The sequence below is a fragment of the Sphingopyxis sp. NJF-3 genome, from assembly GCF_053514865.1.
In genome coordinates this window covers 197501-254615 of record NZ_CM130726.1, presented here as the reverse complement: position 1 = coordinate 254615, position 57115 = coordinate 197501, and the positions used below count along the sequence as shown (strand labels likewise).

The 57115-nt window shown below is 66.9% G+C and carries 49 protein-coding genes, 1 tRNA gene and 2 rRNA genes (2 of these 52 cut by a window edge); 29 read left to right on the top strand and 23 right to left on the bottom strand.

Translation table 11 applies throughout. The features are described from left to right. Together ACOTSS_RS01125 and ACOTSS_RS01120 are read left to right on the top strand one after the other, a co-directional pair. Positions 1 to 637 carry the 3' portion of a LysR family transcriptional regulator gene (locus ACOTSS_RS01125; RefSeq protein WP_448689724.1) on the top strand. It extends 290 nt beyond the left edge of the window, so 637 of the gene's 927 nt are visible here — the last part of the coding sequence; its start codon lies beyond the left edge, outside the window; it ends in the stop codon at positions 635 to 637. Between the two features lie 117 nt (positions 638 to 754). Further along, positions 755 to 1522: a sulfite exporter TauE/SafE family protein gene (locus ACOTSS_RS01120; RefSeq protein ID WP_448689723.1), complete on the top strand. Its 768-nt coding sequence runs from the start codon at positions 755 to 757 to the stop codon at positions 1520 to 1522. 96 nt (positions 1523 to 1618) lie between these two features. Here ACOTSS_RS01120 and ACOTSS_RS01115 read toward each other — a convergent pair whose 3' ends face one another. After that, a complete protein-coding gene (locus ACOTSS_RS01115) occupies positions 1619 to 2170 on the bottom strand; it encodes a hypothetical protein (protein WP_448689722.1) in 552 nt (183 codons plus the stop codon). Between the two features lie 193 nt (positions 2171 to 2363). Here ACOTSS_RS01115 and ACOTSS_RS01110 point away from each other — a divergent pair, with 193 nt between their 5' ends. Then, positions 2364 to 3500, top strand: coding sequence for a beta-ketoacyl-ACP synthase III (locus ACOTSS_RS01110; RefSeq protein WP_448689721.1), 1137 nt, complete (start codon positions 2364 to 2366; stop codon positions 3498 to 3500). Positions 3501 to 3642: 142 nt separating this feature from the next. Here the strand turns inward: ACOTSS_RS01110 and ACOTSS_RS01105 are convergent, their stop codons facing one another. From ACOTSS_RS01105 to hisB, 5 genes are all read right to left on the bottom strand, one after another. Further along, positions 3643 to 4725 (bottom strand): calcium:proton antiporter, encoded by a 1083-nt coding sequence (locus ACOTSS_RS01105; RefSeq protein ID WP_448689720.1) that lies wholly within the window; start codon positions 4723 to 4725, stop codon positions 3643 to 3645. A gap of 143 nt (positions 4726 to 4868) precedes the next feature. Then, positions 4869 to 5639, bottom strand: coding sequence for an imidazole glycerol phosphate synthase subunit HisF (gene hisF, locus ACOTSS_RS01100; protein ID WP_448689719.1), 771 nt, complete (start codon positions 5637 to 5639; stop codon positions 4869 to 4871). A gap of 76 nt (positions 5640 to 5715) precedes the next feature. Further along, positions 5716 to 6471: a 1-(5-phosphoribosyl)-5-[(5-phosphoribosylamino)methylideneamino]imidazole-4-carboxamide isomerase gene (gene hisA, locus ACOTSS_RS01095; RefSeq protein ID WP_448689718.1), complete on the bottom strand. Its 756-nt coding sequence runs from the start codon at positions 6469 to 6471 to the stop codon at positions 5716 to 5718. Then, positions 6459 to 7064, bottom strand: a complete 606-nt coding sequence (gene hisH / locus ACOTSS_RS01090; protein WP_448689717.1) for an imidazole glycerol phosphate synthase subunit HisH — start codon at positions 7062 to 7064, stop codon at positions 6459 to 6461. Before hisH ends, hisA begins: the two co-directional genes overlap by 13 nt. 106 nt (positions 7065 to 7170) lie before the next feature. Continuing rightward, positions 7171 to 7758 (bottom strand): imidazoleglycerol-phosphate dehydratase HisB, encoded by a 588-nt coding sequence (gene hisB / locus ACOTSS_RS01085; RefSeq protein WP_095387383.1) that lies wholly within the window; start codon positions 7756 to 7758, stop codon positions 7171 to 7173. Positions 7759 to 7845: 87 nt separating this feature from the next. Here hisB and ACOTSS_RS01080 point away from each other — a divergent pair, with 87 nt between their 5' ends. The 4 genes from ACOTSS_RS01080 to ACOTSS_RS01065 are packed head-to-tail and all read left to right on the top strand — an operon-like array spanning position 7846 to position 10440. Beyond that, entirely contained in the window at positions 7846 to 8325 is a 480-nt protein-coding gene (locus ACOTSS_RS01080; protein WP_448689716.1) for an SspB family protein, read from the top strand. A 1-nt stretch (position 8326) separates the two neighbouring features. Continuing rightward, positions 8327 to 8638, top strand: a complete 312-nt coding sequence (locus ACOTSS_RS01075; RefSeq protein WP_448689715.1) for a hypothetical protein — start codon at positions 8327 to 8329, stop codon at positions 8636 to 8638. Further along, complete coding sequence (gene fumC / locus ACOTSS_RS01070; protein WP_448689714.1) at positions 8635 to 10050, top strand: class II fumarate hydratase; 1416 nt, start codon at positions 8635 to 8637, stop codon at positions 10048 to 10050. The genes ACOTSS_RS01075 and fumC overlap by 4 nt, the downstream gene beginning before the upstream one ends. A 21-nt stretch (positions 10051 to 10071) precedes the next feature. Beyond that, positions 10072 to 10440: a hypothetical protein gene (locus ACOTSS_RS01065; RefSeq protein WP_448689713.1), complete on the top strand. Its 369-nt coding sequence runs from the start codon at positions 10072 to 10074 to the stop codon at positions 10438 to 10440. A 30-nt stretch (positions 10441 to 10470) separates the two neighbouring features. Here ACOTSS_RS01065 and ACOTSS_RS01060 read toward each other — a convergent pair whose 3' ends face one another. Further along, positions 10471 to 11025 carry a DUF2585 domain-containing protein gene (locus tag ACOTSS_RS01060; RefSeq protein ID WP_448691272.1) on the bottom strand — a complete coding sequence of 185 codons (555 nt, stop codon included), beginning with the start codon at positions 11023 to 11025 and terminating at the stop codon, positions 10471 to 10473. 58 nt (positions 11026 to 11083) lie between these two features. Between ACOTSS_RS01060 and gmk the strand changes: the two genes are divergently transcribed. Beyond that, positions 11084 to 11746, top strand: a complete 663-nt coding sequence (gene gmk / locus ACOTSS_RS01055) for a guanylate kinase (protein ID WP_448689712.1) — start codon at positions 11084 to 11086, stop codon at positions 11744 to 11746. Positions 11747 to 11857: 111 nt separating this feature from the next. Here the strand turns inward: gmk and ACOTSS_RS01050 are convergent, their stop codons facing one another. From ACOTSS_RS01050 to ACOTSS_RS01035, 4 genes are all read right to left on the bottom strand, one after another. After that, a complete protein-coding gene (locus ACOTSS_RS01050; protein ID WP_448689711.1) occupies positions 11858 to 12295 on the bottom strand; it encodes an acyl-CoA thioesterase in 438 nt (145 codons plus the stop codon). A 1-nt stretch (position 12296) separates the two neighbouring features. Continuing rightward, positions 12297 to 13079 (bottom strand): SDR family NAD(P)-dependent oxidoreductase, encoded by a 783-nt coding sequence (locus ACOTSS_RS01045; protein WP_448689710.1) that lies wholly within the window; start codon positions 13077 to 13079, stop codon positions 12297 to 12299. 51 nt (positions 13080 to 13130) lie between these two features. Further along, complete coding sequence (locus tag ACOTSS_RS01040; protein ID WP_448689709.1) at positions 13131 to 14300, bottom strand: acetyl-CoA C-acetyltransferase; 1170 nt, start codon at positions 14298 to 14300, stop codon at positions 13131 to 13133. A 193-nt stretch (positions 14301 to 14493) separates the two neighbouring features. Further along, entirely contained in the window at positions 14494 to 15648 is a 1155-nt protein-coding gene (locus ACOTSS_RS01035) for an acyl-CoA dehydrogenase family protein (protein ID WP_448691271.1), read from the bottom strand. 427 nt (positions 15649 to 16075) lie between these two features. Here ACOTSS_RS01035 and ACOTSS_RS01030 point away from each other — a divergent pair, with 427 nt between their 5' ends. Both ACOTSS_RS01030 and ACOTSS_RS01025 read left to right on the top strand, forming a co-directional pair. After that, positions 16076 to 16945, top strand: a complete 870-nt coding sequence (locus tag ACOTSS_RS01030) for an SMP-30/gluconolactonase/LRE family protein (RefSeq protein WP_448689708.1) — start codon at positions 16076 to 16078, stop codon at positions 16943 to 16945. Between the two features lie 77 nt (positions 16946 to 17022). Further along, complete coding sequence (locus tag ACOTSS_RS01025; protein ID WP_448689707.1) at positions 17023 to 19224, top strand: M3 family metallopeptidase; 2202 nt, start codon at positions 17023 to 17025, stop codon at positions 19222 to 19224. Positions 19225 to 19286: 62 nt separating this feature from the next. Here the strand turns inward: ACOTSS_RS01025 and ACOTSS_RS01020 are convergent, their stop codons facing one another. Continuing rightward, positions 19287 to 19655, bottom strand: a complete 369-nt coding sequence (locus ACOTSS_RS01020; protein WP_448689706.1) for a hypothetical protein — start codon at positions 19653 to 19655, stop codon at positions 19287 to 19289. Between the two features lie 102 nt (positions 19656 to 19757). Here ACOTSS_RS01020 and ACOTSS_RS01015 point away from each other — a divergent pair, with 102 nt between their 5' ends. The 7 genes from ACOTSS_RS01015 (at position 19758) to ACOTSS_RS00985 (ending at position 26366) form a co-directional block, all read left to right on the top strand. Further along, positions 19758 to 20663 (top strand): SPFH domain-containing protein, encoded by a 906-nt coding sequence (locus ACOTSS_RS01015; RefSeq protein WP_448689705.1) that lies wholly within the window; start codon positions 19758 to 19760, stop codon positions 20661 to 20663. A gap of 19 nt (positions 20664 to 20682) precedes the next feature. Further along, positions 20683 to 20886 carry a toxin-antitoxin system HicB family antitoxin gene (locus ACOTSS_RS01010; RefSeq protein WP_448689704.1) on the top strand — a complete coding sequence of 68 codons (204 nt, stop codon included), beginning with the start codon at positions 20683 to 20685 and terminating at the stop codon, positions 20884 to 20886. Further along, positions 20886 to 21176, top strand: coding sequence for a hypothetical protein (locus ACOTSS_RS01005; RefSeq protein WP_448689703.1), 291 nt, complete (start codon positions 20886 to 20888; stop codon positions 21174 to 21176). The genes ACOTSS_RS01010 and ACOTSS_RS01005 overlap by 1 nt, the downstream gene beginning before the upstream one ends. A gap of 97 nt (positions 21177 to 21273) precedes the next feature. Next, on the top strand, positions 21274 to 21948 hold the full coding sequence (rpe, locus tag ACOTSS_RS01000) for a ribulose-phosphate 3-epimerase (protein WP_448689702.1): 675 nt from the start codon (positions 21274 to 21276) through the stop codon (positions 21946 to 21948). An 18-nt stretch (positions 21949 to 21966) separates the two neighbouring features. Beyond that, positions 21967 to 23718, top strand: a complete 1752-nt coding sequence (locus ACOTSS_RS00995) for a heparinase II/III family protein (RefSeq protein ID WP_448689701.1) — start codon at positions 21967 to 21969, stop codon at positions 23716 to 23718. Between the two features lie 194 nt (positions 23719 to 23912). Next, positions 23913 to 25505 carry a bifunctional phosphoribosylaminoimidazolecarboxamide formyltransferase/IMP cyclohydrolase gene (gene purH, locus ACOTSS_RS00990; protein WP_448689700.1) on the top strand — a complete coding sequence of 531 codons (1593 nt, stop codon included), beginning with the start codon at positions 23913 to 23915 and terminating at the stop codon, positions 25503 to 25505. 207 nt (positions 25506 to 25712) lie between these two features. Then, positions 25713 to 26366, top strand: a complete 654-nt coding sequence (locus ACOTSS_RS00985) for a YqaA family protein (RefSeq protein WP_448691270.1) — start codon at positions 25713 to 25715, stop codon at positions 26364 to 26366. Between the two features lie 132 nt (positions 26367 to 26498). On the opposite strand, the gene ACOTSS_RS00980 is transcribed toward ACOTSS_RS00985, so the two are convergent. From ACOTSS_RS00980 to ACOTSS_RS00950, 7 genes are all read right to left on the bottom strand, one after another. Continuing rightward, entirely contained in the window at positions 26499 to 27050 is a 552-nt protein-coding gene (locus ACOTSS_RS00980) for a VOC family protein (protein ID WP_448689699.1), read from the bottom strand. A 126-nt stretch (positions 27051 to 27176) separates the two neighbouring features. Beyond that, on the bottom strand, positions 27177 to 28262 hold the full coding sequence (gene hppD / locus ACOTSS_RS00975; protein WP_448689698.1) for a 4-hydroxyphenylpyruvate dioxygenase: 1086 nt from the start codon (positions 28260 to 28262) through the stop codon (positions 27177 to 27179). A 164-nt stretch (positions 28263 to 28426) separates the two neighbouring features. Next, entirely contained in the window at positions 28427 to 30313 is a 1887-nt protein-coding gene (locus ACOTSS_RS00970; RefSeq protein ID WP_448689697.1) for an ABC-F family ATP-binding cassette domain-containing protein, read from the bottom strand. Positions 30314 to 30367: 54 nt separating this feature from the next. Then, positions 30368 to 31279 (bottom strand): DUF4886 domain-containing protein, encoded by a 912-nt coding sequence (locus tag ACOTSS_RS00965; RefSeq protein WP_448689696.1) that lies wholly within the window; start codon positions 31277 to 31279, stop codon positions 30368 to 30370. A gap of 45 nt (positions 31280 to 31324) precedes the next feature. Continuing rightward, positions 31325 to 32272: a hypothetical protein gene (locus ACOTSS_RS00960; protein WP_448689695.1), complete on the bottom strand. Its 948-nt coding sequence runs from the start codon at positions 32270 to 32272 to the stop codon at positions 31325 to 31327. A 47-nt stretch (positions 32273 to 32319) separates the two neighbouring features. Continuing rightward, complete coding sequence (locus ACOTSS_RS00955; RefSeq protein ID WP_448689694.1) at positions 32320 to 35439, bottom strand: TonB-dependent receptor domain-containing protein; 3120 nt, start codon at positions 35437 to 35439, stop codon at positions 32320 to 32322. 46 nt (positions 35440 to 35485) lie between these two features. Further along, positions 35486 to 36823: a dicarboxylate/amino acid:cation symporter gene (locus tag ACOTSS_RS00950; RefSeq protein ID WP_448689693.1), complete on the bottom strand. Its 1338-nt coding sequence runs from the start codon at positions 36821 to 36823 to the stop codon at positions 35486 to 35488. Positions 36824 to 37042: 219 nt separating this feature from the next. On the opposite strand from ACOTSS_RS00950, the gene ACOTSS_RS00945 reads away from it, so the two are divergent. The 12 genes from ACOTSS_RS00945 to ACOTSS_RS00890 all read left to right on the top strand — a co-directional run bounded on the left by ACOTSS_RS00945 (position 37043) and on the right by ACOTSS_RS00890 (position 54300). Beyond that, complete coding sequence (locus ACOTSS_RS00945) at positions 37043 to 38851, top strand: sensor histidine kinase (protein ID WP_448689692.1); 1809 nt, start codon at positions 37043 to 37045, stop codon at positions 38849 to 38851. Then, positions 38848 to 40203, top strand: coding sequence for a sigma-54-dependent transcriptional regulator (locus ACOTSS_RS00940; RefSeq protein ID WP_448689691.1), 1356 nt, complete (start codon positions 38848 to 38850; stop codon positions 40201 to 40203). Before ACOTSS_RS00945 ends, ACOTSS_RS00940 begins: the two co-directional genes overlap by 4 nt. Before the next feature lie 113 nt (positions 40204 to 40316). Continuing rightward, positions 40317 to 40661, top strand: a complete 345-nt coding sequence (locus tag ACOTSS_RS00935) for a RidA family protein (RefSeq protein WP_448689690.1) — start codon at positions 40317 to 40319, stop codon at positions 40659 to 40661. Positions 40662 to 40708: 47 nt separating this feature from the next. Continuing rightward, a complete protein-coding gene (locus tag ACOTSS_RS00930) occupies positions 40709 to 41602 on the top strand; it encodes a LysR family transcriptional regulator (RefSeq protein ID WP_448689689.1) in 894 nt (297 codons plus the stop codon). A 131-nt stretch (positions 41603 to 41733) separates the two neighbouring features. Beyond that, complete coding sequence (locus tag ACOTSS_RS00925) at positions 41734 to 42990, top strand: FAD-dependent oxidoreductase (RefSeq protein WP_448689688.1); 1257 nt, start codon at positions 41734 to 41736, stop codon at positions 42988 to 42990. Between the two features lie 38 nt (positions 42991 to 43028). Further along, a complete protein-coding gene (locus ACOTSS_RS00920; protein ID WP_448689687.1) occupies positions 43029 to 46118 on the top strand; it encodes a TonB-dependent receptor domain-containing protein in 3090 nt (1029 codons plus the stop codon). A gap of 137 nt (positions 46119 to 46255) precedes the next feature. Beyond that, entirely contained in the window at positions 46256 to 47578 is a 1323-nt protein-coding gene (locus ACOTSS_RS00915) for a dicarboxylate/amino acid:cation symporter (RefSeq protein ID WP_448689686.1), read from the top strand. An 8-nt stretch (positions 47579 to 47586) separates the two neighbouring features. Further along, on the top strand, positions 47587 to 49305 hold the full coding sequence (gene ggt / locus ACOTSS_RS00910; protein ID WP_448689685.1) for a gamma-glutamyltransferase: 1719 nt from the start codon (positions 47587 to 47589) through the stop codon (positions 49303 to 49305). Then, positions 49302 to 51005, top strand: a complete 1704-nt coding sequence (gene ggt, locus ACOTSS_RS00905; protein ID WP_448689684.1) for a gamma-glutamyltransferase — start codon at positions 49302 to 49304, stop codon at positions 51003 to 51005. The genes ggt (ACOTSS_RS00910) and ggt (ACOTSS_RS00905) overlap by 4 nt, the downstream gene beginning before the upstream one ends. Next, on the top strand, positions 51005 to 51865 hold the full coding sequence (locus tag ACOTSS_RS00900) for a dienelactone hydrolase family protein (RefSeq protein WP_448689683.1): 861 nt from the start codon (positions 51005 to 51007) through the stop codon (positions 51863 to 51865). The genes ggt (ACOTSS_RS00905) and ACOTSS_RS00900 overlap by 1 nt, the downstream gene beginning before the upstream one ends. Before the next feature lie 9 nt (positions 51866 to 51874). Next, positions 51875 to 52297: a VOC family protein gene (locus ACOTSS_RS00895; protein WP_448689682.1), complete on the top strand. Its 423-nt coding sequence runs from the start codon at positions 51875 to 51877 to the stop codon at positions 52295 to 52297. A gap of 11 nt (positions 52298 to 52308) precedes the next feature. Further along, complete coding sequence (locus ACOTSS_RS00890; RefSeq protein ID WP_448689681.1) at positions 52309 to 54300, top strand: CapA family protein; 1992 nt, start codon at positions 52309 to 52311, stop codon at positions 54298 to 54300. Here the strand turns inward: ACOTSS_RS00890 and ACOTSS_RS00885 are convergent. The 4 genes from ACOTSS_RS00885 to ACOTSS_RS00870 all read right to left on the bottom strand — a co-directional run. Next, a complete protein-coding gene (locus ACOTSS_RS00885; protein ID WP_448689680.1) occupies positions 54283 to 54474 on the bottom strand; it encodes a hypothetical protein in 192 nt (63 codons plus the stop codon). The two genes, ACOTSS_RS00890 and ACOTSS_RS00885, sit on opposite strands and share 18 nt — an antisense overlap. Positions 54475 to 54659: 185 nt before the next feature. After that, positions 54660 to 54736 (bottom strand) — tRNA-Met (locus ACOTSS_RS00880). A 110-nt stretch (positions 54737 to 54846) separates the two neighbouring features. Next, positions 54847 to 54961, bottom strand: a 5S ribosomal RNA gene (gene rrf, locus ACOTSS_RS00875). 128 nt (positions 54962 to 55089) lie between these two features. Then, a 23S ribosomal RNA gene (locus ACOTSS_RS00870) occupies positions 55090 to 57115 on the bottom strand (it continues 765 nt past the right edge of the window).

Genomic DNA, 57115 nt, shown 5'->3' with positions numbered 1-57115 from the left:
GCCCGCGGGGCGCCTGCGGATCAATCTGATGCGCGGCGCGGTGCAGCCGCTGTTCGAGCCGATCCTCGCGGGTTTCTGCGAGACCTATCCCGAGATCGAGCTTGAAATCTTCGCCGACGACGCGCTCGCCGATCTGAGCGCGGGCGGGTTCGACGCGGGGGTGCGGATGGGCGAATCGCTCGATGCCGACGTGATCGCGGTGCGGCTGACCGGCCCCTTCCGCTTCGTCGCCGCCGCCGCGCCCTCCTATATCGCTCGCTACGGGCGCCCCCAAACCCCCGAGGATTTGCGCGACCACCGCTGCGTGCGGCTGCGCCTCGGCACCGGCGCGCTGATGCCATGGAGCTTCGAGCGCGGCAATCGCGAGTTCGACGTCGCGGTGACCGGCCCGGTGATCGTCAATGATTTCCATGCGATGACCGTCGCGATGCGCAGCGGGGTCGCCATCGGCACGATCGCCGAGCCGACCGCCAAGGCGATGGTCGCGGCGGGCGAGCTCGAGGTGCTGCTCGCCGACTATGCGCCGTCGACTTCGGGCCTTTTCCTCTATTATCCGAGCCGCAAGCAGGTGATGCCGAAGCTGCGCGCTTTCATCGATTATGTCCGCGACTATCTGCCCGACGATGTGACGGGCTGAGCGGCGTTCGATGCGCCGCAGAAACAAATCCCTTCGCCGTGCGCAGAAAAATTGGGCTGGCGAATCCGTCCGGAACGCGGCAGCTTGGTTGTCAACTAAAACAGTTGGGATGAAATCATGATCGATCTGGCCGCCCTGGACCCCACGGCGCTCCTGCCCTTCATCCTCATCGGCTTCGCGGCGCAGCTCGTCGACGGCGCGCTGGGGATGGCGTTCGGCGTCATCTGCAACACCTTGCTCGTCGCGGTGATGGGCGTGCCGCCCGCGGCGGCGTCGGCGCGCATCCATGTCGTCGAGGTGTTCACGACCGGCGTGTCGGGGATCAGCCACCTTCTCCACCGCAACATCGAATGGGGGCTGTTTCTGAAGCTGCTGATCCCCGGCCTGATCGGCGGCGTGTCGGGGGCCTATCTGCTGAGTTCGCTCCACAGCGACCTCGTCAAACCGTTCGTCCTCGCCTATCTGGTCGCGGTCGGCGTCTGGCTGCTCGTTCGCGGGCTGCTCTACCCGCCCAAGATCCGCAAGCCCAAGATAATCGCGCCGCTCGGGCTGATCGGCGGCTTTCTCGACGCCGCGGGCGGCGGCGGCTGGGGACCGGTGGTGACGTCGAACCTGCTCGTCCAGGGCGCGGAACCGCGCAAGGTCGTGGGCACCGTCAACAGCGTCGAATTCTTCCTGACCCTCGCGGTGTCGGCGACCTTCATCTGGCACCTCGGCCTCGCCGACATCGCGGGCGCCACGCTTGGCCTGCTGATCGGCGGCGTGCTCGCGGCGCCGCTGGGTGCGGTGATGGCGAAGCGCTTCTCGCCCAAGCTGATGCTGGTGCTGGTGGGCGCGGTGCTGACCGCGACGAGCGCGTTCGGGCTGTACAAGGTGCTGGCGTAGTCCTCTTACCGGCCGTCATTGCGAGCGAAGCGAAGCAATCCAGAGCGGTTTACGCAACTCTGGATTGCTTCGCTTCGCTCGCAATGACGAGGTTGGTCAATTCGCCGGCCGGGTCTCGTCGATCTTGTCGACCCATTCGGGATAGAAGCTCGGTTCGCGCGCCGACCAGCCGGGCGCGGTCGCGGCAGCTTCGCTGATCGACTGGAGCAGGGTCCGCCGCTTGTCGGGGTGGAGGTGCGGCAGCGACGCCGCGGCGCAGAAGGCGCCGGGCAGCCACGGCCGCGCATGCGCGCCGAGCAGCCGCTCGTAGAGGAAGCGATAGGGCGCGAAGCCGGGGAGCCGGTCCTGCCCGAGGTCGAAGGCCGACACCGCGACCAGCGGCGCCATGAAGCCTTCGAGCGCGTCGAGGCCGCTGTCGTCGGGAATATGGGCGCGAATCTCGATGAGCCGCTGATAGACGCGGGCCTGGACGCGGATCGCGGTCTCCTCGACCATGTCGCGCGACCAGCGCGCGATCGCGTCGTCGCGCTCGAGCCCGATGTCGAGCGAGCGGCGGATATAGCGCTGCGTCGCGGCGGGAAAGCCCGCGAATTCCTTGATCTCCGAAATCGACAGATCGCCTGTGGCCGGTCCTGAACGCGTCGCCATCGTCATGCTCCCGCATCGCACCCGGGGAGCCATCCCCCGGAGGCTTGCACGGGACAATGTGCCACGAAAAGGGTTAGCGGCGAGTTAACCATGATGTCGGGATATGTTCAGCCGGATCGCAGGAGCGTTGCGCCACGTCGCGGCGAAGCCTAATCAGCGTGACTTGCAGAACAAAAGACACGCAGGGACTCTCATGTCGCACACACCGCAGCCGGTCCTGTCCGCCACCGGACTCTTCACCCCCGCCGAAGCGATCACCAACGAAGAACTGGTCGCCAGCTTCAACGCCTATGTCGCGCGGCATAACAGGGAAAATGCCGATGCGATCGCGGCGGGAGAGGTCGCCGAACTCACCGAATCGAGCGTCGAATTCATCGAGAAGGCGAGCGGCATCGGGTCGCGCCACGTCGTCGACAAGGCCGGCATCCTCGACCCCGCGCACATGGCCCCGCGCCTGCCCGAACGCGGCAACGACGAATTGTCGATCCTCGCCGAGATCGGCGTCGCGGCGGCGAAGGATGCGCTCGCGCGCGCGGGCCGCGATGCGGGCGACGTCGACGCGGTGCTGTGCGCGGCTTCGAACATGCAGCGCGCCTATCCGGCGATGGCGGTCGAGATCCAGGACGCGCTCGGCATCGACGGTTTCGGCTTCGACATGAACGTCGCCTGCTCGTCGGCGACCTTCGGCATCCAGACCGCTGCCGACTATATCCGCGCCGGCCATGCGAAGAGCGTGCTCGTCGTGAACCCCGAAATCTGTTCGGGCCACCTCAACTGGCGCGACCGCGACAGCCATTTCATCTTCGGCGACGTCGCGACCGCGATCCTGATCGAGGAAAAGAGCATCGCCCCGGCGGGTCATTGGGACATCCTCGGCACCCGGCTCAAGACGGTCTTCTCGAACAATATCCGCAACAATTTCGGCTTCCTGAACCGCACCCACGGCGGCATCGACCAGTCGGGGCCGAAGACCGACAAGCTCTTCGTCCAGGAAGGCCGCAAAGTGTTCAAGGAGGTCGTGCCGATGGTCGCGGCGATGATCGTCGAGGAGATGGAGAAACTCGGGATCGAGGGCGCCGACATGCGCCGTCTGTGGCTGCACCAGGCGAACACCAACATGAACCGCCTGATCGCACAGCGCGTGCTCGGGCACGAGGCGAGCGCCGACGAGAGCCCGACGGTACTCGACACCTATGGCAACACGTCGAGCGCGGGGTCGATCATCGCCTTCCACCTGAACCACGAGGATATGGCCGCGGGCGATACCGGCCTCATCTGCTCGTTCGGCGCGGGTTATTCGGCGGGAACGGTGTTCGTCCGGAAGACGTGAGCCGTCGGCCTTTTCTTCTTCGTCACCCTGAACTTGTTTCAGGGTCCATGACCGGACCTCGTCATAAACATCGCGCCAAACGAGAAGGCAGGCCATGGATGCTGAAACAAGTTCAGCATGACGAGATTTTAAATGGCTATTTTCACGGCACAAATGTCGTGAACAGATAGACCGCGAACAGCATCAGGTGGATCGCGCCCTGCAGCACGGTGGTGCGGCCGTTCGCCAGCGTCTGCGACGCGACGATCAGCGACAGGAACAGCAGCACCGACGACTTGGCATCGAGCCCGAGGCTGATCGGCAGGTCGACGACGATCGACAGGATCGCGACCGCCGGAATGGTGAGCCCGATCGTCGCGAGCGCCGAGCCCAGCGCGAGGTTGAGGCTGGTTTGCAAGCGATCGGACTTCGCCGCGCGCACCGCCGCGAGCCCTTCGGGGGCAAGGATCAGCGCCGCGATCAGGACGCCGAGCACCGCCGGCGGCGCGCCCCAGTCGGCAAGCAGCGCGCCGATGCTGGGCGACAGCGCCTTCGCGAGCAGCACGACGCCGAACAGGCAGGCGACGAGCAGGCCGAGCGAGGTCCACATCCGCTGCGCGCTCGGCGGTTCGGCGTGCGCGTCGGGCTCGTCCTGCGCCTCGCCTTCGGGGAGGAAATAATCGCGGTGCCGCACCGTCTGCACAAGCGCGAAGGTCGCATAGAGGATCAGCGACACCGCCGCAACGAAGCCGAGCTGCGTCGGCGAATAGAAAGGCCCCGGCACGCTCGAGGTGAAATTGGGCAGGACCAGCGTCACCGTGGTGAGCACCGTCAGCGTCGCGAGCGCGGCGCCGATGCCGGTGCGCTGGAAACGCTGCTCGTGATGGCGGATCGCCCCGCTCAGAAGGCAGAGCCCCATCAACAGGTTGAGGATCACCATCACCGCCGCGAAAACCGTGTCGCGCGCCAGCGTCTGCGCCTTGTCGGGTTCGGCCTGCATCAGCGTCAGGACCAGTCCGACCTCGATCACCGTCACCGCGAGCGCGAGGATCAGCGTACCGAAGGGCTCGCCGACGCGGTGCGCGACGACCTCGGCATGGTGGACCGCCGCGACGACCGCGCCGGCGAGGATGATCGCGACCAGAAAGGCGTTGAGCGGCAGGACGAGGCTCGCCATCGCGGCGGCGAAGCCGAGGATCGGAAAGATGTCGTTGGTGCGGTCGGCGAGGCGGAGTTTGCTTGTCATGGACTTTTATTGCAGCCGCTTTCCGGCGTGGCTACCCCTTCTCATCATAACCTTATTCGTCATCCCGGCGAAGGCCGGGATCTCGCCGTCGCGTCATCGTGCCAAGGCGAGACCCCGGCCTGCGCCGGGGTGACGATATAAGATCAAACGCGGTGCGACCGCACCGGCAATCCAGCAGCGGCGAGCCGCGCATGCGCCTCGGCGATCGTCGCCTCGCCGAAGTGGAAGATGCTCGCGGCGAGCACCGCGCTCGCGCCGCCCTCGATCACGCCCGCGACCAGATGGTCGAGGTTGCCGACCCCGCCGCTCGCGATCACCGGCACGCTCACCGCGTCGGCGATCGCTCGGGTGAGCGCAAGGTCGTAGCCGTCCTTCGTGCCGTCCCGGTCCATGCTGGTGACGAGGAGTTCGCCCGCGCCCAGCGACGCCAGCCGCACCGCATGCTCGATCGCGTCGATCCCCGTGGGCTTGCGCCCGCCGTGGGTGAAGATCTCCCAGCGGCCCTCTTCGACCCGCCGCGCGTCGATGCTGCCGACCGCGCACTGGCTGCCGAAGCGGTCGGCGATATCGGCGACCAGTTCGGGCCGCGCGACCGCCGCGCTGTTCACCGCCACCTTGTCGGCGCCCGCCAGCAGCAGCGCGCGCGCATCCTCGGCGCTGCGCACGCCGCCGCCGACGGTGAGCGGCATGAAGCAGACCTCGGCGGTGCGGGCGACCATGTCGAGCAGCGTGCCGCGCCCCTCATGGCTCGCTGAAATATCGAGGAAGCAGAGCTCGTCGGCGCCCGCGGCATCATAAGCGCGCGCCGCCTCGACCGGATCGCCGGCATCGCGCAGGTCGACGAAGTTGACCCCCTTGACGACGCGGCCGTCGGCGACGTCGAGGCACGGGATGACGCGGACGCGGACGGTCATCTGCCCCCCTCCCATTTATGGGAGGGGTTGGGGGAGGGTCTGTTTCTTGAGAGAAGCATTTTCGACATGCGCTCCCCTAGCCCCTCCCGCCAGCGGGAGGGGAATTTCCCGCCGCAATCGCCTCGGCCAGATCGAGTCTGCCGTCGTAGAGCGCCCGCCCGGTGATCACGCCTTCGATGCCGTCAGCGACATGCGGCCGCAGCGCGTGGATATCATCGATCCCCGCGACCCCGCCGCTGGCGATCACCGGAATGGCGACCGCGCGCGCCAGCGCCACCGTCGCCTCGACATTGCAGCCCTTAAGCAGCCCGTCGCGCCCGACGTCGGTGAAGAGCAGCGCCGCGACCCCCGCATCCTCGAAGCGCCGCGCCAGATCCTCGACGCGGACGTCGGACACATCGGCCCAGCCTTCGGTCGCGACCATGCCGTCGCGGGCGTCGACCCCGACGACGATTCGTCCGGGGAGATCGCGCGCGGCGGATTTGACGAACTCCGGGTCCTTGAGCGCGGCGGTGCCGATGATCACCCGCTCGACGCCGAGCGCGAGCCAGCGGTCGACCCCCGCCCGGTCGCGGATCCCGCCGCCGACCTGTACCTTGCCCGGAAAGGCCGCGACGATGCTTTCGACCGCCGCGCCGTTGACGCTTTCGCCCGCGAAGGCGCCGTCGAGATCGACGACATGCAGGTGCGACGCGCCCGCCGCGGCGAACAGCCGCGCCTGCGCCGCCGGATCGTCGCCATAGACGGTCGCGCGCGCCATATCGCCCTCGGCCAGCCGCACCACCTGCCCGCCCTTGAGGTCGATCGCGGGGAAGATGGTCAGGGCCGCCATGCGAGGAATCTTTCCAGGGTCGCGAGGCCATAGGCCTGGCTCTTTTCGGGGTGGAACTGGACGCCGACGATCGTGTCGCGGGCGACCGCAGCTGTGAACGGCCCGCCATGCTCGCTCGTCGCCGCGACATGCGCGGCCTCGGCGAAATGATAGCCGTGAAGATAATAGGCCTCGCCGCGCGCGATCACCGGATGCGCGAAGGTCGGGAGGACGTCGTTCCACCCCATGTGCGGGATGCGCAGGCCCGGCGTCGGGGCGAAGGGCCGCACCGTGCCGCCGATCCAGCCGAGCCCCGCATGCCGCCCATGCTCCTCGCCCGCATCGGCGAGCAATTGCATACCGACGCAGATGCCGAGAAAGGGCGCGCCCTCGCCGCGCACGCGCTGCTCCATCGCGTCGACAAGACCGGGGATCGCCGAAAGGCCGTTCATGCACGCCGCGAAGGCCCCGACCCCCGGAAGCACGATCCGATCGGCTTGTCCCACCACCTTGGGATCGGCGGTCACCGCGACATCTTCGGCGCCCGCCGCGACGAGCGCATTATGCACCGAGCGAAGATTGCCCGCACCATAGTCGATCAGGGCGATGGTCAAATTCCCCTCCCGCTTGCGGGGGGGGTTAAGGGAGGGCATGTCCGATTAGTGGCGGCGGCCTGAAACAGGCCCTCCCCCGACCCCTCCCGCAAGCGGGAGGGGAGAATCATAGCACCCCCTTGGTGCTCGGAATCGCATCGCCCTTGCGCGGGTCGATCTCGACCGCTGCACGCAGCGCGCGCGCCAGCGCCTTGTACATGCTCTCGGCAATATGGTGGTTGTTCTCGCCATAGAGCGTCTCGATGTGCAGCGTGATCCCCGCGGTCTGGGCGAAGCTCGCGAACCAGTGCGGGAACAGCTCGGTATCCATCTCGCCGAGGCGCGGCTGCGAGAAGCCCGATTTCCAGACGCAGTGCGGACGGCCCGAGATGTCGAGAACGCAGCGGGTCAGCGTTTCGTCCATCGGCGAATGCGCTTCGCCGTAGCGCGCGATGCCGCGCTTGTCGCCGAGCGCCTTGGCGACCGCCTCGCCGAGCGCGAGCGCCGAATCCTCGACCGTGTGATGCTGGTCGATATGGAGGTCGCCCTTCACCGTCATCGCGATGTCGATCAGCGAGTGGCGCGACAATTGCTCGACCATATGGTCGAGGAAGCCGATGCCGGTGGACACCGAATAATCGCCGCTGCCGTCGAGATTGACGGTGATCGCGATATCCGTTTCCTTGGTCGTGCGCTGGACAGTGGCGGTTCGCATGGCGCACGCCATAGAGCCTATTTTTCGCGTTGCAAGGCGACTCTCCCCACTTGACCGCCGCGCGCGCCGCGTTCATCCCCCACGGCCATGAGTGACGACGTCCGCGACAGCCTGATTCCCTATGACGAAATCGTGCAGGATGCGCTGCGCGCCGTGGTCGGCCGCGTGCTGCGCCAGATCGAGGGCAGCGACAGCCTGCCCGGCGAACATCATTTCTATATCACCTTCAAGACGCAGGCGCCCGGAGTCGCGATTCCCGGCCACCTGATCGCCAAATTCCCCGACGAGATGACGATCGTGCTCCAGAACCGCTTCTGGGACCTGACGGTCGAGGACGATCATTTCAGCGTCGGCCTGTCATTCAACCAGACGCCGTCGATGCTGACCATTCCCTATGCGGCGATCACCGCCTTCGTCGATCCGTCGGTCGATTTCGGGCTGCAGTTCCAGGTCAGCGACGACAGCGAGGACCCCGAACCGCACGACGAGGCCGACAACGACCGCCCCGACGTTTCGACCGAGGACGGCTCCAACGTCGTGACGGTGGATTTCGGCAAGCGGAAATAGCGTGGCGGGCCCTCCCTGGCCCCCCAGCCGTTTCTGGCAATATTGGGCGCTCGCCGGCATGGTGGTGCTGACCGCGGCCTTCTGGTGGGGTGTCGAGGGCTATGCCATCTTCGAAACCCGCCGGCACGGCCAGATCGCCGAAGGGCTGCTGCGCTTCACGCTGCTGATCCTGACCCCGGCGCTCGTGCTCGTCTGGCTCGCCGCGGCGTGGCTGCGGCGACGGGTGGGCGAAGGCGGCTATTGGCAATTGCTCGGCCTGATCGCGATGATCTGGGCGGGCGCGGTGTTGGTGACGAGGATGCTGGCCGGATGAGCGATACGCGGATCGAGAGCGACAGCATCGGCGAGATCGCGGTGCCGGCACACGCCTATTGGGGGGCGCAAACGCAGCGTTCGATCGAGAATTTCCCCTTCGGCGCGCGCGAGCGGATGCCGATCGAGATCGTCCACGCGCTCGCGCTGGTCAAGCAGGCGGCGGCGCGGGTCAACCGCCGCCACGGACTTCCCGCCGACAAGGCCGATGCGATCGAACGGGCGGCGGCAGAGGTCGTCGCGGGCCAGCTCGACGACCAGTTCCCGCTCGTCATCTGGCAGACGGGCAGCGGCACCCAGAGCAACATGAACGTCAATGAGGTGATCGCGGGCCGCGCCAACGAGATATTGACGGGCACGCGCGGCGGAAAATCGCCGGTCCACCCCAATGACGACGTCAACCGCGGCCAGTCGTCGAACGACAGTTTCCCGACCGCGATGCACATCGCCGCCTCGCTCGCAGCGACGCGACGCCTGCTCCCCGCGCTCGCCCGGTTGCGCGGCGCGCTCGACGCCAAGGCGGCCGAATGGGCCGATATCGTCAAGATCGGCCGCACCCATCTGCAGGATGCGACCCCGCTGACGCTGGGGCAGGAATTTTCGGGCTATGCGAACCAGCTCTATCGCGCCGGACAGCGGATCGAGCCGGCGATCGCCCATGGCACCAATCGCCTGGCGCAGGGCGGCACCGCGGTCGGCACCGGGCTCAACGCGCCCGCGGGCTTCGCCGGGGAATTCTGCGCGGCCTTGAGCGAAATCACCGGTCACCCCTTCGTGCCCGCCGAAAATATGTTCGAGGCGCTCGCCTCGAACGATCCGCTCGTCCATCTGTCGGGAACGCTCAATACGCTCGCGGTCGCGTTGACCAAGATCGCCAACGACATCCGCCTGCTGGGATCTGGCCCGCGCGCGGGGCTCGGCGAGCTCGATCTGCCTGCAAACGAACCCGGCAGCTCGATCATGCCGGGCAAGGTCAACCCGACCCAATGCGAGATGCTGACGATGGTCGCCGCGCAGGTCATCGGCAACCATCAGGCGGTGACCGTCGGCGGCATGCAGGGTCACCTCGAACTCAACGTGTTCAAGCCGCTGATCGGCGCGAACGTCCTGCGCTCGATCGACCTGCTCGCGACCGGCATGGAGGGCTTCGCCGCGCGCTGCGTCGACGGCATCGAACCCAATCGCGCGCGCATTGCCGAGCTCGTCGACCGCTCGCTGATGCTGGTCACCGCGCTCGCCCCCGAAATCGGCTATGACAAGGCGGCGAAAATCGCGAAGCAGGCGCACGAACGCGGCACGACGCTGCGCGAGGCGGCGCTCGATCTGGGCGCGGTCGATGCCGCGACCTTCGACCGGCTCGTCGACCCGCGGTCGATGCTGGGACCGGAACCCGATGGCTCCGCGGGGAATTGATAAGGGCGAAGGAGAGAGAAGATGATGGGACGGATCATCGGCGGCGTGCTCGGCAGCGCGATCGGGCGCGGCAAGGGCAATCATCCCGTCGCGGGCGCGGTGATCGGCGCGGGAACCTTGTTCGCGGCGCGCCGCCTGTTCCCGCAGCGCTATGCGGTGCTCGCAGCGACCGCCGCGGCCGCCTATCTGACCAAGAAATGGGCGGAACGCGCCGAGGCGCGCAAGACGGCCGAAGCGGCGCATGATGCCGACACCGAACTCGCTCGCCAAGGCGTGGTCGACAGCTATGCCGGCACCGCGACCGCACCGACCGACGGCGAGAGCATCGGCGACGCGCTGCCCCCGGCGATTCCGGTCGAGGCGAACGGCAAGCGTCCGTCGCTTCACTGAAACCGCCTGAAATCGTCGCCCCAGCGACGGCTATCCTCCGGCCTGCCATTCCTTCACCGTCTCGATAGGCGAGACCAGCATCAGCACGTTGAGCGTCAGATTGTCGCGGATCGCGAACAGGGTGAACAGCTCGAAGAAGATCGCGATTCCCACTGTCGCCCACCAGCGCATCCGGCTCGCGGCGAGGAATCCGAGCACCATGAAGGCGGCGTCGCTCACCGAGTTGAGGACCGAATCGCCCGCATAGCCATAGGCCATCGTCACCTCGCGATAGCGGTCGATGATCACGGGCGAATTTTCGAGGATTTCCCACCCGCCCTCGATCCCGATCGCGATAGCAAGCGCGACCCACAGCGGCGCGCGCGGCATCAGCCAGCGCGAAAGCCCGAAGAAGATGAAGCCGTGGATGATGTGGCTGAAGCTGTACCAGTCGGAAATCTGCTGGCTGTTCTGGTTCGATTGCACCACGCCATGCCACAGGCTGACCGTGCCGCACGGGCAGATCGGCGGGCGGCCCATCAGGGTCAGGATCGCCGCGAGCAGCGCGAGCAGCCCGGCGGCGACCAGCCATGTCTTGCGCGTCATTTCCGGCATGTCGCCCCTTCCCGCTTGACCGCTGCCCCCGCTCGCGCAATTAGCCCGCATGGCTGATAGCGTCCACCTCAACCGCCGCGGCGTGTTGTTCGTCCTTTCCTCGCCCTCGGGCGCGGGCAAGACCACCATCTCGAAGATGATGCTGAAGCAGGACCCCGACATCGCGCTGTCGATCTCGGCGACGACGCGGCCGCCGCGGCCCGGCGAGACGGATGGGGTCGATTATCATTTCGTCGATGTCGACACCTTCAAGCAGATGGCGGCCGACGGCGAATTCCTCGAATGGGCGCATGTCTTCGGCCACCGCTACGGCACCCCGCGCGCGCGGGTCGAGGAACTGCTCGACGCGGGCAAGGACGTGCTGTTCGATATCGACTGGCAGGGCGCGCAGCAGCTTTATCAGGAAGCCGGCCCCGACGTCGTCCGCGTTTTCGTCCTGCCCCCGACGATGGACGAACTCGAACGCCGGCTGCGCGCGCGGGGCACCGACAGCGACGAGGTGATCGCGGCGCGCATGGCGCGCGCGGCGAACGAGATCAGCCACTGGGACGGCTATGACTATGTGCTGATCAACGACGATGTCGACGATTGCTACGGCGAAGTGAAGGCGATCCTGCGCGCCGAACGGCTGAAGCGCCGCCGCCAGATCGGCCTGATCGGATTCGCCCGCGACCTGATCCGTTCGGTGCCCGAGGCCGATACCAAGCTCTGACACGCTTCGTCATTGCGAGCGAAGCAAAGCAATTTCCAGCTATCGACCTTCGGACAAGGCCGATAGCTGGAGATTGCCGCGTCGCCTTCGGCTCCTCGCAATGACGAAAATTCAGGTCGGCTTCGCCAGATTGGCCTCCAGTTCCGCCACCATCGCCGCGCGTAGCGGTCTAGCCTGATTGTCGGTGCGGCATACGACCACCGTGTCGCAGGTCGCTATCGCGCGGCCGCTCTGGAACATCGCCTGGACGATCGTCCAGCTCGACGTGCCGATGCGGCCGATGCCGGTCGCGATCTCTACGGGGTCGGGGAAATTGCCCTCGGCGAGATAGTTGATCTCGACCGCCGCGACCATCACGCGCTCATTGTCGGGCCGCTCGCCCTGCGCGCGCAGGCGCCAGTTGAGCAGCACGCGGCCGCTTTCGAACAGCGCCGCGAAGGCCACGTTATTGAGGTGGCCGTTGATGTCCATGTCCTGAAACCGCGTCTGATGGCTCTCGCAGACGGGGTAGCTGGCGGCGTCGAGCCGCCAGCTTTCCGGTTTCGCCATATCAGCGCGGCGCCATGCGGATGCCGCCATCGAGGCGGACGTCCTCGCCGTTGAAATAGCCGTTCTCGATCATGCAGAGCGCGAGGTTCGCATATTCGTCGGGGTTACCGAGACGCTTCGGGTTGAGCACCGAGGCGCCCAGCGCATCGCGGACATTCTGCGGCGCGCCCGCGAGCAGCGGAGTGTCGAAGATGCCCGGCAGGATGGTGTTGACGCGGATATTCTCGTTATTGAGGTCGCGCGCGATGGGAAGCGTCATGCCGACGACGCCGCCCTTCGACGCCGAATAGGCGGCCTGGCCGATCTGGCCGTCCTCGGCCGCGACGCTCGCGGTGTTGACGATCGCGCCGCGCTCGCCGTCCGCCATCGGGTCGAGCGTCAGCATGCCCGCCGCCGATTTCGCGATGCAGCGGAAGGTGCCGACGAGGTTGATCTGGATGATCCAGTTGAACGCGTCGAGCGGGAAATGCTTGATGCTGCCGTCTTCCTTCGAGCGGCTCGCGGTCTTGATCGCATTGCCGGTGCCCGCGCAGTTGACGAGGATGCGCTCCTGGCCGTGCGCGGCGCGTGCCTTTTCAAAAGCCGCGTCGACCGACGCGTCGTCGGTGACGTTGCATTCGCAGAAGACGCCGCCGAGTTCCTCGGCGATCGCCTTGCCCTTTTCTTCCTGCAGGTCGAAGATCGCGACCTTGACGCCCTTGGCGGCGAGCGCGCGGGCGGTGGCGGCGCCGAGACCCGAGGCGCCGCCGGTAACGACGGCGGATACGGTGGAATCGAGTTTCATGGGTTTCTCCTAGCTAAAGCCCCTCCCCTTCAGGGGAGGGGTTATTGATCGCTACAGCCGTTCGATGATCGTGACGTTGGCCTGGCCGCCGCCTTCGCACATCGTCTGCAGCCCGTATTTTCCACCGCGCGCTTCGAGCGCGTTCAAGAGCGTCGCCATCAGCTTGGCGCCCGAGGCGCCGAGCGGGTGGCCGAGCGCGATCGCGCCGCCGTGGACGTTCAGCCGCGCGTGATCGGCGCCCAGATATTTGAGCCACGCGAGCGGCACCGGGGCGAACGCCTCGTTGACTTCATAGACGTCGATATCGTCGATCTTGAGCCCCGCCTTCTTGAGCGCGCGCTCGGTCGCGAACAGCGGCTCCTCGAGCATGATCACCGGGTCGCCCGCAGTGACCGACACATGGTGGATGCGCGCGCGCGGGGTCAGGCCGTGGTCCTTCAGCGCCTGTTCGGAGCAGACGAGCACCGCCGACGATCCGTCGCAGATCTGGCTCGAGGTCGCGGCGGTGATCGTGCCGCCTTCCTGGAGCAGCTTCACCCCCGCGATGCTGTCCAGCGTCGCGTCGAAGCGGATGCCCTCGTCGACCTTGTGCCATTCCTTGCCCTCGGCCGTCTCGATCTCGACCGGCACGATCTCGCGATCGAACAGGCCGGCCTCGGTCGCCGCGATGGCGCGGCGGTGGCTTTCGAGCGCGAAGGCGTCGAGATCGTCCTTGGTGAAGCCGTGCTTCTTGACGATCATTTCGGCGCCCATGAACTGGCTGAACATGATGCCGGGATATTTTTCCTCGAGCCGCGGCGATTTATAATTGCCGAGCCCCTCCTTCATGAACAGCGTCGCGACGCTGCCCATCGGCACCCGCGTCATGCTTTCGATGCCGCTGGCGAGCACCATGTCCTGCGTTCCCGACATCACGCCCTGCGCCGCGAACTGCACCGCCTGCTGCGACGATCCGCACTGGCGGTCGATGGTGACCGCGGGGATCGAGTCGGGCAGCTTCGACGCGAGCACGGCGTTGCGGCCGAGGTCCATCGTCTGCTGGCCGCCCTGCGACACGCAGCCGGTGATGACGTCGTCGATCTTCGAGGTGTCGAAATCATTGCGGTCGGCGATCGCGTCGAACACCGCGGCGCCGAGGTCGACGGGGTGCGTGCCCGCGAGCCGGCCGCCGCGGCGGCCTCCGGCGGTGCGAACGGCGTCGACGATATAGGCTGTAGCCATTGGGGAGTTCCTTTCACCTTCTTCCCTCTCCCCTTGCGGGAGAGGGTTGTGGAGACTTGGCGGCTTCGCCGCCTAGTCGGAGCTGGGCGAGGGGGGCGGCATAACGCCAGTGTTAAGCCCCCTCACAAGACTTGCTAGGCGGCAAGCCGCCAAGCCAAGTCTTTCTCTCCCGCAAGGGGAGAGAGATTTCTCGTCAAAGCTTGCGCCCGATCAGTTCCTTCATGATCTCGTTCGTGCCGCCGAAGATGCGCGTCACGCGCGCCGCGCGCCAGGCACGGGCGATCGGATATTCGTTCATGTAGCCCGATCCGCCGAAAAGCTGGAGGCACTTGTCCATCACCTCCCACTGGAGGTCGGTGTGCCACAGCTTCGCCGCGGCGCCCTCTTCGGGGGTCAGTTCCTTCTTCATGTGGCGCGCCAGCGCCCAGTCGAGATGCGCCCAACCGACCTGCAGCTTGGCCTTGAGGTCCGCGAGGACGAAGCGGCTGTTCTGGAAATCGAGGATCGGCTTGCCGAACGCCTTGCGCTCACGCGTATATTCGACCGTGTCGTCGAAGGCGCGCTGCGCCGAGGCCTGCGCGCTGACCGCAATCGACAGGCGTTCCTGCGGCAGTTCGCTCATCAGATAGATGAAGCCCTGCCCCTCTTCGCCGAGGCAGTTAGTGATCGGCACGCGGACGTCGTTGAAGAACAGCTCCGACGTGTCGGCCTCGTCCTGCCCGATCTTGTCGAGGTTGCGGCCGCGCTCGAAACCCTCGCGGTCGGCCTCGACGAGGACGATCGACACACCCTTCCACGCCGGCTGCACCTCGGTGTCGGTCTTGACGCAGACGAGGATCAGGTCGGCGTTCTGGCCGTTGGTGATGAAGGTCTTCGACCCGTTGATGACATAATGATTGCCATCCTTCTTCGCGGTCGTGCGCATGCCCTGAAGGTCGGAGCCGGTGCCCGGCTCGGTCATCGCGATCGCGGTGATCGTCTCGCCCGACACCATCCTGGGCAGCCAGTGCTTCTTCTGCTCTTCGCTGCCATATTTGACGATGTAGCTGGTCACGATGTCCGATTGGAGCGAAAAACCCGTCGTCGCGCGGCCGTAATAGGCGCTTTCCTCGTCGACGATCGCATTATAGCCGAAGTCGAGCCCGAGCCCGCCATAGGCTTCGGGAACCGTCGGGCACAGCATGCCGATCTCGCCCGCCCTGGGCCAGATCGACTTGGGGACGATCTTGTCCTCGGCCCATTGCGCGGCGTTCGGCGCGACTTCCTTTTCGAGGAACTGGCGCACCGTCGCGCGGAACGCCTCATGATCCTCGTTATAGGCGGTGCGCGAGAGGTTATCGAGCGACATCATCTTCCTTTCCTTGGGGCAGCCGAACGCGAGCGGGGAGTCGGCCGCAATTTTCGACCGCCAAGAGACCTTACGTTTACGTGCACGTCAAGTAGAAATGACGCTACGGCGGGAAACTTCTTTCGCGTCGCCGCCGCGAAGGCAAAAGGCCGTAGTCGGTGCATGGCTTCATCCCCACGCAGGCCCGCCCATTTCCAACTTCGTCACCCTGAACTTGTTTCAGCATCCATGGCCGGACCTCTCGTTCCGCGCTGCGTTGAAGAAAACGGCAGGCCATGGACCCTGAAACAAGTTCAGGGTGACGAGACAGTGGGGCGGGTCGGCAACCGGCGCATCTGCAAACAACATGATCGCTGGGGCGACGAATAGGATTGCAGCCGTGGTCGAGCGCTGGGCAGCGACGGCGACCCGCGCTAAAAACCTTTCCATGGTCGATCTTCTTCTCGACGCCGGCGCCTTGCTCGGCGAATCGCCGCGCTGGAGCGCAGGGGAACAGCGCCTCTATTGGGTCGATATCGAGGGCCGCAAAATCCACCGCACCGACCCCGCGACCGGCGCCGACGAGGTGATGATCCTCGACCGGCAGGTCGGCTGCATTGCGCCGCGCACACGCGGCGGACTCGTCGCCGCGATCGAGGACGGCTGCGCGCTGATCGACGCCTGGGGCACCGTGCCGCGCTCCTTCGGCCCGGCGGCGCTCGCGGACAAGCCCGAGCAGCGCTTCAACGACGGCTGCGTCGACGCCCTTGGTCGCCTCTGGGTCGGCAGCCTGACGAGCGACAAGACGAACCCGCGAGCGGCGCTCTATCGCCTCGATCCCGACGGATCGCTGACCGAAATCTTCGGCGGCCTGACGACGAGCAACGGAGCCGCCTTCAGCCCCGACGGGCGCACCTTCTATCACGCCGACACCCCGACCCATGCAGTGCGCGCCTATGACGTCGACGCCGCCGCCGGAACGCTGAGCGGCAGGCGCATCTTCCACCAGTTCGAACTCGGCGCCGGTCGCCCCGACGGCGCCGCGGTCGACGCCGAGGGCTGCTATTGGTCGGCGCTGTGGGACGGCTGGCGCGTCGTGCGCCTGTCGCCCGCAGGCGAGCTCCTCCAGACGGTCGAGCTTCCGGTGCAGCGCCCGACGATGATCGCCTTCGGCGGCGTCGACCTTCGCACCGCCTTCGTCACCAGCGCGGGCAAGAATCTGACCGATGCAGAGCGCAAGGCGCAGCCGCACGCCGGCGGCCTCTTCACCTTCCGCGTCGATGTGCCGGGCCTCGCGCAGCCCGCCTTCGCCGGCTGAGCTTGCGCGGCGCCGTCTTATCCGGCTAGGACAGGCGAATCCGGTTTCGTCCGAAACCTGTTTCTCCGGGAGAGTCCATGATGCCGCGCAACGCGCCCCCTCGCCGCAAGCTGTCGATGCTGCTTGCATCCACTGCCCTGTTTGCGGGTTATAGCGGCATGGATATCCAGACCGCCTCCGCCGCCGAGCCCTCCGCCGCGCCGGCCGCCACCGCACCCGCGGGCGACAACCCGCTGCTCGCCAAATGGACCGGCCCCTTCGAAGGGGTGCCGCCGTGGGACAAGATGGACCCCGAGTTGTTCCCCGACGCCTTCACCAAGGCGATGGCGGAGGTGAAGGCCGAGGTGCGGGCGGTGATCGACAATCCCGAAGCCGCGACCTTCGATAATAGCTTCGTCCCGATGATGCTCGCGGGCGACACGATGGACCGGCTCTACGCGCTGTGGGGCGTACAGACCTCGAACAAGTCGACCGCGCGGGTCGAGGCGATCGACGCCGAATGGAGCCCGAAACTGTCGAGCTTCTACACCGAACTCTTCCTCGATCCGGGTCTCTTCGCGCGCTACAAGGCGGTCTACGACAAGCGCCACGACAGCGGCCTCGACGCGCAGCAAATCCGCATCGTCGAACGTAGCTATGACGAGATGGTGCGCGACGGCGCGAACCTCTCGGCGCCCGACAAGGCGAAGCTCGTCGCGATGAATTCCGAGCTCGAGGGGCTGTTCTCGGCCTTTTCGTCGAAGCTGCTCGCCGACGAGAAGCTCTACACCTTCGTCACCGACGAGGCTGAGCTCGCGGGGCTCGAGCCCGCCTTCGTCGCCTCGCTCGCCGATGCCGCCGCGGCGCAGGGCAAGCCCGGCCAGTGGGCGATCAAGAACACCCGATCGTCGGCGCAGCCGGTGCTGCAGAATGCGACCAGCCGGGCGCTTCGCGAAAAGGTCTGGCGCGCCTTCGTGAACCGCGGCGACAATGGCGACGCCAACGACACCAACACGACCATCGCCGCGATCCTGAAGCTGCGCCAGGCGCGTGCCGAACTGCTCGGCTTCAAGACCCACGCCGACTATCGCATGGCCGACACGATGGCGAAGACGCCCGCCAACGCGATGGACCTGATGATGAAGGTCTGGCCCGCCGCGGTCGCGCGCGTCCATGAGGAGGTCGCCGACATGCAGGCGATCGCCGATGCCGAGGCGAAGGCCGGCAAGGGACCGCAGATCACCATCGAGCCGTGGGACTATCGCTATTATGCCGAGAAGGTCCGCAAGGCGAAATACGACCTCGATGAAAGCGAGGTGAAGCCCTATCTCCAGCTCGACAAGCTGCGCGACGCGATGTTCTGGGAGGCGGGGCAGCTCTACGACCTCGGCTTCCGCGAGAATACGGGCACGATCCCGGTCTTCGATCCCAAGGTGAAGACGTTCGAGGTCTATAACCTCAAGACGAACGCCAATGTCGGCGTCCTCTATCTCGACAATTTCGCGCGCGACGGCAAGCGCTCGGGCGCGTGGATGACGACCTATCGCAGCGAGCAGGGCCTCGGCGGCGAGCGCAATGTGCTCGCGTCGAACAACAATAATTTCACCGAGGGCGCGAAGGGCGAGCCGACGCTCGTCAGCCTCGACGATGCGACGACGCTGTTCCACGAATTCGGGCACGGCATCCATTATTTCCTGCAGCACGTCTATTATCCGGCGCTCGCCGGAGTGCCGCGCGACTTCGTCGAATATCCGAGCCAGGTGAACGAGAATTGGCTGATGACGCCGGAAATCCTGTCGAAATACGCGACGCACTACAAGACCGGCGAGCCGATGCCGCAGGCGCTGGTCGACAAGATCCTCGCGAGCCAGAAGTTCAACCAGGGGTTCGAGACCGTCGAATATCTGGCGAGCGCGATCGTCGACATGAAGCTGCACGACCGCACGACTCCGGTCACCGACATCGATGCCTTCGAGCGCGACACGCTCAAGGACATCGGGATGCCGAAGGAAATCGTGATGCGGCACCGCCTGCCGCAATTCGGCCATCTGTTCAGCTCGGACGCCTATTCGGCGGGCTATTATAGCTACCTTTGGTCCGAAACGATGGACGCCGACACCTGGGCCGCCTTCATCGAGGCTGGAGGCCCGTGGGACCGCAAGGTCGCCGACCGCTTCCGCACCATATTGCTGATGACCGGCAATGAAACCGACCGCGCCGAGGCCTATCGCGCCTTCCGCGGCCGCGACCCCGACGTGAAGGCGCTGCTCGAACGGCGCGGCTTCCCGACCGGCGAATAGGGGAAATAGGGTGGCGGCGACCATTTCGGGCACCGCCGCCCATCGGGGCAAGTCAGGCGGGGCTAGCGCCGCCAGCGGCGTTTGACGTGACCATAATCTTCGCGCGCACCCGATATCACCAGCGTCGCATTGTCGCCGAACTGGGTGACGCTCGTCCCGCCGATGCCGTTGCCGCCGTTCGAATCGACCCACGCGCCGATCGTGCCATGCTGGGTGATGCGGGGGCGGCTGTCCGGTTCCAGCGCCGATACGCGGCCGTCCTGCCCCACATTGGCGCGTGCAGCGGCTTCGGCCTCGGCCTCCATCTGCTCGGGCGTCAGCCGATGCACGACCGCCCGCCCCTCGGCCGGGGCGGACGCGGGTTCAGTCGCCAGCGCGGAACCGGCGGCGGTGAGCGGCAAGGAAAGCGCGAGGATCAGCGGACGGATCATGCGCCGATTGTGGCGGCGCCAACCCTGCCCGCGTATGAATAGGGGCTTGACCACCGCCTAATTCGATATAAAGATGATATCATATTTACATCGGAGGGCGTCATGAATGATTCGATTGCTACGGCCGCGCTGAACCCGACGCGCGAGGTGCGCGCGGCGACCGCGAGCGGCTATCTCATGCTGTTCGTCTGGCTCGTTCTGCTCGCGCTCGCGCTATGGGCGGGCATCAGCAACGGGACAGCGGAGGCCCAGGTCGCGTGGAAATGGGTCGCCGTGGTTCTCTCCGCGGTCGTCGGCACGCTGATCCTCTGCGGCTTCTACCTCATCAATCCCAATGAGGCGGCGGCGATTCAGCTGTTCGGCAGCTACAAGGGCACCGATCGCGAGACCGGGCTGCGCTGGGTGCTGCCGTGGCTCAGCCGCAAGAAGATCGCGGTGCGCGCGAACAACATCATTTCGGACAAGATCAAGGTCAACGACCTGCGCGGCAACCCGATCGAGATGGCGGCGCAGGTCGTGTGGCGCGTCACCGACACCGCGCAGGCGCTGTTCGACGTCGACGACTACAAGGAATTCGTCCTCGCGCAGATCGAGGCCGCGGTGCGCTCGATCGGATCGCGCTACCCCTATGACGATATCGAGCATCAGGAAATCACGCTGCGCGGCAATCATGACGAGGTCGGCGGGGAATTGCGCAAGGCGCTGATCGAGCGGCTCGCGGTCGCGGGGATCACCGTCGACGAATGCGGCCTCACCCACCTCGCCTATGCGCAGGAGATCGCCGGCGCGATGCTCCGCCGCCAGCAGGCCGAGGCGGTGATCGCGGCGCGCAAGAAGCTGGTCGAAGGCGCGGTGACGATGGTCGAGATGGCGCTGACCCATCTGTCGGAGAAGAACGTCGTCGAGCTCGACGACGAGCGCAAGGCGGCGATGGTGTCGAACCTGATGGTCGTGCTGTGCGGCGAGCGCGACACCCAGCCGGTGGTGAACACGGGCTCGCTCTACTGAGCGCCCGCAAGGCCGAACCATGTCCGTACCATCCCGGAAAGCCTTCGCCCTCCGCCTCGATCCCGCGCTCTATGCGGCGATCGAGCGCGCGGCGGCGGCCGACCTGCGCAGCGCCAACGCCCAGATCGAGGTGCTGCTGCGCGAGGCGCTGGCGCGCCGCGGCGTGACGGTGAAACCGCCGGCGCCTCCCAAGCGCGGGCGGCCACCCAAGGAGACTGATTGATGCTGCATCTTTTCCTCGACGATCGCCCGTGGTTTCGCGCCAAGAGCCATGGCTATGGCACCGGCCTGCCGATCGCCTGGCAGGGCTGGGTGATGCTCGCGATGCATATCGCGCTGATCGCAGGGGTGACGATGCTGCTGCACGGCCATCCGGTGGTGGTGGTGATCCTCGTCGTCCTCGCGGCGCTGGCGCCAATGCCGCTCTACCGCGCCCGCACCGAGGGCGGTTGGCACTGGCGCTGGGGCGACCGAGCCGAAGAAAAGCGGCCGCGCAACGGGCGGCGGAAATAACCCCCTGCCGTCAGTGGACGGAATATTCGGGATACCCGGCGCGCCTGCGCGGACGACAGCTTGCCCACCCCTCGCTTGATGGTTAAGGCCGGTCTTCATGACCGCCCCCGATCCCGCCCCCGTCCGCATCGCCCCCTCGATCCTCAGCGCCGATTTCGCGCGGCTGGGCGAAGAGGTGCGCGCCATCGAGGAAGCGGGCGCCGATTGGGTGCACATCGACGTCATGGACGGCCATTATGTCCCCAATCTGACGATCGGCCCGATGGTGGTGAAGGCGCTGCGCCCGCACTCGAAACTGCCCTTCGACGTCCATCTGATGATTTCGCCGGTCGATCATTTCCTCGACGCTTTCGCCGCGGCGGGCGCCGACATCATCACCGTCCACCCCGAGGCGGGGCCGCACATCCACCGCACCATCCAGCACATCAAGTCGCTCGGCAAGCAGGCGGGGGTGTCGCTCAACCCCGGAACGCCCGCGAAGATGCTCGACTATCTGATCGACGACATCGACCTCGTCTTGGTGATGAGCGTCAACCCCGGCTTCGGCGGCCAGAGCTTCATCACGAGCCAGCTCCGCAAGATCGAGGCGGTCAGGAAGATGATCGACAAGTCGGGCCGCGACATCCGGCTCGAGGTCGACGGCGGCATCGACGCCGCCACCGCCCCGCAGGCGATCGCCGCAGGCGCCGACGTCCTCGTAGCCGGCACCGCGACCTTCAAGGGTGGACCCGATACCTATGCGGACAATATCCGGCGGCTGCGCGGTGCCTGACGAGTGGAGGGGACAGCGGTGACCGGCGCGACCGACGAACCCGACGACAGCCCCGAGACGATCGACGACACGATCGAGCCGGGCAAGCGCCTCATCCGCCTGCCCGCCGACAAGGGGCTGTCGCTCGGCGACCGCCTCGCCAATCACATCACCCGCCTGACCTGGCGCACCCCGCTGCACGCCTTTCGCCTCAAGGGCCGCTTCCCGCTCAAGCTGCTCGGGGTGCCCGAGGACCCGGTGCCCGGCGACGCGCGCGCGGGGACCGCGATCCGCGCCGGCCATTTCCTTCACCGCGGCCTCAAGCAGCCGCTCGCCGAACTCGATTTCGCGGCGCTCGCCGTCGCGCCGGCCTTCGCCGACTATCTCCACAGCTTCGCCTGGCTGCGCGATCTCGCCGCCGCCGGCACCCGCGCCGAAACCGCGCCGATCGCCGAACCGCTCGTCCGCCAGTGGCTCGCCGCGCACGGCGAGACGGTCAGCGAACCCGCATGGAGCGCCGAGAACAGCGGCTGGCGCATCCTGTTCTGGGCGAGCCATGCACCACTGATCCTCTCGTCGAGCGACCTCATCTACCGTTCGGCGGTGCTCAACCATCTCGCGCGCACCGCGCGCCACCTCGACCGCATCGCCGACAAGACGCGCCCCGGCGTCGGCCAGCTCGTCGCCTGGGTCGGCATCGTCGCCGCCTCGCTCCTCATGCCCGGCGGCGAGCCGCGGCAGATCTTCGGCGAGGCGGGGCTGCGCAAGGTGCTCGAAACCAGCTTCTACGCCGATGGCGGCACCATCTCGCGCTCGCCGCAGGCGCAGCAGGATGCGATCATGGCGCTGTCGATGCTCGCGCGCATCTACGACATGCGCCGGATCGACGTGCCGCCCTTCGTGCAGGAGGTGCTCGCGCGCGCCGTCCCCGCGCTGCTCGGCCTGACCCACAGCGATGGCGGCATGGGAAGCTGGCAGGGCAGCGGCGCGACGCCCGCCGAGCAGATCCAGGCAATCGTGCAGGCGAGCGGCGTACGCACCCGCCCACTCAAGCAGGCGCGCGACTGGGGCTATCAGCGCCTCGTCGGGAACAAGGTCGTCGTCCTCGCCGACGCCGCCCCGCCGCCGATCGCCCGCGTGACCGAGGCGGGCTGCGCCTCCACCCTCGCCTTCGAGCTGTCGGACGGCGACGAGCGTATCGTGGTCAATTGCGGCGGCGCCGCGCTGACCGGCGCGACGATTCCCGCCGACCTCGCGCGCGGGCTGCGCACCACCGCCGCCCACTCGACGCTGATCGTCGCCGACAGCAATTCGACCGCGATCCTCGCCAATGGCTCGCTCGGCAAGGGGGTGACCGAGGTCGAGCTCGACCGGCGCGAAACGACGCAGGGCAGCCGGCTCGAGATGAGCCACGACGGCTATGCGCGCCGCCACGGGCTGATCCACCGCCGCCTGCTCATCCTGTCGCCCAACGGGCGCGAGCTGCGCGGCGAGGACATGCTGCTCCCCGCCCCGCGCACCCGCCGCAAGGGCGACAAGGGCTTCGCGCTGCGCTTTCACCTCGGCCCCCATATTTCGGCGAGCCTGACCGCCGACGGATTGGGCGGGCTGCTGCGCATCGCGGGCGGGCCGTTGTGGCAGTTCCGCACCTCCGAAGGCCGGCTCGCGGTCGAGGAGAGCCTGTGGGTCGACGGCGAGGGCCGGCCGCACCCGACCGAACAGCTCGTCGTCACCAGCATCGCGCCGGCCGGCGGCGCCAGCATCGGCTGGATCTTCAAGCATATCGGCTGACGCGTTCGAGCGAATCGCCGTCCTCTCTTCCCCGTCCCGTCACCCCGGACTTGATCCGGGGTGACGAAGAAAGCAAAATCACGCTCCTGCTTGCAAACGACGTGACCACCGATAATCGCCGAACCTTGCCCAACGGCGATCAGCGGCCTAGGGCGGCGGCGACTCCTTCCACCGCCAGCCGAGGCTCCCTCCCCATGACCGATCTCGTTCCCGTCCGCCGTGCGCTCCTGTCCGTCAGCGACAAGGCCGGCCTCGCCGACCTCGCCGCCGCGCTCGTTCGCCACGGGGTCGAGCTGGTATCGACCGGCGGCACCGCGAAGGCGCTGCGCGAAGCGGGCCATAGGGTGCTCGATGTCGCCGACCTCACCGGCTTTCCCGAGATGATGGACGGCCGCGTCAAGACGCTCCACCCGACCGTCCACGGCGGCATCCTCGCGGTGCGCGACGATGTGGCGCATGTCGCCTCGATGGAGGAGCATGGCATCGGGGCGATCGATCTGGTCGTGGTCAACCTCTACCCCTTCGCCGCGACCGTCGCCAAGGGCGCGCCGCGCGACGACATCATCGAGAATATCGACATCGGCGGCCCCGCGATGGTTCGCTCGGCGGCGAAGAACCACGCCTTCGTCGGCATCGTCACCGAGCCGGAAGACTACGCCGCACTGATCGAAGAGATGGACGCCAACGGCGGCGCGACCAGCCTCGCGCTGCGCAAGCGCCTCGCCGCGACCGCCTTCGCGCACACCGCGACCTATGACGGGATGATCGCGAGCTGGTTCGCCTTCGCCGACCAGGGCAATCTCTTCCCCGACACGCTGCCGCTGACCGCGAAACTGGCGAGCGAGCTACGCTACGGCGAGAATCCGCATCAGAAGGCGGCACTCTACCTCCCCACCGTCCCCGCCGCGCGCGGCATCGCCCAGGCAAGCCAAGTGCAGGGCAAGGCGCTCAGCTACAATAATATCAACGACGCCGACGCGGCGCTCGATCTCGTTGCAGAATTCCGCGAGGCCGATCCCACCTGCGTGATCGTCAAGCACGCCAATCCGTGCGGCGTCGCGACCGCCGCGAGCCTGACCGAGGCTTGGAACGAAGCGCTCGCCTGCGACAGCGTGTCGGCCTTCGGCGGCATCGTCGCGCTCAACCGACCGCTCGACGGCGCGACCGCCGAGGCGATCGCGAGCATCTTTACCGAGGTCGTCGTCGCCCCCGACGCCGACGCCGACGCGCGCGCGGTCTTCGCGAAAAAGAAGAATCTCCGCCTGCTGCTCACCGGCGAGCTGCCCGACCCGGCCCGCGGCGGGCTGGTCATGAAGACGATCACCGGCGGCTGGCTCGCGCAGAACGGCGACAATGGCCGGATCACCAGGGACGACCTCAAGGTCGTCACCACGCGCGCGCCGAGCGATGAAGAACTCGCCGACGCGCTCTTCGCCTGGACCGTCGCCAAGCATGTGAAGTCGAACGCCATCGTCTATGCCAAGGGCGGCGCGACCGCGGGCATCGGCGCGGGGCAGATGAATCGCCGCGATTCGTCGCGCATCGCCGCCGTCCGCGCGCGCGAGGCGGCCGAGGCCGCGGGCTGGGCGCAGCCGCGCACCGTCGGCAGCGCGGTGGCGAGCGACGCCTTCTTCCCCTTCGCCGACGGCCTGCTCGCCGCCGCCGAAGCGGGCGCGACCTGCGTGATCCAGCCCGGCGGCTCGATCCGCGACGACGAGGTGATCGCGGCGGCGAACGAAGCGGGGCTGGCGATGCTGTTCACCGGGATGCGGCATTTTAGGCATTGATGACGCTTTTCGAATCGTCATCCCGGCGAAGGCCGGGATCTCGCCGGTGCGTCAGGCCGAGACGATGAGATCCCGGCCTTCGCCGGGATGACGAGAAAGGAAAGGATGCTCCTGTCTCGACTTCGCTCGACACGAACGGCATTAGGGGCGGCGCGTGATCTCTCGCATTCAAGGACCAGCATGACCGCCACCGCCCGCAACAAGTCCATGATCCAGCGGCTCTACGGCTGGACCATGGAGAAATCGGCGCATCCGCACGCCGAATATTGGCTCGCGCTCGTCTCTTTCGTCGAGGCGAGCTTCTTCCCGATCCCGCCGCACCCGATGCTCGGGCTGATGTGCCTCGCCAATCCGAAGAAGGCGGTGCGCTATGCCCTCATCTGCACGCTCGCGTCGGTCGCGGGGGGAATGCTCGGCTATTCGATCGGCTATTTTCTCTATGAAAGCATTGGGACTTGGCTACTCGACGCGCTCGGACTGACCAACGGGTTTCCGTCGATGGCTTGCTATTTGCGCGAATACGGATGGCAGATCATCTTCGCCAAAGGATTGACCCCTATCCCCTTCAAGCTGTTGACGATTACGGCCGGTTTTATTCATATGAACTTCGGGGAGTTTATCCTCGCCAGCCTGGCGAGCAGATCACTATCTTTCATGATCGTTGGAATATTATTCCGTCTGTTCGGGGCACCCATCAAAGCATTTATAGACAAGTATCTGATATGGGTATCCGCGGCATTCATTGCTGCGGTAATTGGCGGTTTCATGTTGATCAGCGCACTGTCGGGCGACGGCAAAGCGAAGAAAGCCGACAAATGCAGCGGCGCGACGCTGGAGAGCATCGGGCTGGACCGGACGTAAGGCTCAACAAACATTCGTCATGCTGAACTTGTTTCAGCATCCATGGCCCGCGCTCTCGTTCGGCGCCGCGCTGAAAGGGCGAGGCCCGGCCATGGACCCTGAAACAAGTTCAGGGTGACGAGGCTTTAAGTCCTACTCGTTCGCCGCCGCATGCAGCCAGTCGGCATGGCGCGGCGCCTTCTTGGTTCGGCTCCATTCGTCGAGCATCAGCGGCGCGACGCGGCGGAGTTCGGCATATTGCTCGTCGGTGCCGATGTCGCAGGCGAGTTCGACGCGGTGGCCGTTGGGGTCGAAGAAATAGATCGACTTGAAGATGCCGTGGTGCGTCGGGCCGAGCACGTCGACGCCGTTCGCTTCGAGATGCGCCTTCGCCGCGACCAGCTCATCATAGCTGCCGACCTTGAAGGCGAGATGCTGGACCCACGCCGGGGTATTCTGGTCGCGGCCCATGTCGGGCTGGTTCGGCAGCTCGAAAAAGGCGAGGATATTGCCGCCGCCCGCGTCGAGGAAGACGTGCATATAGGGGTCGTACGCGCCGGTCGACGGCACATGATCCTCGGCGAAGGCGGTGGTGTAGGTCATGCCGAGCATGCGCTCGTACCACTCGACCGTCGCCTTCGCGTCCTTGCAGCGATAGGCGGCGTGGTGGACGCCGCCCAATTTGATCGGGGATTGGCTGGTCATAATATCCAACTCCGTTCGTACTGAACCTAACTCCGTTTGCCCTGAGCTTGTCGAAGGGCCGTTCTTTCTTCGAGCGACGAAGAGAAGAACGGTGCTTCGACAAGCTCAGCACGAACGGGATTGGGATCAGGCGTCCTCTTTCACCTCCAGCGCGCCGCGGCGGATCTGGTCGAGTTCCATCGACTTGAAAAGCGCGGTGAAATTGCCCTCGCCGAAGCCTTCGTCCTTCTTGCGCTGGATGAACTCGAAGAAGACCGGGCCGATCACCGTCTGGCCGAAGATCTGGAGCAGCAGGCGCGGGTCGCCCTCGGTGGTCGAACCGTCGAGCAGGATGCCGCGCGATTTCAGTTCCTCGACCGGCTCGCCATGCCCGGGCAGGCGTTCGGCGAGCAGCTCGTAATAGGTTTCGGGCGGCGACGGCGCGAAGGGATTGCCGAGCGCCTTGAGCTTGTCCCACGACGCGTAGAGGTCGTCGCAGGCGAAGGCGATGTGCTGGATGCCTTCGCCATTATAGGCGCGCAGATATTCCTCGATCTGGCCGCCGCCGCCCGCGCCTTCCTCGTTCAGCGGGATGCGGATCTTGCCGTCGGGGGCGGTCATCGCCTTCGAGGTCAGGCCGGTATATTCGCCCTTGATGTCGAAATAGCGGATCTCGCGGAAGCCCGCGATCCGCTCGTAGAAGGCGGCCCAATGCGCCATGCGGCCGCCGTAGACATTGTGCGTCAGGTGATCGATCAGCTTCAGCCCCGCGCCGACCGGGTGGCGGTCGACCCCCTCTTCATAGACGAAGTCGATATCGTAGATGCTGAGGTCGTCGCCATAACGGTCGATCAGATAGATGATCGACCCGCCGATGCCGCGGATCGCGGGCAGGCGCAATTCCATCGGGCCGGTGCGCACCTCGACCGGTTCGGCGCCGCGCGCGATCGCCTCGGCATAGGCCTTCGCGGCGTCGCGGCAGCGCCAGCCCATGCCGCACGCCGACGGGCCATGCTCGGCGGCGAAATAGGCGGCGGGCGACTTCGGCTCGTAATTGGCGATCAGGTTGATGTCGCCCTGGCGCCAGAGTTCGACCTGCTTCGAACGGTGGCGCGCGATGCGGGTGAAGCCCATGCGTTCGAACACCGGCTCGAGCTGCCCCTTTTCGGGCGCCGAGAATTCGACGAATTCGAAGCCGTCGAGCCCCAGCGGATTTTCGAACAGGTCGGCCATGGTCAGTCCCTCATATGGTTTCAATTGAAACTATTATGATGGAATCCGATCCACGAGTCAATGTACGGAACTTTCGGCATGCCGGGCTTGACCCGGCATCCCGCTTTTCGGTCGCGTGGCAAAATCATAGCGGGACCCCGGATCAAGTCTGGGGTGACGAAGACCTACGCGGCAGCGGTCTCGATCGCCTCGAGGGCGTTCATCCACGCCGCCTCGACGTCCTCCAGCTCCGTCGCCAGCTTTCCGCGGCGCTGGGCGAGGTCGCCCATCGTCAGCTTCGCGAGCGCGGGCTCGGCGCTCGCGGGGTCGAACATCGCGCGGTCGACCGCCGAAATCCGCGCCGCGAGCTTCGCCGCCTGCGCTTCGAGCTCCTTCGCCGACTTGCGCAGCGCCGCCTGCGCCTCTCGCGCCTTCGCGGCTTCCTGCCGCGCGAGCTTCGCGTCCTTGGGCTTGGCGGGCGCGCCCTTGGTATCGTCGTTCGCCGCCGACTTCCCGAGGATGAAGGCGACATAATCGTCCATGCTGCCGTCGAAATCGCGCGCCGTCCCGCCATCGACGAGCACCAGCCGGTCGGCGCTGAGTTCGAGCATGTGGCGATCGTGGCTGACGATCAGCACCGCGCCGTCGAAGCCATTGAGCGCCTGCACCAGCGCCTCGCGCGCGTCGACGTCGAGGTGGTTGGTCGGCTCGTCGAGGATGAGGAGATGCGGCGCCTCGCGCGTGATCAGCGCGAGCGCGAGCCGCGCGCGCTCGCCGCCCGACAGCTTGCCGACCTCGGTCGTCGCCCTGGGCCCCGAAAAGCCGAAGCGCCCCAATTGCGCGCGCACCGCGCCCGGCGTCTTCCCCGCCATCACGCGGGTCATGTGACCGAGCGGCGTGTCGCTGCCGTCGAGTTCCTCGACTTGATATTGGGTGAAATAGCCGACGCGCATCTTGCCCGATGCGGCCATGCCGCCGTCCTCGGGTTTCAATTGCGCCGCGAGCAGCCGCGCGAGCGTCGTCTTGCCGTTGCCGTTGCGGCCGAGGAGCGCGATGCGGTCGTCGGGGTCGATGCGCAGGTTGAGGCGGCTCAGCACCGGCTCGCCCGGCGCATAGCCGACGCTCGCGAGGTCGAGCGTGATCAGCGGCGGCTTCAGCTCGTCGGCGGGGCTCGGGAAGTCGAACACCAGGCTCGGATCCTCGGTGAGCGCGGCGATCGGCTGCATCCGCGCGAGCTGCTTGGCGCGCGACTGCGCCTGCTTCGCGGTCGAGGCGCGCGCGCTGTTGCGCGCGATATAGTCCTGCAGCTTGGCGCGCTGCGCGTCCTGCGCCGCCTTCGCCGCGGCGAGCTGCGCCGCGCGTTCGGCGCGCTGGCGCTCGAACGCGTCGTAGCCGCCCGGATAGAGCGTCACCTTGCCGCCTTCGAGGTGCAGGATATGGTCGACGACATTGTTCAGGAGGTCGCGTTCGTGGCTGATCACGACGAGCTGACCCGGATAGCCGCGCAGGAAGCTTTCGAGCCACATCGTCGCTTCGAGGTCGAGGTGATTCGACGGCTCGTCGAGCAGCAGCAGATCGGGGTTCGAGAAGAGCAGCGCGGCGAGCGCGACGCGCATCTTCCATCCGCCCGAGAAGCTGTCGAGCGGCTGGCCCTGCATCGCCTCGTCGAAGCCGAGCCCGATCAGGATGCGCGCCGCGCGCGCCGGCGCGGTATAGGCGTCGATCGCGATCAGCCGCTCGTGGATGTCGCCGAGCCGGTCGGGGTCGGTGACCGTTTCGGACTGGGCGAGCAGGTCGGCGCGCTCGATGTCGGCGGCGAGCACGGTCTCGAACGGGGTCGCGGTTCCGCTCGGCGCTTCCTGCGCGATATAGCCGATGCGCGTCTTGCGCGGCATCTCGATGCCGCCCTCGTCGGCCTCGAGGCTGCCGATCATCGCCTTCATCAGCGTCGACTTGCCCGCGCCGTTGCGGCCGATCAGCCCCGTCCGGCTCTTCGCCGGCAGGCTCGCGCTCGCGCGGTCGAGGATGGTGCGCCCGCCAAGGCGCACGGTGAGGCCGTTGATCGTCAGCATGGGCGCGCCGCCTAGCACGGCGCGCCGCGAAGCCCAAGCCCGATCAGCCTCCGATCAGCCGCGCCCCTGCGCCGCCAGCGTGTCGCGCGCCACGCGCTGCAGCGCCGCGGCCTGCGCGTCCGAAAGGCCGAGCTCGTCGGCGCCCTTTTCCTTGGCCCCCAGCGTGGTGGGGTCGATGCCCGTCACCGCGCCGAAGGTCACCAGCGCCGACAGATAATAGCCCGCGACGCTCGCGTGATAATGGTCATAGGCCCACAGATCGAGCTGGTCGTAGGCGATGCCGTCATAGGGGTTCGGGTCGGCGACGCCCTCCGCCATCGCCCGGTTCCACGCCTGCCCGACGGGAAGCACCCCGGTGACGCCCGGCGTCGCGGCGCGGGCGCGGTCGGCGGCGGCGCGCAGCTCGCCGGCCATCGCGGCGACCGGCTGGCCGTACCAATGCCCCTCGGGCCGGTAGGTCTGGTCGGCGCGCGTCCAGGTCGCCACCAGCCGGATATCGACCGCGGGGTTGCGCGCCTTGAACAGCGCGGTCAGCCGCGCGACGTCGCGCAGATAGTTGGCGGTGTCGCCCGGCTTCGCGCGATTGAGGACGCTGAGTTCCTGCAGCACGACGACGTCCCAGGCCCGGTCGAAGCGCCCGCGGCGCTCGTCGTAATGAAAGCCGAGCGTCTTTCCGCCCTGCGTCTCGAGGCTGACGGCATAGTCGAGCCCCGCCTGTTCGCAGAACAGCTTGAACAGCGCCGGCACCCCGCCATAGCCCGCGCCATTGAGGTCGGTGACCGTGCCGGCGTGCCAGTTGCGCGCCGCCGAATGCGCGCCCTGCGTGAAGCTGTTGCCGATGAACAGGATCGTGCGCGGCGCCGCGGCCTTTTCAGCCGCCGGCGCGGGCGCGGTCTCCCGCGCCGCGGCCGCCGGGACGATGGCGAGCGCGGCGGAGGCGATCAAAAGGCCGATGCCATACTTCATATCCGACTCCTTGGTGACCGGCGCATCCGTAACGCAGATACGAGGCTATTGGGCCAGCGGCTTGCAGTCGTCCCCCGCGACCGGTTTCGCGTCGCCGAACAATATGCGCACCGCGACCGGCGCCATGCCGCCATTGTCGTGGCCGACGCCGGGCACGAGCGCGCAGCTCCACCCGAAGCCGACATGCTCCGCCGCCGCGAGCGCGCGCGCCCTCGCGTAGAAGGCCTCGCCGCGCGCGAGCCGGTACGGCCCCTGCGCCACCGCCTCGGGCTGGCGCGGCAGGCTCGGATGATTGGGGTCGGTGTCCTCTGTGCCGAGCAGCACCGTCACCGGCAGCGCGAGCGCCTTCGCGGGATTCCACAGGCCCGCGGGCAGCCCGCCGAGCCCGAAGGGCCAACCGGCCGCGGGATCGGGCATCGCATAGGAGCCCGCGTTGGCCGACACCGCGCGTCCCATATGCGGCCCGCCGCCCGCGAGGATATAGCGGTGGACGAACTGCGCCCCGCCCGAATGGCCGTAGAGCGCGTAGGTTTCGGCGGTCAGCCCCTCGCGCGCCTTCACCGCGGCGAAGACCGGCTCGATCGCGGCGAACGACCATTTGTCCGCGGGGCGCGGCGCGCCATCCTTTTCGGTGAACCAGCCGTGGCTGTAGGAGCGCACGCCCGGAAACGCCTCGCGGCTATATTCGGGGACGATCAGCGCGATCCGGTATTTCCGCGCGAGGCCGATCCACTCGCCGAGATATTTGTCGGCGTCGCGCTTGACCCCGTGGAACACGAACAGCACCGGCGCGTCGGCGGGGGTGTCCGCCGAGCGATAGGTCCAGACCGGAAAGGCGGGCCCCGCCCAGCCGTCGAAGGTGAAGCGCTTCGCCCCCGCCGCGAACAGCTTTTTCTGCAAGGCCGTCTCGCCATGCGGGGCGGCGCTGGCGAGCGCCTGGCCGGGCGCGCACCCTGCCAGTGCCAGCAGCGCCGCCGCCGCGATGGCCTTCACGGACCCAGTGGACAAGGCCCGCGAAGCTCGAAGACCGATGCCGCGCATCAGAATTTCACCGTCGCCCCGACGTAGAAGCGGCGGCCCGCGATGTCGTAGACGCCCTCCTGATTTGTGAGCCGCCCCGCTTCGGTGCCCGTGGGCAGGAAAGGGCTGATCGAGTTGAACAGATTGTTCACCCCGCCATAGAGGCGGAACTCCTTGCCGCCGCTGTCGACGTCGAACGACAGGAACAGGTCGTGCTCCCACACGTCGCCGATGTTGAGGAAGATCGGCACCTCGGCATCGGGGTTGGTGGCGAGCAGCGCGCGATAATCGTCGCGCAGCTGGTTGCTGTCGTTGATCTTGCCATAATAGGTCGTCGTCCAGCGGATGCGGAAATTGTCGAGCTTCCAGCTCAGCGAACCCCGCGCCCGATATTTGAAGCTGCCGTCGGCGAGGCTGCCCGCGAGGTCGTTGGTGACGGTGCCGTCGACGCCCTCGAAGCTGACCTTTTGCTTCAGCACGTGCGTGCCGTCGTAGCGCAGGTCGAACCGGCCGGGGATGCCGACCAGATCGTCGAGGCGGAAGCGATAGTTGAACGCGACGTCGATCCCCGTCGTGTCGAAGCTCGCGAGGTTGGCCTGGCGCTGCACCAGCGAGACGATCTGGCCGTTGATCGGGTTGCGGGTGATGTCGGCGCAGAAGGGGTTCTCCGCCTGCGGCACGTCGGTGTCGTAGCATTGCAGCTGGATATCGCGGTTCGAATAGGCGTCGATCGCGTCCTTGATGCGGATGTCGTAATAATCGACCGCGAGCGTCAGCCCGGGAAGGAAGCGCGGCGCGATCACCGTCCCGAAGGTCAGCGTGTCGGCGGTCTCCTCCTTGAGGTCGAGGCTGCCGCCGTTGGGGCTGTAGATATTATTGCCCGCCTGCCGATATTCCTGATCGACGCCGTCGGCGGCCTGCCGTGCGAAGAGCGCCTGGATTCCCGGGTCGAGCCGACAATTCGCGGCGAGGCGGCCGGCGGTGGTCGGGGTCACGCCGTCGCATTCGTCGTCGGCGCTCTCGAAATTGCCGCGCGGCGGCGAATACAGCTCGGCGATGTCGGGCGCGCGCTGGGCGCGTGCGAACTGGGCGCGGAAGCGGATATCGGGAATCGGCGCATATTGAATGCCGGCGCGATAGCTCAGCACCGTGCCGACATTGTCGATGCTGTAATGCGCGGCGCGCGCCGAGGCGTCGACGCTCAGCACATAGGCGCCCGGCGCATCCTTGAGCAGCGGGACGCTGACCTCGCCATAGCCTTCCCAGGCGCTGATCGACCCGCCGAAATTGGGGATCGCGTTGCCCGTGGTGCCGCCGGTCTGGGCGAGAAGGTCGCCGCGCAGCTGCTGGCTGTCCTTGCGGAAATCGACGCCGAACGCGGCGCCGACCGGGCCGGCGGGGAGCTGGAACAGGTCGCCGGTGACGAACGCCTGCGCGGTATATTGGCGGATCGTCAGATCCTGATGCAGGTCGGCGCGGATCCAGTTCGCCATTTCGGGGGTGATCGATCCTTCGCCGAACAGGTCGATCGCGACGCAGCCCGCCGCGCGCGCGTCGGCATCGACGCAGCGCGGGCCGTCGGGGCCCATCTCGGCGTTGAGCGCCTGGATGAGGTTCAGGCCGTTGATCTCGTTCCGGCGCCACTGATCCTGCTTATACTGGCCGAAACCGGCGCTCGCTTCCCAGTTCCAGCTATCCGAAATCTTGCCGCGCAGCCCGGCCCAGCTGCGGATCGTCTGGCGCGTATTTTCGGTGATCTGGCCGCCGACCTCGTCGAAACGGCGGTCCCACGCGATGCCGACCCCGGTCGAGGGCGTTTCGGACCCGCGCAGTTCGGGCGGCACGAAGGGATTGCACGCGCCGGGGGCGCGGCGGCACGGGATCTTGCCATATTCGACCTCGGTCGTGATCCCGGTGACGGGATCGGTGAGCGGAAAGGTCGAATCCCAGCCGAGACCATAGGATTCGCGCGTCTCGCCCGATTCGATGCGCGAATATTGGACCTGCGCGAACGCTTCGAGCGTGTCGGAGAATTCGAAATCGAGCTTCGCGGCGCCGAGGTAACGCTTGCGCGCGAGGATCAGCGAGCGGCCGGTGCGCTGGTTGTAGCCGTCGCGGTTGGGGAGGAAATAGCCGGTGTTGCCGTTATCGGTCGTGCCGATGTCGATCGGCTGGCCGGTCTGGACGTCGGGGCCGAGCGGAACCAGCTCGCCATTGCGGTAGAAGCGGTCGCGCGACGAATTGCCGCCCGAGAAGACGCCCCCCGGGATGAAGGAGCTGAGGTCGCTCATCACGAGCGGTGGGAATTCGGAGGCCGGGCGCGATCCGCTGGTCGGCGCGCCGCTGCCGTTCAGATAGACCCCCTCGAACATGTTGAGGCCGGTATCGAAATCATAGTCGTAGGACACCGGGCGGATCGCCCATTCGCGGTCGACGGCGCGAATGCCCCAGTCGCGGTCATAGGTGCCGCTGACGAGAAGATAGCCGCGCCCGTCGGCGAAGCGCGCGCCCCACGTCGCGCCCAGCGTCAGTTCCTGTCCGTCGCCCTGATCGGTGATCCCGGTGCGCGCGCGCAGGGTGAGCCCGCGTTCGTTCTTCTTGGTGATGATGTTGACGACGCCCGCGACCGCGTCCGAGCCATAAACCGACGAGGTGCCGCCGGTGATGATCTCCACCCGGTCGACGAAGTCGCTCGGGATGGTCGACAGGCTGACGAGGTTGGTGATGCCGCTGTTCGACACCGTGCGGCGCCCGTCGACCAGCACCAGCGTGCGGTTCGGACCCAGATGGCGGAGCTCGATCGAACTGAGCCCCGAATTCTGCGTGCTGCCGGTGACCGTGGAATCGTTGGTCGACGATTCGAGCTGCGGCAGGTCGGCGAGCGTCTCGCTGAGTTCACTGTCGCCCGATTCGAGCAGATCCTCGCTCGTCACCCCGATCGTCGGCGCGGCGGTGTCATAGGTATCGCGCGCGATGCGGCTGCCGGTGACGATGATCTCGCCGGCGGGCTCGGCAGCCGCGTCGGCGCTCGCGGCGTCGGCCGGCGTCTCCTGCGCGGCGAGCGGCTGCGCGAGCGCGGCGCAAAGAATCAAAGCGGTGTAGCTGCTGCGGCGGGCCCAGCGGGCCTTGGTCGAAATCATTGTCTCACTCCCCATTGTCGTTGTTCCTTGCTGGCCCGGGCGGACCTCAATCCGCGTCGGTCTCGACCGGGCGCGCGGCGAGCCCCGGCGCGGGTTCGCCGTGAAGCGCGCGATCGAGCGCATCGCGGTCGAGCGATTTTTCCCACATCGCGACGACGATCGCCGCCAGCGCGTTACCGATGAAATTGGTGAGCGCGCGGCATTCGCTCATGAAGCGGTCGATACCGAGGATCAGCGCGAGCCCCGCGACGGGCACCGAGGGCACCACCGACAGCGTCGCCGCGAGCGTGATGAAGCCCGCGCCGGTGACCCCCGCCGCGCCCTTCGAGCTCACCATCGCGACGAGCAGCAGCGCGACCTGCTCGCCGAGGCTCAGGTGGATATTGGTCGCCTGCGCGACGAACAGCGCGGCGAGCGTCATGTAGATGTTGGTGCCGTCGAGGTTGAAGCTGTAGCCGGTCGGCACGACCATGCCGACGACCGGCTTCGCGCAGCCCGCCCGTTCGAGCTTCTCGATCAGGCTCGGCAGCGCCGCCTCCGACGAGGAGGTGCCGAGCACGAGCAGCAGTTCGGCCTTGAGATAGGCGATCAGGCGAAAGATCGAGAAGCCGCAGAGCCGCGCCATCGCGCCGAGCACGACGATCACGAAGAAGAGCGAGGTGAGGTAGAAGGTCGCGATCAGCGCGCCGAGATTGGCGAGCGAGTCGACGCCATATTTGCCGATCGTGAACGCCATCGCCCCGAACGCGCCGACCGGCGCGAAGCGCATCAGCATCGCGACGATGCGGAAGAAGACGACCGAGACCTTTTCGAGGATCCCCAGCACCTGCGCCCCCGCCGCCCCCGTGTGCGACAGCGCGAGGCCGAAGAGGATCGCGACGAACAGCGCCTGGAGGATCGAGCCCGAGGTCAGCGACGACACGAAGGTTTCCGGGATGATCGACAGGAGGAAGCCGGTCAGCGTCGCCTCATGCGCCTTCTGCTGATATTGCGCGACCGCCCCGGCGTCGAGCGTCGCGGGGTCGATGTTCATCCCGGCGCCCGGCTGCACCACATTGGCGATGATCAGCCCGACGATCAGCGCGAGCGTCGAGAAGAAGAGGAAATAGGCGAAGGTCTTGATCGTCAGCCGGCCGAGCGTCTTCGCCTCGCCGACCGAGGCGATGCCGGTCGCGACGGTCAGGAAGATCACCGGCGCGATGATCATCTTGACCAGCTTGATGAAGCCGTCGCCGAGCGGTTTGAAGGCGATGCCGATCTCGGGGAAATAATGACCGAGCAGCACGCCCGCGAGGATCGCGGTCAGCACCTGCACATAGAGATGCGACCACCAGGGGCGGGGCCGGGCCGCTTCCTGCGGCGTCAGATCGATCGTGGCTGCCACCAGCCTCTCCCTTTGCTCGTCGCGCTCGCGGCGCGGCTCCGGCCGTTCGCCCGGATTTTGGGGAAAGCTAGAAAGGCGGAGAGTCCCGGTCAAAGGAGGAACGGAATGATATCATATAGTTGATTTTCAACAATAATATTTTATCGCCCTGCTCAAGTCGGCTTGATTTGTGCAATTTTCCGCATGGAATAATCCATACTTGTGCGATATTCCGCACAAATGCCCGCCGACGATTCGCCCCTTGCTGCCCGCCCCTGGCTCGACCGGCGCCGGCTGGTGCTGGCGACGCTGGCCGGCGCGCTGGTGCTCCTCATCGCGGCGGTGGGGCTCAACCAATGGGCGCTCGGCCATGCGCGGTCGGAGACCGACGCCGAGGCGCGCCAGAGCGCCCGCGCGCATGCCAGCCTGCTCGAAAGCGAGCTGCAGAAATTCCGCCTGCTACCGCGCGTGCTCACCGAATTTCCCGACGTCCGCCTCGCGCTCGCCGACAACAGCGCCGCGGCCTCGCGACGCCTCGACACCGAGCTCGAACAGCTTGCGACGCGCACCGATGCGGCGGTCATCTATGTGCTCGACCGCGACGGCACGACGATCGCGGCGAGCAACTGGCGCGCGCCGACCAGCTTCGTCGGCCAGAATTACCGTTTCCGCCCCTATTATCGCGGCGCGATGGATCAGGGCGAGGCCGAGCTGTTCGCGCTCGGCACCGTCAGCGGCCGCCCCGGCCTCTATCTCGCGCGCAAGGTCGCGCCCGAAGGCAGGACGCTGGGGGTGATCGTCGTCAAGGTCGAGTTCGACCGGCTCGAACGCAAATGGGCCGATTCGAGCGGCGCCACGCTCGTCACCGACAGCAGCGGCATCATCATCATGGCAAGCGAACCCGCGTGGCAGTTCCGCTCGCTCGATCGGCTGTCGGCGGCGGCGCGCGACCGGCTGCGCGCCTCGCGGCGCTATGGCGAGCGCGCGCTCGCGCCGCTGGGGCTCCAGCGTCGCGGCGGCGACCTGCGCATCGCCGGGGATGGCGGTGCGGCGCTCTATCGTCAGGCGTCGGAGCGCATCTCGCTCCCCGGCACCACCTTGCACCAGCTCCAGCCGCTCGCGCCGCGCCGCGACGCCGCCAACGCCACCGCGCGCGTGATCTTCCTGATCCTGCTGATCCTCGTCGGCGCGGCGATCGTCACCCTGCTCCGCCTCGTCGAGCGCCAGGCGATGCGCCACGCTGCGCACCAAGCGCTCGAACGCGAGGTCGCGGCGCGGACGCAGGATCTGCGCACCGCCAACGCCGAGCTTCAGCAAGCCTCCGAACTCCAGAGCGAGACCGACCGCCGCTATCGCGCCGCGCGCGAGGAACTGGCGCAGGCGAGCCGGCTCGGCTCGATCGGCCAGATCACCGCCGGCGTCGCGCACGAGATCAACCAGCCCGTCGCGGCGATCCGCACCTTCGCCGAAAACAGTCTGCGCTATCTCGACCGCGGCGAGGCGGACAAGGCGCGCGGCAACCTGGGCACCATCGTCGACCTCACCGCGCGCGTCGGCGCGATCACCGGCGAGCTGCGCAATTTCGCGCGCAAGAAGCCGATGCCGCTCGGCCCGGTCGCGGTGCAGGCCGCGCTCGACGGGACGATGCTGCTGATCGGCGACCGCCTGCGCGGCCAGGGCATCGCGCTCGACGTCGCGCTGGGCGATCCCGGCGCGCGGGTCCACGCCGACCGCGTCCGGCTCGAGCAGATTCTCGTCAACCTGCTGCAGAACGCCGCCGAGGCGCTGCACGAGGCCCCGGACCCCCGCCTCTCGATCCGCGCCCATGGCGCGGACCCCGTCTACATCGATGTGTGCGACAACGGCCCCGGCGTGCCCGCCGAGCTGGTGCCGCAACTCTTCACCCCCTTCGTCACCGGGCGCGCCGACGGGCTGGGCCTGGGGCTCGCGATCGCGAGCCAGATCATGGCCGATTTCGGCGGCCGGTTGTCGCTGATCGCCTCGCCGCTCGGCGGCGCCGGCTTCCGGCTGGAGCTGCAGCGCGCATGAGCTTCTTCACCGGCCAGCAGACGATCCTCTTCGTCGACGACGATCCGCAGCTGCGCGAGGCCAATCTTCAGTCGCTCGACCTCGCCGGCCTCGCGGTCGAGGCCTTCGCCGACGCGGCGAGCGTGCTGCCGCGCATCGCGCGCGACTTTCCGGGCATCGTCGTCACCGACATCCGCATGCCCGGCATGGACGGGCTCGAACTGCGCGCGGCGATCCACGGCGTCGATCCCGACATCCCCGTCATCCTGATCACCGGCCACGCCGACGTGCCGATGGCGGTGCGCGCGCTGCAGGACGGCGCCTTCGACTTTCTCGCCAAGCCGTTCGCCGCCGACCATCTGGCGAGCGCCGCGCGCCGCGCGCTCGCGCATCGCGCGCTGATCCTCGACAACCGCCGCCTCGTCGCCGCGGTCGCCGATATCGACAGCCCGCTGATCGGCGAAAGCGCGGGCATGACGCGGCTGCGCGAGACGATCGCGCAGCTCGCGCAGGCCGACATCGATGTGCTGGTGGAAGGCGAGACCGGCACCGGCAAGGAGCTGGTCGCGCACATGATCCACCGGCAGAGCCGCCGCAGCGGCGGCGCGCTGGTCGCGGTCAATTGCGCCGCGCTGCCCCAGGAACTCGCCGAGGCCGAGCTGTTCGGCAGCGACCTTATCGACCGCGCCACCGGCAAGCTCGGCCACGCCGGCCGCATCCGCAGCGCGCATCGCGGGACGCTGTTTCTGGACGAGATCGACACGATGCACCCTGCCGTTCAGGCGAAGCTGCTCCGCGTCATCGAGGAGCGCGAGGTGCAGCCGATCGGCGCCGCGGCGCCCGAGCCGGTCGACCTGCGCGTCGTCGCCGCGACCAAGATCGACCTGATGGACGCGGTGCGCGCGGGGACCTTCCGCGAGGATCTTTATTACCGGCTCCACGTCGTCAAGCTGCGCATCCCGCCGCTGCGCGAGCGGCGTTCGGACATTCCGCAGACCTTCGCCTATTTCCTCGACGAGGCGGCTGGAAAGATGGGGCTGCCGGGGTTCCGCATCGACGACCGCACCCGCCGCCATCTGGTCGAGCACGACTGGCCGGGGAACGTCCGCGAGCTCAAGAATTTCGCCTACAGCGTCGTCCTCGATCTCCCCTCCGACCCCGGCCGCGCGCCGCTTCAGGGCGAGGCGACGCTCGCCGAGCGCGTCGCGCGCTTCGAGAGCGCGGTGATCCGCGACGCGATGACCGCGTGCGGCGGCGACATCGCGCGCGCGATGGCGATCCTCGGCGTGCCGCGCAAGACGCTCTACGACAAGCTCGGCCGTCATGGGATCAACCCTAAGGACTATCGCGAGGTGGTTTCGGGCCGCGGCTGATTTCACCCGAATCCATAACCCCCGCCTATGGGGAACCGTCCCATTTTCCATGTCCCCCCGACCGGCCCGCGCATAGCGTCGCCGCGCCATCGCAAATCAAAAAGGGGAACGCCATGACCACGCCGCCGCTCTCGCCCGCCCGCACCGCGGGCGCGCTCGTCTTCACCTCGGGCCAGCTCGCGCGCGGCGACGACGGCGCGATCGTCGCGGGCGGGATCGAGGCGCAGGCCGAGTGTGCGCTCGCCAATCTCGCCGCGGCGCTCGAAAGCAAGGGCTGCACTCCCGCCGATGTCGTGAAGGTCACCGCCTGGCTGACCGACCCCGCTGATGGCGCCGCGTTCAACGCCGCTTACCGCCGGCTGTTCGGTGAACCCTGGCCCGCGCGCTCGACCGTGGTGTCCGCGCTGCTCGCGCCCGGCGCGCTGATCGAGGTCGAGGCGGTCGCGCTGCGCCGATGACCGCAAAGACTGTTGGCCCCCGCTTGCTGCGCGCCTACAGCGGGGGAATGCGGTTTCGCCAGATCGAAGTCTTTCACGCCGTCTACACCCACGGGTCGATCAGCGCCGCCGCGCGCGCGCTCGGCGTGTCGCAGCCGTCGGTGTCGAAAACCCTGCGCCATGCCGAGGACAGCCTGGGCTTCCCCCTGTTCCAGCTCGCGCGCGGCCGCCTCGTCCCGACCGACGAAGCGCATGCGCTGATGCGCGAGGCGGGCGACATCTTCGACCGGCTGACCTCGCTCCAGCACACCGCGCGCAACCTCTCGCAGGCGGGCGGCGGGCATATCCGGCTCGGCATCGTGCCCAGCCTGGCGCTCGACATCGTGCCGCAGGCGATGGCGCAGTTCCGCCGCCAATGGCCGCGCGTGACTTTCGAGGTCCACACGCACCATCACGACGACCTCGTCCAGTCGCTGATCGAGCGGGAGACCGATATCGCGGTCGCCTACACGCCGCCGCCGCATCCGCGGCTGACGCGCTCGCTGCTCGCCGAGGGCGAGCTCGTCGTCTTCTTTCCCACCGGCGCCTTCGGCGAGATTGGCGCGCGCCTGCCGCTGCGCGAACTGGCCGACCGCGACGTCATCGGCGTGGCGGCGACGGGGCCGATCGGCGACGTGCTGACGCGCGCGGCGCGCGCGCGCGGCATCGCCTATCGCGAATCAGTGTCGGTGCAGACCTTTTTCATCGCCGCGCGCCTCGCCCAGCTCGAAGGCGGGGTGACGGTGATCGACGAATTCACCGCGCGCGCGTGGCAGTCGCCGGGATTCAGCTGGCTGCCAACCGATCCGCCGCTCGGTTTCACCATTTCCTATGTGACGCTCGAGGACCGCCCACCGTCGAAAGTGGCGCGGCAATTCCTCCGCACCCTCGAGGAAGTGCTCGAAAACAGCCGCGCGGGCTAGACCATAACCCGCGGCTATGGACGTCGTAAATATTGCGCATTGGCGGCGAGCCGTCGCGCGATATTCTGACCCCTCAAGGCGGGCGACGAGACCATTCGGATAGCCCGGCCGAAAGGGGATCGGGTTGACGCATGCGGGCCGAATTTCGTCTGGACGAACCGCCGATGGCGCGGCGGCCCGAGGAGCTGCTCGTTATCGGCGCCGGGGTCGTCGGGATGGCGACCGCGCTGACGCTCGCCGAACGCGGACACCGCGTGACCGTCGTCGATGCGGCCGAGGGTCCGGGGCGCGGCACCTCCTTCGCCAATGGCGCGCAGCTGAGCTATGCCTATACCGATGCGCTCGCCAGCCCCGCGACGCTGATGCAGATGCCGCGGCTGCTCCTCGCGCTCGACCCCGCCTTTCGGCTCCACCCCAGCCTCGATCCCGATTTCCTGCGCTGGGGACTCGCCTTTCTGCGCAACACGAGCGCGGCGCGCTTTCGCAGCAACACGCTGGATGGCATGGCGCTCGCCTTTGAATCGCAGCGAGCGCTGCACGGCCTCGTCAGGCGGCATGCGCTCGACTTCGGCCATGCGGCACCCGGCAAGATGATCATCTATCGATCGGCGAAGAGTTTCGCCGCCGCCGAGCGCATCGCCGCGATCAAGGCCGCGCACGGCGCGCGCCAGCGCCTGTTCGACGCCGACGAGGCGATCGCGATCGAACCGATGCTCGCCTCGATCCGCCCGGCGATCGCCGGCGCCGTCTATACCGACAGCGAAGAGGTCGGCGACCCCTATCGCTTCTGCATCGGCGCGGCGGCCGCGCTCGCGGCGACCGGCCGCGGCGAGATGATCCTCCAGGCCGGCGTCGCGCGGGTCGACACCACCGGCCCTCGGCCCGCCGCCGTCACCCATATGGGCCGGCGGATCGAGGCCGACCGCATCATCCTGTGCGCGGGGCTCCAGTCGGTCGCGCTCGCGCGGCAGCTCGGCATCCGCTTGCCGATCGTGCCGATGAAGGGCTATTCGATCACCGCGCCGCCCGGCGCCGCCGCACCGGCGGTCAGCGTGACCGACGCCGCGAACCGCGTCGTCTTTGCGCGGCTGGGCGATCGGATGCGGATCGCGGGCCTCGCCGAACTCGGGCGCGGCGATACTCGGGTCGACAAACGCCGGCTCGCGGCGCTGATCGGCAGCGCGCGCGCCGCGCTGCCCGAAGCCGCCGACTATCGGGCGATCGAGGCGAGCTGGGCCGGCCTTCGGCCGATGACGCCCGATTCGCTGCCGATCACCCGGCCGATCGCGCCGGGCGTGATCGCCAACACGGGACATGGCGCATTGGGATGGACCTATGCGGCCGGATCGGCGGAGCGCGTCGCCGCGATCGTCGATGGAGGGGATTGAGCAAGGATATCGGGTCAACCCAGGGAAGGGGCAGAATGATGAACAGGGGTCTTCGTATTTTCAGCCTGATGGGCGGCATCTCGCTCATCGCCAGCGCCAGCGCCGCGATGGCGCAGGACAATAGCGAGCAGCAGGAATCGCCGCCGATCGCGAGCGACGTGCAGGACGGTCAGAGCAACAACGGCGACGAAATCGTCGTCATCGGCTCGCAGATCAAGGGCGCCGACGTCGCCGGATCGCTGCCCCTCACGCTGCTCAACGAAGAGGATATCGACGCGATCGCCGCGACGAGCGGCGACGAGCTGTTCCGCGCCATCCCGCAGGCGGGCGACGTCGCCTTCAACGAAAGCCGCGATGCCGGCGGGATCAACGACGCACGCGGCGACGTCGCGTCGATCAACCTCCGCGCGCTCGGCACCGGCAATACGCTCGTCCTGCTGAACGGTCGCCGCATGGTCCTCCACCCCGGTACCCAGTCCGAAAATCTGGTGCCGGTGCAGAGCGTCAACACCAATGCGATCCCGGTAATGGGGGTCCGCCGGGTCGAGGTGCTGCTCGACGGCGCCGCCGCCATCTATGGCTCGGATGCGGTCGCGGGCGTGATCAACACCGTGCTCAAGGATAATTTCAACGGGCTGCGCGTGAACGGCGAATACAGCCTGACCGACGATAGCGATCAGCGGGAATATGAAATCTCCTTCGAGGCCGGCCACACGTTCAACGACGGCCGCACCAACATCTCGCTCTTCGGATCGTTCAACCACCGCGACCCGCTCTATGCCCGCGAGCGCCGCAACTCGGCCTCGTCGGACATGCGCCCGCTGTTCGTGGGAACGCCGTGGGAAGGCGACACGGATTTCGACAACACCTCGACCGACAGCATCTGGGGTGAATTCCAGCGCCTGACCGGCAGCTATGCAAAATCGACCACGACCGCGCGCGTCGACGGCACCGCGCTGACCACCAACGGCATCTTCCACATCCAGCCCGACACCAACGACGGCTGTATCGCGGCGACACCCTATGCCGGCACCTGCTGGGACAACAGCTCGCTGTCGACCGCCTCGACCGACAATAATCTCAAATACAACGTCAACGACCTGCGCACCGTCCTGGGCCGCAACAACCGTTCGAACCTCTTCGGCTTCCTCAACCACGAATTCGATTCGGGACTCGAATTCTATGCCGAGGCGGGCTGGTATCATTCGGATTATCGCTCGTACCGCGAAACCGAAACCGCGCTCTCCAGCCAGCGGCTGATCATCCCCGCCGACGGCTATTGGAACCCCTTCGGCCCGGTCGGTAGCCCGAACCGCATCCCGGGTCTGACCGGTGTCCAGGATTCGGGGGTGCCGATCGAGCTGATCGACTACCGCCCGGTCGACGCGGGGCCGACGATCGTCAACGTGACGAACGACACGACGCGCTTCCTCGGCGGTTTCCGCGGCAAGGTCTTCGGTTTCGATTTCGACACCGCCGCGCTCTATTCGAAGGCGCGGACCAAGGACAGCATGCACACCATTTCGATGACGCTGTTCCAGGAAGCGCTGTCGCGCCCCGGCGCCGACGCCTACAACCCGTTCAACGGCGGCGATCCGACCAACCCCGGCCGCATCGATTCGACCCCGAACCCGCAGAGCGTGATCGACAGCTTCATGGTCGATATCGGCCGCGTCAGCACCACCGAACTCGCGCTCGCCGATTTCAAGATCAGCAAGAACGACCTCTTCACCCTGCCCGGCGGCCGCGTCGGCATGGCGGCGGGGGTCGAGTTCCGCCACGAAACCTTCGCCGACAATCGCGACGACCGGCTCGACGGCACGATCGCCTTCACCGCGCTCGACGGATCGTCGAACGGCAGCGATGCGATGGGTGCGAGCCCGACCCCCGACAGCAAGGGGTCGCGCGACGTTTTTTCGGCGTTCCTCGAATTCGCGGTGCCGCTGGTGTCGCCCGAGATGGACGTGCCGCTGGTCCACTCGCTCGACCTCCAGCTCGCCGGCCGCGCCGAATCCTATCAGGGCTTCGGGTCGGTCGCGAAGCCGAAGGTCGCGCTGTCCTGGTATCCGTTCCCCAATTTCCAGCTGCGCGGCAGCTGGTCGGAAAGCTTCCGCGCGCCGAACCTGCCGCAGCTCTTCGAAAACGGCATCCAGCGGTCGAACACCCGCACCGACTGGATCCGCTGCGAAGCCGACCGCCGCGCCGTTCCTCCCCGCATCACCAATTTCGACGATTGCACCCAGAGCCAGGGGATCGTCAGCAACCGGTCGGGCAGCCAGGACCTCGACCCCGAAACCGCGGAGAATCTGTCGCTCGGGGCTACCTATCAGTTCGACATGGGCGAACATGGCCGCCTGACCTTCACCGCCGATTATTGGGAAATCCGCCAAAAGCAGGTCATCGGGCTGTTCGGCGACGCCAACGCGCTGGTGCTCGACTATCTGTTGCGGCTCCAGGGGTCATCGAACCCCAATGTCCAGCGCGTCGATCCGACGCCGCAGGATATCGCCGATTTCGCCGGCACCGGCATCGACCCGGTCGGCGACGTCATCCAGGTGATCGACAATTACACCAACCTCAGTCCGCGGACGGTGCGCGGCATCGATCTGGGGCTCTATTACCAGATCCGCGATACTGGAGTCGGTAACTTCAGCCTGCGCGTCAATGCGGCGCGGCTGCTCGAATTCTATCAGGCACCGGGTGCGCTGCAGCAGGCGCTGCTCGACGGGCAGGCCTCGGGCGATATCGATCCGACGATCAACATCACCGGCGCCGAAAGCCTGATCGAGGAAAATGGCCGTCCGAAGTGGCGCGGGTCGGGCAGCCTGAGCTGGCGGTACAATGGCTGGGGCGCCGGCTATTACGCCTCCTATGTCGGGCCGGTCACCGACACCTCGGCGTCGATGGCCGACGGGACGCGCTTCCGGGTCGGCGACCATATGACGCACAGCTTCTATGTGCAGTACGAACCCGAAAAGGGCCTGCTGAAGGACACGCGTTTCCGCATCGGCGCGCGCAATATCTTCAACAAGCTCGCGCCGCTGGCCGACGGGACCTATGGCTATATCGGCGACCTCTACAGCAACCGGGGCCGCCAGATCTACGCGTCGATCAGCAAGCGCTTCTGATCGCGTCACGCCGCACTGGGTCGCGGTGCGCACCCGTCGCTCCACTCCCTACCGGGGACGGAGCGGCGGGCGCCGAACCGGGCCGAATGAATGAGATGGAAGCCGCCGGAGAGCGGACGACATGGGGACGCGCCTGAATGACCGACACGACGATTGACCAGCCCGACGAGGGCAAGGGGAGCGGCGCGGGCCGTCCCGGCCTTCTGCGCCGCCTGCTCGGCGGCTGGTTCGCGGTGGCGCTGTGGAAGCGCATATTGGGGGCGCTCGTGCTCGGCGCGATCGTCGGTGTGATGTGGGGCGCGGGTGCGACGTCGATCGCGTGGATCGGCGAGCTGTTCGTGCGGCTGATCCGCATGCTGGTGATCCCGCTCGTCTTCCTCACCATCGCCTCGGGGGTCGCCGCGCTCGCCGATCCCAGGCGCCTCGGCAGCATCGGGGTGAAGACGCTCGGCATGTATGTCTTCACCACCGCGCTCGCGGTGACCACGGGACTGATCGTCGCGACGCTGATCGCGCCGGGGGCGGGAGCAAGCTTTGCCGGCGCGGTGCCGCGCGCCGTCGCCGAGCCGCAGGACACCGCGCGCATGTTCATGGAGATCGTGCCCGACAACCCGATCGGCGCGATGGCGAACGGGTCGACGCTGTCGGTCATCTTCTTCGCGGTGCTCGTCGGCGCCGGGGTCATCGCCGCGGGCAGGGAGGCCGAGCCGGTGCGACGGCTGCTCGCGGGCGCCGCCGAGGTGATGCTGCGCATCGTCGGCTTCGTGATGGAGACCGCGCCCTTCGGCGTCTTCGCGCTGATCGCGGTGGTCATGGGCACCACCGGCCCCGCGAGCTTCCTCGCGGTGCTCAAGCTTGCCCTCTGCGTCGTCGTCGGCTCGGCGATCGTCACCCTCGTCATCCACGGCGGCATCGTCGTGCGGCTGCTCGCCTGGCTGCCGCCGCTCCCCTTCTTCCGCGGCATCGCCGACGCGATCATGGTCGGCTTCTCGACCTCCTCGTCGAGCGCCACCCTGCCCGTCGCGATCCGCGTCGCCGAGCGCAACCTCGGCGTCTCGCCGCCGGTCGCCTCGACCGTGCTGCCCTTGGGCGCCACCATCGGCATGGACGGCGCCGCCATGTATGTCGCGATGCTCACCCTCTTCGCCGCGCAGGCGTTCGGGGTCGACCTCAGCCTCGCCGACTATTTCGTCATCGCCGGGACGACCACCATCGTCGCGATGGGGGTCGCGCCCGTCCCCTCGGGCTCGCTCTTCGTTCTCGCCGCGGTGCTCCACGCGATCGGCATCACGCCCGCCCAGACCGCCATCGTCGTCGGCTTCGTCCTCCCCTTCGACCGCATCCTCGACATGATCCGCACCATCCCCAACGTCACCTCCGACCTCTCGATCGCGACCGCTGTCGCCCGGTGGGAAAAGGAAATGGACGTCGCCGAATATCTCTCACCCAACGACGAATGAGGTCCGCCATGCTCTTCCGCCGCTCGATCACCGCCGCGCTCGCGCTGGCGCTGGCGCTGCCCGCGCCGCTCGCCGCGCAGAGCCGCCACCTGCTCGAATATCCGTCGGTCCATTCGCCGGTCGTCGGCACGCGCGGCATGGTGGTCAGCCAGAATGCGATCGCGAGCGAGGTCGGCGCGCAGATCTTGCGCGACGGCGGCAATGCCGTCGACGCCGCGATCGCGATCGGCTTCGCGCTGTCGGTGACCTTGCCGCGCGCGGGCAATATCGGCGGCGACGGCTATATGAACGTCTATGACGCCGCGTCGGGCCAAGTGCGTGTGATCGACTTCCGCTCGGCCGCGCCGCGCGCCGCGACCCCGGCAATGTTCGTCGACAATCAGGGCAAGGAACGCCGCGTCGCAAGCTACGGCTATATGGCCCCCGCGGTGCCCGGCACCGTCGCGGGCTTCGACTACGCGCACAGGAAATGGGGCAAGCTCCCCTGGGACAAGCTCGTCGCCCCGGCGATCGCGCTGGCGGCGAACGGGGTGAAGCTCAGCGCCGACGAGGCTTTCGTCTTCAGCTGGGGCAAGGAGCGGCTGTCGAAGAGCGAAGCGGGCAAGGCCGCCTTCTATAAGGCGGACGGTTCGCTCTATGCCAAGGACGAGGTGATGAAGCGTCCCGCGCTCGCCTGGACGCTGGGCGAGATCGCGAAGCACGGCGCCGACGGCTTCTACAAGGGCGAGGTCGCGCGCCGCATCGCCGCCGACATGAAAGCGCACGGCGGGCTGATCACGATGGAGGATCTCGCCGCCTATCGCCCCGAGGAGCGCGCGCCGCTCGTCGGCAGCTATCGCGGCTACACCATCTACACCGCGCCGCCGTCGAGCGCGGGCGGCGCGACGCTGCTCAACATCCTGAACCAGCTCGAACATTTCGACCTGAAGGCGATGGGCGCGGGATCGGCGCGGTCGCTGCATGTGATGGCCGAGGCGATGAAGCTCGGCTATGTCGACCGCTACCGCGCGCTCGGCGACCCCGCCTTCGTCACCGCGCCGGTGGGCGGCTTCGTCTCCAAGGCCTATGCCGCCGAACGCGCGAAGCTGATCGATCCCGCGAAGGCCAGGCCGATGGCCGAAATGCTGCCGGGCGATCCGCTGAAATATGAAAGCCCGTCGACCACCCATTTCTCGGTCGCCGACAAGGACGGTAATGTCGTGTCGACGACCTTCACGCTCGGCTCCGATTTCGGCTCCGGCGTGATGATCGAGGGGACGGGCATCCTCCTCAACAACGAGATGAACAATTTCAGCCACGAACAGGCATGGGAGGCGCAGCGAAAAGGCACGCCGCCGCCGCTCAACGCGATGGCGCCGGGCAAGCGCATGCTGTCGACGCAGATGCCGACGATCGTGATGAAGGACGGCAAGCCGTGGCTCGTCACCGGGACGCCGGGCGGCAGCACGATCATCACCTCGGTCGTCCAGGTGATCGTCAACGTCATCGACCATGGGATGAACATCGCCGAGGCGACGCACCAGCCGCGCATCTATCAGGGCGCGGTCGATACGCTGCGCGTCGAGCCCAATTTCAACCCCGACACGGTCGCGGCGCTGAAGGCGATGGGGCATCCGATCAGCAGCGACGAGACGATGGGAAGCGAGCAATCGATCATGATCGACAAGGGACTGTTCCTCGGCGCCGCCGACCCGCGCCGCCCCGGCGCACTGGCGGTCGAACCATGATCCGTCCGCTGATCCTCGCCGCGGCGACGCTGCTCGCCGCCTGCACGCCCGCCACGCCGCCGCAATCGGCCGCGCCGGCCGCGGCCGAACCGACCCAACGCCAGGCTTTCCTCGCCGCTGCCCATCCACTGGCGGTCGAGGCAGGGCTCGACGTGCTGCGTCGCGGCGGCAACGCCGTCGACGCAGCCGTCGCGGTCCAGGCGATGCTCGGGCTCGTCGAGCCGCAAAGTTCGGGGCTCGGCGGCGGCGCCTTCATGGTCCATTACGACGCGGCGACAAAAGCGGTCACCGTGTACGACGGGCGCGAGGTGGCGCCCGCGGGGGCGACTCCCGATATGTTCCTCGACAACGGCGGCGTGCCGCTGCCCTTTCGCACGGCGGTATTGAGCGGCCGTGCGACCGGCGTCCCCGGCGCGGTGGCGATGCTCGCGTTGGCGCAGAAACAGCATGGCAAGCTGCCGTGGGGCGACCTTTTCGGCAACGCGATCCGCGTCGCGCAAGACGGCTTCACCGTGACCAAGCGAATGGAGCATTTCGTCCAGGGCCCCTATCCGCAATCGAGTGCTCCCGATGTGGTGCGCTATTTCAGCGACGGGCGCGGCGGCAAGGTCCACGCTGGCGATACGCTGAAAAACCCCGCCTATGCCGCCTTCGTCCATCGCCTCGCGACCGAGGGCCCCGACGCGCTCTATCGCGGCGAGACCGCGAAGCGCATCGTCGCGCGGCTGCACGAGGGCGATCTCGCGGGCAGCATGACCGAGGCCGACCTCGCCGCCTATCAGCCCGTCGTGCGCCAGGCGCTGTGCGGCGATTACCGCGTCTATATCCTCTGCGTTCCGCCGCCGCCGTCGAGCGGGGTCGGGCTGCTCCAGCTGATGGCGATGGTCGAGCGCACCGACATCGCCGCGCGCGGCCCTGACGACCCGATCGCCTGGGTCGAATATGCCGAGGCGAGCCGGCTGATGTACGCCGATCGCGACGCCTATGTCGGCGATGTGCCGAACGTGCCGGTCGAGGGCCTGCTCGACCCCGCCTATGTCGCCTCGCGCGCGGCGCTGATCGGCGAGACCGCCGGTCCCGCGCCGCAGGCGGGCACGCCGCCCGGTGCGGTCACCGCGCGCATCGACGCGACCGCCGAAGTGCCCGGCACCTCGCATTTCGTGATCATCGACGGCGACGGCAATGCGGTGTCGATGACGACGACGGTCGAAAGCTATTTCGGATCGGGCCGCATGGTCGACGGCTTTTTCCTCAACAACCAGATGACCGACTTCTCCTTCGTGCCGAAGGGGCCGAACGCCATCGCGCCGGGCAAGCGGCCGCGCTCGTCGATGACCCCGACGATCATCCTGAACCGCGACCGCAGCCTCGCAGGCGCGATCGGCTCGCCGGGCGGCAATGCGATCCTCGGCTATGTGTCGAAGGCGCTGATCGGCGCGATCGACTGGCATCTGCCGATGAAAGACGCCTTCGCGCTGCCCAATCTCGTCGCGCGCGGCGACAGCTTCGCGGGCGAGGAAAGCCGCTTCGCGCCGACGCTGCGCGCCGAAATGGCCAAACGCGGCGTCGCGGTGCGCGCAGGATCGGGCGAGGATTCGGGGCTTCACGGCGTCCTGATCCGAGGTGGCCGCTTCGACGGCGCCGCCGACGCGCGCCGCGACGGCGTCGCGAAGACGATCATCCTGCCGGAGAAACGCTGATGCTGCGCGCCCTGTCCCTGTCGCTCGCCCTGACCGCGGTCGCCGTCCCCGCGGCCGCCCAGAAGGTTCATGTCGAGGCGGTTTCCTTCCCGAGCCGCGACGGCAAGACCGAGGTGAAGGGCTATGTCTTCAAGGCCGACGATACGCCCCCGACCGCGCCCGCGGTGGTGATGATGCACGGCCGCTCGGGCGCCTATTCGAGCCTCGCCAAGGGCGACTATGGCGCCGCGACGCTGTCGGCGCGGCACAAGGCGTGGGGCCGGCTGCTCGCGCGCAGCGGCTATGTCGCGCTGATGGTCGACGATTTCGGACCGGTCGGCTATCCCGGAGGCTTCAAGGCGGGCACCTACAAGGATCGCCCCGCCGTTGTCGACGAGGTCGCCTATCGCCCGCTGCACGCCTATGGCGCGCTCCGCTACCTCCAGCAGCGCCCCGACGTCGACGGAACGCACGTCGCGCTGCTCGGCTGGTCGAACGGCGGCAGCGCGACCCTCGCCGCGATGGCCGACGACAAGCCGGGTGACATGCGCAGGATCGGCTTTCGCGTCGGCGTCGCGCTCTATCCGGGCTGCGGCCTCAAGAAGCGCTTCGCGAAGGACGGCTACCGTCCCTACAACCCGGTGCGCGTCTTCATCGGCACCGCCGATGAGGAGGTGTCGCCGGCGCTCTGCGAAAAGCTCGTCGCCCGTGCCCGTGAAAAGGGCGGCGACATCATGCTCACGACCTTCAAGGGCGCGACGCACAGTTACGACACGCCGACCAGGAGCCGCCAGTCGGTCAAGGCCAATGCCGAAGCCAAGGCCGCGACCGAGGCCGACATCCTCGCCTTTCTCGCCGCATCGCTGAAACCCGCCGAATAGGAGCCCGCCATGCCCGCGCTTGCCCCGTTCCACTTCGCCTTTCCCGTGCACGACCTCGACGCCGCGCGCCATTTCTACGGCACCATCCTCGGCTGCCCCGAGGGGCGCAGCGACCGCGACTGGATCGACTTCAACCTTTACGGGCATCAGATCGTCGCGCACCGCGTCGGCGCGCGCGAGGCGGTCGCGGGGCATAATCCGGTCGACGGTCACGACGTGCCGGTGCCGCATTTCGGCGTCGTCCTGCCGCCCGCCGAGTGGCAGGCGCTCGCCGACCGGCTGCGCGCGGCGGGGGTCGGCTTCGTGATCGAACCGCACACCCGCTTTCCCGGCGAGCCGGGCGAGCAATCGACGATGTTCTTCCACGATCCGTCTGGCAATGCGCTCGAATTCAAGGCCTTCGCCGACCTCGACCAACTCTTCGCGAAATAGGACATCATCATATGCGGCTCATGGCATCGACGGCGCTCGCGCTCGTCCTGGCTTTCGGCGTCGGCGAATGCGCGCCCCTCGCGGCGCTCCATGCCGCGGCCGCGACGGCTCCGGCCTCGCACGAAATCAGCGGGCGGCTCGGCATCGTTGGCGGGAGCGCCGATCTCGCGGCGCTCGACGTGCGGATCAACGGCGCGCCGGCGCGGATCGCCCCTGATGGCAGCATCACGGGGATTGCGGCCGATGCCGATCATATTCAGCTGACGATCCGCGGGCCCGGTATTTTTGATGCCGTCTTCACCTTCGCGCCCAGTGAACTCGCCGGCCCCGATGGCCGCTGGAGCCTGCCGGCGGTGGAGGCGGTCGCGCGCGCGCCGGGTCGTGTCGAGCTCTTCTTCGGCGGCGACGTGATGATGGGGCGCCGCTTCGAGGATCCGATCTGGAACGAGCGGGTGCTGATCCGCCCCGAAAGCCGCGCCGCCGACATGGCGCGCCTGCTCGAGCCGATGAAGCCCTATTTCGCGGGCGCCGACCTCGCCTCGGTCAATCTCGAAACCGTGCTCGCGACCCGCGACCTCGGCGACGCGCCCGACAAGTCGGTCGTCTTCTATACCCACAGCGACGCGGCGAAGGTGCTCCGCGACGCGGGGATCGATTTCGTCACCCTCGGCAACAATCATGTCTATGATTATGTCGAGCCCGGCCTCGCCTCGACCCTCGCGGCGCTCGACGCCGCGAAGCTGCCCTGGTCGGGCGCGGGGCGGAACGAGGCCGAGGCGGCGAAGGCGGCCCGGCTCGACGTCGGTGGCCACGCCTGGTCGATGCTCGGCTTCGTCGGCTGGAAGGGGAAGGTCGAGCCGAACCAGGTCGCCGAAGGCGGCAAGGGCGGCGCGGCGTTCGGCAGCGACGAAGCGATCGAGGCGGCGGTGCGGCGCGAGATCAAGGCCGGCCGGTTGCCGATCGTCCAATATCATGGCAGCAGCGAATATAGCCACCGCCCGACCGAGATCAGCGAGCGGCGCATGAAGCTCGCGATCGACAACGGCGCCGCGCTCGTCGTCTCGCACCACCCGCACGTCTCGCACGGGCTCGAACTCTATAAGGGACGCCTGATCGCCTATTCGCTCGGCAATTTCCTGTTCGACCAATATTTCCCCGAAACCCAGGCGACCTATGCGCTGAAGGTCTGGATGGATGGCGACCGGCTGTTCCGCGCCGAGATGATCCCGATTCAGCTCCTCGACTATCGCCCCGTCCCCGCGGTCGCCGGCATGCGCCAGGCGGTGCTGCGGCGGATCGTCGAACTGTCGGCCGAGCGCGGAACGCGCATCGGCATTGCCGGCGGCCACGGCGTTATCCAGCCGTCAGCGGAGATTCCGGCTCCGCAATTCTGCGCCGGGCCTGCAGAAGAGGGCCTCATCGCCTTCGGCTATGATCTCCGCCATCCCGCCGCCCCCTGCGCGGTCGACGCACCGACCGCGCGCGACCTGTTGATGCGCGGCGATTTCGAGGCGGCACGCTATGGCGAGGCGCGCGACCGGAGCTGGGGGATCGATGGCGGGACGCTCGATTTCGTAGGCGATGCCCATCGCGGTTCGGTGGCGCTGGCGGCCGCAGCAACGGGCGACGCTCCGATGACAATCGCGCCCAAGACGTTCTTCCGGCCGGTCGCGGAACGGCGGCTCACGCTTGGCGGATGGATCAGGACCGAGGAGCCCGCGACGCTCGAACTGCTCCTTCAGGAGCAGGCCAAGGGCGTGGGCCGCACCAAAGCCCTCGAAAGCGCGCCGCTGCGACCGATGGGGGCGCAGCAGGTCGCGGGGGAAGGCTGGCACTATATCCGTTTCGACATCGATCGCGGCACCGATGCGACCGCGCTGCCGCTGCGTCCGCTGCTGCGGATCTCGGGGACACGCCGCGCCCTTCTCGACGACCTGCTGTTTCTCGCGTGGGACACGAATGCGCCGGGCAGCGCCTATCGCCCGTCAGCCGGGCAAAGGTAGAGCATCGGAGCCGGGCTCGTCGCCGAGCCGCCGGTTCAAGATGCGGATCGCGGTGTCGAGCTCGATCGCCGCGACGAACTCGCCCAGCGCGTCGAGCCGCTCGAGTTCGATCATCAGCCGGTCGCGGATGTCGCGGACGGCATCCTCAATCCCCTTGCCTGCAGCTTCGGCCATATGCCCCCCACGTGGATCGCGCGTGCCGTGCTGGTCGCGACACCGATTTCACCCTTTCGCGCGAATATCAAACTCGCCGAGGCTGAGGAATGCGCGAGAGGCGGACTGGTTCCATGATGGATTCGTTGCGGTGATCGCCGAACGCAAAAAAAACCCGCCATCCCAAGGGAAGGCGGGCTTTTTGTTGGTTGCGGGAGCAGGATTTGAACCTGCGACCTTCAGGTTATGAGCCTGACGAGCTACCGGGCTGCTCCATCCCGCGTCAACCAGCTGCGACCGACCCGAGCGGCGGCGCAGAAACAGCAAAGGGCGGCCAACGCCGCCCTGACTTTGTGAATGGGTTTTCCGCTTCGACCTTACGTCGGCTGCAATGCCTGGCGACGTCCTACTCTTCCAGGGCTTGAGCCATAGTACCATCGGCGCTGTCAGGTTTCACGGCCGAGTTCGAGATGGGATCGGGTGGGTCACTGACGCCATGGTCACCAAGCAATGAAGCCGGCGTAGGTCAAAAGGGTTTCAATCGATGTCCGTGCATACTGTCTGATCAATCATCCACTCGTCGCGGACAACCTGTCGGCTTCTGGCCGGTCAGGCTTGTCGTTGATGGCGGGACTCTTAAGTGCGAATAGAGCAATTAGTATCGGTTAGCTCCACGCGTTACCGCGCTTCTACATCCGATCTATCAACGTGGTGGTCTTCCACGGCTCTGTGAAATCTTATCTTGAGGGAGGCTTCCCGCTTAGATGCTTTCAGCGGTTATCCCGTCCATACATAGCTACCCTGCTGCGCGGCTGGCGCCACGACAGGTACACCAGAGGTATGTTCAACCCGGTCCTCTCGTACTAGGGTCAACTCCTCTCAAATTTCGACGCCCACGGCAGATAGGGACCAAACTGTCTCACGACGTTCTGAACCCAGCTCACGTACCACTTTAATTGGCGAACAGCCAAACCCTTGGGACCTGCTCCAGCCCCAGGATGTGATGAGCCGACATCGAGGTGCCAAACGATTCCGTCGATATGAGCTCTTGGGAATCATCAGCCTGTTATCCCCGGCGTACCTTTTATCCGTTGAGCGATGGCCCTTCCACTCGGGACCACCGGATCACTATGACCGACTTTCGTCTCTGCTCGACTCGTCAGTCTCGCAGTCAGGCAGGCTTATGCCATTGCACTCTAACAGACGGTTTCCAACCGTCCTGAGCCTACCATCGCGCGCCTCCGTTACTCTTTAGGAGGCGACCGCCCCAGTCAAACTACCCGCCACAGAGGGTCCCTGATCCAGTTTCATGGATCGAGGTTAGACATCAGAAAACAACAGGGTGGTATTTCACCTATGGCTCCACACCGGCTGGCGCCAGTGCTTCAAAGCCTCCCACCTATGCTACACAGTTCTTTCCTAATGCCACTCTGAAGCTGCAGTAAAGGTGCACGGGGTCTTTCCGTCTAACCGCGGGTACTCCGCATCTTCACGGAGAATTCAATTTCGCTGAGCATCTCCTGGAGACAGTGGGGAAGTCGTTACGCCATTCGTGCAGGTCGGAACTTACCCGACAAGGAATTTCGCTACCTTAGGACCGTTATAGTTACGGCCGCCGTTTACCTGGGCTTCATTTCGGAGCTTGCACCCCTCCACTTAACCTTCAGGCACCGGGCAGGCGTCAGGCCCTATACGTCGTCTTGAAGCCGACTTAGCAGAGCCCTGTGTTTTTGCTAAACAGTCGCTACCCCCTGGCCTGTGCCCCCCACAACTGGTTGCCCAGAAGTGGGGCCTCCTTCTTCCGAAGGTACGGAGGCAATTTGCCGAGTTCCTTCAGGAGACTTCTCTCAAGCGCCTTGGTATACTCTACCATCCCACCTGTGTCGGTTTAGGGTACGGTCTATAATGGAGGGGCTATTTCCTGGAACCTCTTCAAAGCCTGACCAATCCAATAAGGTCAGACAATTTACGAGATCCGTCACACACCTCCAGGCCCACGAATATTAACGTGGTTCCCATCGACTACCCCCTTCGGGCTCGTCTTAGGGGCCGGCTTACCCTGCTCAGATTAGCTTTAAGCAGGAACCCTTGGGATTTCGGCGAGAGGGCATCTCACCCTCTTTATCGCTACTCATGTCAGCATTCGCACTTCCGATACCTCCACGGCCCATTACCAGACCGCTTCATCAGCCTACGGAACGCTCCGCTACCGCGTGTATTGCTACACACCCTAAGCTTCGGTGCACGTCTTGAGCCCCGTTACATTTTCGCCGCAGGAACCCTTATTTAGACCAGTGAGCTGTTACGCTTTCTTTAAAGGATGGCTGCTTCTAAGCCAACCTCCTGGTTGTTTTGGGATTCCCACATGCTTTCCCACTTAGACGTGACTTGGGGACCTTAGCTGTAGGTCAGGGCTGTTTCCCTTTTGACGACGGACCTTAGCACCCGCCGTCTGTCTGCCGGATATTACTCTTGGGTATTCGGAGTTTGGTTAGAATTGGTAGATCTCGCGACCCCCGCATCCATCCAGTGCTCTACCCCCCAAGGTATTCATCCGACGCTCTACCTCAATAGATTTCGCGGAGAACCAGCTATTTCCCGGTTTGATTGGCCTTTCACCCCTAAACACAACTCATCCGACAATTTTTCAACATTGAACGGT

Bases quoted from the DNA above. Each gene is read 5' to 3' on its own strand.
- ACOTSS_RS01120 (WP_448689723.1), top strand. From the start codon at position 755: ATGATCGATCTGGCCGCCCTGGACCCCACGGCGCTCCTGCCCTTCATC.
- ACOTSS_RS01115 (WP_448689722.1), bottom strand. From the start codon at position 2,170: ATGGCGACGCGTTCAGGACCGGCCACAGGCGATCTGTCGATTTCGGAG.
- ACOTSS_RS01110 (WP_448689721.1), top strand. From the start codon at position 2,364: ATGTCGCACACACCGCAGCCGGTCCTGTCCGCCACCGGACTCTTCACC.
- ACOTSS_RS01105 (WP_448689720.1), bottom strand. From the start codon at position 4,725: ATGACAAGCAAACTCCGCCTCGCCGACCGCACCAACGACATCTTTCCG.
- hisF (WP_448689719.1), bottom strand. From the start codon at position 5,639: ATGACCGTCCGCGTCCGCGTCATCCCGTGCCTCGACGTCGCCGACGGC.
- hisA (WP_448689718.1), bottom strand. From the start codon at position 6,471: ATGGCGGCCCTGACCATCTTCCCCGCGATCGACCTCAAGGGCGGGCAG.
- hisB (WP_095387383.1), bottom strand. From the start codon at position 7,758: ATGCGAACCGCCACTGTCCAGCGCACGACCAAGGAAACGGATATCGCG.
- ACOTSS_RS01080 (WP_448689716.1), top strand. From the start codon at position 7,846: ATGAGTGACGACGTCCGCGACAGCCTGATTCCCTATGACGAAATCGTG.
- fumC (WP_448689714.1), top strand. From the start codon at position 8,635: ATGAGCGATACGCGGATCGAGAGCGACAGCATCGGCGAGATCGCGGTG.
- ACOTSS_RS01065 (WP_448689713.1), top strand. From the start codon at position 10,072: ATGATGGGACGGATCATCGGCGGCGTGCTCGGCAGCGCGATCGGGCGC.
- ACOTSS_RS01060 (WP_448691272.1), bottom strand. From the start codon at position 11,025: ATGACGCGCAAGACATGGCTGGTCGCCGCCGGGCTGCTCGCGCTGCTC.
- gmk (WP_448689712.1), top strand. From the start codon at position 11,084: ATGGCTGATAGCGTCCACCTCAACCGCCGCGGCGTGTTGTTCGTCCTT.
- ACOTSS_RS01050 (WP_448689711.1), bottom strand. From the start codon at position 12,295: ATGGCGAAACCGGAAAGCTGGCGGCTCGACGCCGCCAGCTACCCCGTC.
- ACOTSS_RS01045 (WP_448689710.1), bottom strand. From the start codon at position 13,079: ATGAAACTCGATTCCACCGTATCCGCCGTCGTTACCGGCGGCGCCTCG.
- ACOTSS_RS01040 (WP_448689709.1), bottom strand. From the start codon at position 14,300: ATGGCTACAGCCTATATCGTCGACGCCGTTCGCACCGCCGGAGGCCGC.
- ACOTSS_RS01035 (WP_448691271.1), bottom strand. From the start codon at position 15,648: ATGTCGCTCGATAACCTCTCGCGCACCGCCTATAACGAGGATCATGAG.
- ACOTSS_RS01030 (WP_448689708.1), top strand. From the start codon at position 16,076: ATGGTCGATCTTCTTCTCGACGCCGGCGCCTTGCTCGGCGAATCGCCG.
- ACOTSS_RS01025 (WP_448689707.1), top strand. From the start codon at position 17,023: ATGATGCCGCGCAACGCGCCCCCTCGCCGCAAGCTGTCGATGCTGCTT.
- ACOTSS_RS01020 (WP_448689706.1), bottom strand. From the start codon at position 19,655: ATGATCCGTCCGCTGATCCTCGCGCTTTCCTTGCCGCTCACCGCCGCC.
- ACOTSS_RS01015 (WP_448689705.1), top strand. From the start codon at position 19,758: ATGAATGATTCGATTGCTACGGCCGCGCTGAACCCGACGCGCGAGGTG.
- ACOTSS_RS01010 (WP_448689704.1), top strand. From the start codon at position 20,683: ATGTCCGTACCATCCCGGAAAGCCTTCGCCCTCCGCCTCGATCCCGCG.
- ACOTSS_RS01005 (WP_448689703.1), top strand. From the start codon at position 20,886: ATGCTGCATCTTTTCCTCGACGATCGCCCGTGGTTTCGCGCCAAGAGC.
- rpe (WP_448689702.1), top strand. From the start codon at position 21,274: ATGACCGCCCCCGATCCCGCCCCCGTCCGCATCGCCCCCTCGATCCTC.
- purH (WP_448689700.1), top strand. From the start codon at position 23,913: ATGACCGATCTCGTTCCCGTCCGCCGTGCGCTCCTGTCCGTCAGCGAC.
- ACOTSS_RS00985 (WP_448691270.1), top strand. From the start codon at position 25,713: ATGATCCAGCGGCTCTACGGCTGGACCATGGAGAAATCGGCGCATCCG.
- ACOTSS_RS00980 (WP_448689699.1), bottom strand. From the start codon at position 27,050: ATGACCAGCCAATCCCCGATCAAATTGGGCGGCGTCCACCACGCCGCC.
- hppD (WP_448689698.1), bottom strand. From the start codon at position 28,262: ATGGCCGACCTGTTCGAAAATCCGCTGGGGCTCGACGGCTTCGAATTC.
- ACOTSS_RS00970 (WP_448689697.1), bottom strand. From the start codon at position 30,313: ATGCTGACGATCAACGGCCTCACCGTGCGCCTTGGCGGGCGCACCATC.
- ACOTSS_RS00965 (WP_448689696.1), bottom strand. From the start codon at position 31,279: ATGAAGTATGGCATCGGCCTTTTGATCGCCTCCGCCGCGCTCGCCATC.
- ACOTSS_RS00955 (WP_448689694.1), bottom strand. From the start codon at position 35,439: ATGATTTCGACCAAGGCCCGCTGGGCCCGCCGCAGCAGCTACACCGCT.
- ACOTSS_RS00945 (WP_448689692.1), top strand. From the start codon at position 37,043: ATGCCCGCCGACGATTCGCCCCTTGCTGCCCGCCCCTGGCTCGACCGG.
- ACOTSS_RS00940 (WP_448689691.1), top strand. From the start codon at position 38,848: ATGAGCTTCTTCACCGGCCAGCAGACGATCCTCTTCGTCGACGACGAT.
- ACOTSS_RS00935 (WP_448689690.1), top strand. From the start codon at position 40,317: ATGACCACGCCGCCGCTCTCGCCCGCCCGCACCGCGGGCGCGCTCGTC.
- ACOTSS_RS00930 (WP_448689689.1), top strand. From the start codon at position 40,709: ATGCGGTTTCGCCAGATCGAAGTCTTTCACGCCGTCTACACCCACGGG.
- ACOTSS_RS00925 (WP_448689688.1), top strand. From the start codon at position 41,734: ATGCGGGCCGAATTTCGTCTGGACGAACCGCCGATGGCGCGGCGGCCC.
- ACOTSS_RS00920 (WP_448689687.1), top strand. From the start codon at position 43,029: ATGAACAGGGGTCTTCGTATTTTCAGCCTGATGGGCGGCATCTCGCTC.
- ACOTSS_RS00915 (WP_448689686.1), top strand. From the start codon at position 46,256: ATGACCGACACGACGATTGACCAGCCCGACGAGGGCAAGGGGAGCGGC.
- ggt (WP_448689685.1), top strand. From the start codon at position 47,587: ATGCTCTTCCGCCGCTCGATCACCGCCGCGCTCGCGCTGGCGCTGGCG.
- ggt (WP_448689684.1), top strand. From the start codon at position 49,302: ATGATCCGTCCGCTGATCCTCGCCGCGGCGACGCTGCTCGCCGCCTGC.
- ACOTSS_RS00900 (WP_448689683.1), top strand. From the start codon at position 51,005: ATGCTGCGCGCCCTGTCCCTGTCGCTCGCCCTGACCGCGGTCGCCGTC.
- ACOTSS_RS00895 (WP_448689682.1), top strand. From the start codon at position 51,875: ATGCCCGCGCTTGCCCCGTTCCACTTCGCCTTTCCCGTGCACGACCTC.
- ACOTSS_RS00890 (WP_448689681.1), top strand. From the start codon at position 52,309: ATGCGGCTCATGGCATCGACGGCGCTCGCGCTCGTCCTGGCTTTCGGC.
- ACOTSS_RS00885 (WP_448689680.1), bottom strand. From the start codon at position 54,474: ATGGCCGAAGCTGCAGGCAAGGGGATTGAGGATGCCGTCCGCGACATC.